Source organism: Streptomyces sp. NBC_01446 (assembly GCF_026340095.1).
GTDB lineage: Bacteria > Actinomycetota > Actinomycetes > Streptomycetales > Streptomycetaceae > Streptomyces > Streptomyces aureus.
In genome coordinates this window covers 4,028,105-4,085,775 of the sequence record NZ_JAPEPO010000001.1, presented here as the reverse complement: position 1 = coordinate 4,085,775, position 57,671 = coordinate 4,028,105, and the positions used below count along the sequence as shown (strand labels likewise).

The window sequence follows — 57,671 nt, the reverse complement described above, 5'->3', positions numbered from 1 at the left end:
CCCGTCGCAGCTCCTTCCTTATGGCGACGACGCCAGGACCACTCAGTTCCTGGGCGTCGACGATCTGATGACGCAGGCGAGCGAGGAGCAGCACGAGCCCGACGCCTTCGCGCATCTCTTCCGTGACCAGCAGAGCAACGGCGGCGGCCGTCCGCCGGCCGACGCTTCCGGCGTTCCGGTGCCCACCGCCGGACCGGCTCAACCTCCCGTCCAGAGCGGCACGCCCGCGCCTGTCCCTGCCCCGGCCAAGGGGGGCCGCGCGTCGGGCCTCCTGAAGTCGAGTGCCGTCATGGCGGCGGGCACCCTGGTCTCCCGTCTCACCGGTTTCGTACGCACCATGGTCATCACGGCGGCCCTCGGCGCCGCGCTGCTGGGTGACACCTGGACCGTCGCGTACACCCTGCCGACGATGATCTACATCCTGACCGTGGGTGGCGGCCTCAACTCGGTGTTCGTGCCGCAGCTCGTGCGGTCCATGAAGGAGGACGAGGACGGCGGCGAGGCCTACGCCAATCGTCTGCTGACCCTCGTCATGGTCGCGCTCGGCGTGATCGTCGCCGTGGCCGTCTTCGCCGCGCCTCTGCTGATCCAGCTGATGTCGACCTCGATTGCCAACAAACCGGACGCGAACAACGTCGCCGTAACCTTCGCCCGTTACTGCCTGCCCACGATCTTCTTCATGGGCGTGCACGTGGTCATGGGCCAGATCCTGAACGCCCGCGGGAAGTTCGGCGCGATGATGTGGACCCCGGTCCTGAACAACATCGTCATGATCTTCACGTTCGGCATGTTCATCTATGTCTACGGCACGGCAGCGGACTCGAATCTGGGCGTCCAGACCATTCCGGCGGACGGTGTCCGGCTGCTCGGCATCGGCACTCTGCTCGGTCTGACGGTGCAGGCGCTGGCGATGATCCCGTATCTGCGCGAGACCGGCTTCCGTTTCCGGCTGCGGTTCGACTGGAAGGGCCACGGCCTCGGCAAGGCGGTCAAGCTCGCCAAGTGGACCGTGCTGTTCGTCCTCGCCAACCAGGCGGGCGTCCTCGTCGTCACCCAGCTCGCCACCGCCGCCGGGAAGGCGTCCGGCACGTCCGGCGCGGGCATCATGGGCTACTCCAACGCCCAGCTGATCTGGGGCATGCCGCAGGCCATCATCACCGTCTCCGTCATGGCGGCGATGCTGCCGCGGATCTCACGCGCCGCCCACGACGGCGACCCCGGAGCGGTCCGCGACGACATCTCGCAGGGACTGCGCACCTCCGCGGTCGCGATCGTCCCGGTCGCCTTCATGTTCGTCGCCCTCGGCGTCCCCATGTGCACCCTGCTCTTCGGGTCCAGCGGCGCCGACGGTGCCCGCTCCATGGGCTACATCCTCATGGCGTTCGGCCTCGGCCTGATCCCGTACTCCGTGCAGTACGTCGTGCTGCGCGGCTTCTACGCGTACGAGGACACCCGGACGCCCTTCTACAACACGGTCATCGTGGCCGCCGTCAACGCGGCCGCGTCGGGGATCGCCTACCTCCTGCTGCCCGCCCAGTGGGCCGTGGTCGGCATGGCCGCCTCGTACGGTCTCGCGTACGCGATCGGTGTGGGCGTCGCCTGGCAGCGCCTGCGCAAGCGTCTCGGCGGCGACCTGGACGGCGCACAGGTCATCCGTACGTACGCCCGCCTCTGCATGGCCTCGATCCCGGGGGCCGTCGCCGGTGGCGTGGTCGGTTTCCTGATCATGAGGGCGCTCGGCGGCGGCGCGGCGGGTTCGATCGCAGCGCTGGTCGTGGGCGGGGCCGTACTGCTGGGTGTCTTCTATGTCGCCGCCCGGCGCATGCGGATCGAAGAGCTCAACTCGATGGTCGGAATGGTCCGCGGGCGCCTCGGCCGCTAGTGGCCCGGCCGGCCGCACAACCATCGCGGGCTACCGCGTGTCGTGCTTATCGCCGGACTGTGGGCACAATTGGCTTTGGCGTCGCAGGGCGCGCAACGGATGGGGAGGCAGGAACGACGGTGGCGGAACGGAGTACGGCTGCCGTCGACGTGGCAGACAACAGTGGTGACGAACCACTGACCGCGAAGGCGGAGCAGACCACGGCCGACGGGGTGGCCCAGACCCGGGAGCGGGACACGGCAGCGAACGAGGACGCGGAGGACACCGACGTTTCGACGAGCCCCGGCTCGTCCACTCCCCCCGAGCTGCACAGCGGTCACAAACTCGCGAGACGCTATCGCCTGGAGGAGTGCGTCACCCGGCTGGACGGATTCAGCAGCTGGCGCGCGGTGGACGAGAAGCTCCGCCGGGCCGTAGGGGTGCACCTGCTCCCCGCGGACCACCCGCGGGCACGGTCCGTCCTCGCGGCGGCGCGCTCGTCGGCGCTGCTCGGCGACCCTCGCTTCGTCCAGGTCCTGGACGCGGTCGAGGAGAACGACCTCGTGTACGTGGTGCACGAATGGCTGCCCGATGCCACGGAGTTGACAGCGCTGCTCGCCACGGGCCCCCTTGAGGTGCACGAGGCCTACCAGCTCGTGAACCAGATCTCCCAGGCGATGGCCGCCGCTCACCGCGAGGGCCTCGCACATCTGCGGCTCACCCCGAGCGCGGTGCTCCGCACCTCGACCGGCCAGTGGCGCATCCGCGGCCTCGCCGTCAACGCCGCCCTGCGTGGCATCACGTCGGAGACACCGCAGCGCACGGACACCGAGGCGATCGGTGCCCTCCTGTACGCCGCCCTGACGCAGCGCTGGCCCTACGAGGACGACGCGTACGGCCTGTCCGGGCTGCCCAAGGACATCGGCCTGATCGCGCCCGACCAGGTGCGGGCCGGCGTGCATCGCGGGCTGTCCGAGCTGGCCATGCGTGCCCTCGTCAACGAGGGAGCGACGGCGTCGCGGCAGGATCCTCCGTGCACCACTACCGAGGAGCTGGTGAAGGCCGTCGGCGAGATGCCCCGCATCCGTCCCCCGGAGCCCGTGTTCACGGCGCCCGCTGAGTACCAGCGGACGACCTACCAGCAGGGCACGTACGGCCGTCAGGCTCCGCGTCCCGGGGTGGCCCAGCCCATGCCGGCGGTGCCCCCGCCGCCGCTGCAGAGCCGGACGGGCAAGGCGCTCAAGTGGGCCGTGTCGGCATTGCTCATCGTGGCCCTCGGCCTCGGCAGCTGGCAGCTCGCGGAAGCCCTGATGGACCGCGGCACGTCGGGCGACGCCAACACGTCGCACAACACCGACGGCGACGACAAGGGCGACGAGCACAAGCCGACGAAGCCGATGGCCATCGAGGACGCCAGAGAGTACGTCGCCAAGGGCGAGGCACAGGCCCCGGGTGAAGTGGCGAAGACCTACGACGGCGACAGCAAGACGTTCTGGCGCACAAAGACTTACAACGACGGCCCGAAGCTGGCGCCCTACAAGCCCGGCGTCGGTATCGTCTACGACCTCGGCTCGGCCAAGGACGTATCGGCCGCGTCGATAGCTCTTCAGTACGGCGGCGACCACACGACGGTCTCCCTGTACGCGGCCGATTCGCTGTCGCCCACGACATCGATCGACTCCATGAAGAGCATCGGTACGGACACCACGACGAGTACCACCGCGAAGATCGAGGCCGACAAGCCGGTGAAGACGCGGTACGTGCTCCTGTGGATGACGGCCCTGCCGAAGTCCGGATCCGACGGTTACTACGGAGCGGGTTACAAGCAGGCTCTCACCGACGTGAAGTTCACCGGCTGAGGGCTCACCTGGGGGAGGGGGTTCGAAAGTGGACGACGCCGCCTACGGCGAAGCAAGCGATCAGGACCTCCTCACCCGCCACGTCGCGGGTGACAAGGACGCCTTCGGCGAACTCGTGCGCCGCCATCGTGACCGCCTTTGGGCCGTCGCGCTGCGCACCCTGGGAGACCGAGAGGAAGCCGCCGACGCCGTCCAGGACGCCCTGGTCTCCGCCTACCGGGCGGCGCACACGTTCCGCGGGCAGTCCGCCGTCACGACGTGGCTGCACCGCATCACCGTGAACGCCTGCCTCGACCGGGCCCGCAAGGCCGCGTCGAGGAAGACTTCTCCGGTCGAGGACACGGAGCGCCTGGAACAGCTCCTCGAACCGCACGAGTCCGCGGCCGCCCCCGCCGAACGCAACGACCTGCACCGTGAACTCTTCGAAGCGCTGGGCACCCTTCCCGTCGACCAGCGGGCCGCGCTCGTCCTGGTCGACATGCAGGGCTACCCGGTGGCCCAGGCGGCCCGCGTTCTCGGCGTTCCCACCGGCACGGTCAAGAGCCGCTGCGCGCGCGGCAGAGCCAGACTCCTGCCGTTGGTCACCCATCTACGGACCGACAGCGGCGAGAACGTGAGTGGCAAGAACCCGCCCCCGGATGCACCCGGAAGGAACCGGACGCAGGGGACATCCGTCCCACCGGCAGCAGGGCCCCGGGACGGGGCAGGACCAAGTGATTCAGCTGCCGTGAAGGGCGGAGGTGGGCGAGCGTGACATCCACGACCGACACGGCCGAGCACCCCGAGATCGACGAGATCTCCGACCTCACCGAAGGCCTGCTCTCCCCTTCCCGCACCGAGGAGGTACAGGAGCACCTGAACGGCTGCGAGCTGTGCGCCGACGTCCACGCCTCCCTGGAGGAGATCCGCGGCACGCTCGGCACGCTCCCCGGCCCGGCCCACATGCCTGCCGATATCGCGGGCCGCATCGACGCCGCGCTCGCCGCGGAGGCACTGCTCGACACGAAGGCACCTGCCGACACCGAGTACGAGGACAAGGACGAAGCCGAGGCCGAGGCACAGTCCGCGTCTCCCGTTTCACGTGAAACAACGCCGGCCGACTCGCTGGCCACCCCCGCGGACCGCCCTTCCGGTCATCCCCGTGCCGCGACAGGTCCGGGGCGCGGCGGCCGGACGCGCACCCGGCGCCGTCGCGGCGCCGCCCTCGGAGCGGTCTTCACCGCGGCCGCGATCGGCCTGGGAGTCCTTTTCCTGCAGAACGGGGGCGGCACACCTACCGGCGCTCCCGAGAGCGGCACGCCCCGTCAGTCGAGCTCCGCACTTTCCTTCTCCGAGAACAAGCTCGAGAGCCAGGTGCAGAACCTTCTGACGGAGAAATCCTCCGCCCCCTCCGACTCGTCGACATCCAAGCCGTCCGTCGACATCCAGCAGTCGGGGCCGAAGACTCCCCGGACGAACTCCCCGATGCGGGGGAAGACCGTCGTGGTGCCGGACTGCATACAGCGGGGTACCGGCCGTGAGACTCCTGCCCTCGCCATCGAGCGGGGAGACTACAAGGGCACCACCGCCTACCTCGTCGTGCTGCCTCACGAGTCGGATCCTGCCCAGGTCTCGGCCTACGTCATCGACGCGACCTGCGTGAAGCAGCCGTCCTCAGCTCCCGGCAAACTGCTGCTGACCCACTCCTACGCGCGGCGCTGACTCCATGCCGGGACACACTTCGCGTGTGCTCCCGGACACGGTGGGAATGCGCGCCCCGTAGGATCCGTTGGGTGGGGTGAGAGTCCGGAGACGGACTCCCCCGGCAGTACGCAGCAGTCCCGCAGAGACGAGGAATCAAGCCGTGAGCGACGTCCGTAACGTGATCATCATCGGCTCCGGGCCCGCCGGCTACACGGCGGCCCTGTACACCGCGCGCGCGTCGCTGAAGCCGCTGGTGTTCGAGGGCGCTGTCACCGCGGGCGGTGCCCTGATGAACACCACCGAGGTGGAAAACTTCCCCGGCTTCCAGGACGGCATCATGGGCCCCGAGCTCATGGACAACATGCGCGCCCAGGCCGAGCGCTTCGGCGCCGAGCTGGTCCCGGACGACGTCATCTCCGTCGATCTGACGGGCGAGATCAAGACCGTCACCGACACGGCGGGCACTGTGCACCGCGCGAAGTCCGTCATCGTCACGACCGGCTCCCAGCACCGCAAGCTCGGCCTGCCGAACGAGGACGCGCTCTCCGGTCGTGGCGTTTCCTGGTGCGCGACGTGCGACGGCTTCTTCTTCAAGGACCAGGACATCGCCGTGATCGGCGGCGGCGACACCGCGATGGAGGAGGCGACCTTCCTCTCCCGGTTCGCCAAGTCCGTGACGATCGTGCACCGCCGTGACACCCTGCGTGCCTCCAAGGCCATGCAGGATCGCGCCTTCGCCGACCCGAAGATCAAGTTCGCCTGGGACAGCGAGATCGCCGAGGTCCACGGCGACCAGAAGCTCTCGCACCTGACGCTGCGCAACGTCAAGACGGGTGAGACCTCCGAGCTCCCGGTCACCGGCCTGTTCATCGCGATCGGCCACGACCCGCGCACCGAGCTCTTCAAGGGCCAGCTCGAGCTGGACGACGAGGGCTACCTGAAGGTCGAGGCCCCCTCGACCCGGACGAACCTGACCGGCGTCTTCGGTGCCGGTGACGTCGTAGACCACACCTACCGCCAGGCGATCACCGCGGCCGGCACCGGCTGCTCCGCCGCCCTGGACGCCGAGCGCTTCCTCGCCTCTCTCACCGACAGCGAGTCCGCCGCGGCCGCCACCGTCTGAGAACTCACACCCGCCCCACCGCATCACCAAAGTAGCTAAGGAGCCCGCCGTGGCCGGCAACCTCAAGAACGTGACCGACGCTTCCTTCGACGAGGACGTCCTCAAGAGCGACAAGCCCGTACTGGTGGACTTCTGGGCCGCCTGGTGCGGACCGTGCCGCCAGATCGCGCCGTCCCTCGAGGCGATCGCCGCCGAGTACGGCGACAAGATCGAGGTCGTCAAGCTCAACATCGACGAGAACCCGGCCATCGCCGCGAAGTACGGCGTCATGTCGATCCCGACCCTGAACGTCTACCAGGGCGGCGAGGTCGCCAAGACCATCGTCGGCGCCAAGCCGAAGGCCGCCATCGTGCGCGACCTCGAGGACTTCATCGCCAACTGATCGGCGATGCGGCTCCATGGCGGAGCGGCGATGTTTCACGTGAAACACGAACGGGCCAACCCAACCGGGTTGGCCCGTTCGTGTTTCGCCGCAACGGATGGATCGAGACTCACAGGGGGCGGAGCGCCGGTTCCTTCTGTACCGCTCCGAGGAGCCGGTCCAGGGCGAGCTCGACGTCCTCCTTCCACGACAGCGTCGTACGCAGCTCAAGGCGGAGACGCGGATAGGAGGGGTGAGGCCGCACGGTCTTGAAGCCGACGGCCAGGAGATGGTCTGCGGGGAGCATGCAGGCCGGTTCCTTCCACTGCGCATCGCCGAACGCCTCGATCGCCTTGAACCCCCTCCGCAGCAGATCCTTGGCTACGGTCTGCACCATCACCCGGCCGAGCCCCTGGCCCTGATAGCCGGGCATGATCCACGCCGTCATCAGCTGCACGGCATCGGGGGAGACCGGACTCGTGGGAAAGGCAGTGGCGCGGGGGACATACGCCGGCGGCGCGTAGAGCACGTAGCCGACCGGGACATCGTCCACGTAGACAACCCGGCCGCAGGAACCCCATTCCAGGAGGACAGCCGAAATCCAGGCCTCCTTCTCCAGCTCCGGAGTGCCCGCCTTTACCGCGGCTTGGCCGCTGACCGGATCCAGCTCCCAGAAGACACACGACCGGCAACGCTTGGGAAGGTCCGGAAGGTTGTCCAGTGTGAGCGGTACGAGCCGACGCCCCATGAAGGCAGTTCCTCACTTCCTTCGCCCGCCGCGTCACGGGCGGCTGTCAGAGCGCTCCGTTCCCTGAGCAGGCTGCCGACGAAACCGCCGACCGCGCCCAGCCCGAGACCTGCGGTCATCAGCCCGGCACGACTCACCGATTGCATGACCCGCCTCCCGTATGAGGTGACTTTGAGGGGTGCGCTCTTCCCCGTCGCATCGTATCCACGAAGCGATTCCATCGAAACCGACAGAAAGCAAAGAGCAGGCCGTGTTCCGGTACACACCGGACACGACCTGCTCTCGTGAGACTTGCGTCGAACGGGACCAACCCCCGTTCTCCTAGCCCTCGTTCTCCTGGTCCTCGTCCTCCGTCGCTCCGTGCTGGAGGACGGGTCCCTCACCCGGAGCGAGCTGACCGAGGATGCGCTCCAGATCGTCCATCGAGGCGAACTCGACTACGATCTTGCCCTTCTTCTGCCCGAGGTCGACCTTCACTCGCGTCTCGAACCGGTCGGACAGCCGCGTGGCAAGCTCACTGAGCGCCGGCGAGAGACGGGTCCCGGCCCGCGGACCCTTGGCTCGCGCCGTGCTCGTCGGCCGTGAGCCCATCAGGGTCACGATCTCCTCGACGGCCCGCACCGAGAGCCCTTCGGCGACGATCCGGTGAGCGAGACGGTCCTGATCCTCAGAGTCCTCCACGGAGAGCAGGGCACGCGCATGGCCGGCCGACAGCACGCCCGCGGCCACCCGGCGCTGAACTGCCGGAGAGAGCTTCAGGAGCCGCAACGTGTTGGAGACCTGCGGCCGCGAACGCCCGATCCGGTCGGCCAACTGGTCGTGCGTGCAGTTGAAGTCCTTCAGCAACTGGTCGTAGGCGGCAGCCTCCTCCAGCGGGTTCAGCTGAGCGCGGTGCAGGTTCTCCAGGAGTGCGTCGAGGAGAAGCTTCTCGTCGTCCGTCGCCCGGACGATCGCCGGAATGCGCTCCAGACCAGCCTCGCGGCAGGCGCGCCAGCGGCGCTCACCCATGATGAGCTCGAAGCGCGACGAGCTCAGCTGCCGTACGACGACGGGCTGGAGAAGCCCGACTTCCTTGATCGAGGTGACGAGCTCGGCGAGGGCGTCCTCGTCGAACACCTCGCGCGGCTGACGCGGGTTGGGCGTGATGGCGTCAATCGGAAGCTCGGCGAAGTACGCTCCCGCCGACGCTTCCGGAGCGTCCACCGGCCCGCCGAACAAATCCTCTGTTTCATGTGAAACATGGGGCTGCGGAAGCGAGGCAACCTTCGCCGCCGCCACTCCGCGCTCCGCCGTCAGGACGGGCCCGGCGGAAGGCGAGCCGGGTGCACCTCCCATAGCGTTGCCTGGTGCCGTCTTGTCGGGGGTGGGGGCTGCTGGAATCAGTGCGCCGAGGCCACGGCCCAGTCCCCTCCGTCGCTCGCTCACTGGATACCCTCCACCGTGCTGTGCTGGTCAAGTTGAGTGCCCGTATGGGCGTGCTGAGCGTCGTAGCGGATGCCGACCCCGCGCAGCGCCATCTCCCGCGCCGCCTCGAGGTAGGAGAGTGCGCCGCTCGACCCCGGATCGTAGGTGAGCACCGTCTGTCCATAGCTCGGGGCCTCGGAGATACGCACGGAACGCGGGATGCTCGTCCGCAGGACCTCTTCACCGAAGTGGCTCCGGACCTCGTCGGCGACCTGCGACGCCAGCCGGGTGCGGCCGTCGTACATCGTGAGCAGGATCGTCGACACATGCAGATCCGGGTTCAGATGCCCGCGCACCAGATCCACGTTGCGCAGGAGCTGCCCCAGGCCCTCCAGTGCGTAGTACTCGCACTGGATCGGGATCAGCACCTCGGCGCCGGCGACCAGAGCGTTGACGGTCAGCAGGCCGAGCGACGGAGGGCAGTCGATGAGGATGTAATCCAAAGGCTGCTCATATGCCTGGATCGCGCGCTGCAGTCTGCTCTCGCGTGCCACCAGCGAGACCAGCTCGATCTCCGCACCGGCGAGATCGATGGTGGCTGGGGCGCAGAAGAGGCCCTCCACATCGACCACGGGCTGTACGACTTCGGAGAGCGGCTTGCTCTCGACCAACACGTCGTAGATCGAAGGGACTTCGGCGTGGTGGTCGATACCCAGAGCCGTGGAGGCGTTGCCCTGCGGATCCAGGTCGATCACCAGCACGCGGGCGCCGTGCAGCGCCAGCGAGGCAGCAAGGTTGACCGTTGTCGTGGTCTTGCCGACCCCGCCCTTCTGGTTGGCAACCACCATGACGCGGGTCTGCTCAGGTCGCGGCAGGCCCTCGCCTGCGCGACCAAGAGCTTCTACCGCCAGCTGGGCAGCACGACCGATAGGGGTGTCGTCCATCGGAGGCGGTGTTTCACGTGAAACATCCTCCCCCACCGACTCGGTACGGGGACCGGGGACCGGATCGGTCATCGGTCCCGCGATGTTGGCGTCGGACCGCAAGGATTCACTCTCCTCGACTTCAGGCTCGCAATGAACAGAGCCTCCCATGCTTTCGGGGTCGTGAACCAGCGAGGCCCTGTCTTCTGTGGAGGAAACGGCCTCTGTGGACAACTCCGTGCCCGATTCGAGGGATCCGAGAGGCCTACGGTCGCGGGGTGCAGCCGCGGCGCGACCGCGACTGATGATGCCATGCAGCAGTGAGCGACGTTTCACGTGAAACACGATGCACCGCAGCCCGGTCGGCACCCGTGCGACACCCCGACATACATACGTTTGGCAGGTTTCACGGAGTCCAGGTCGCCGCCAGGACGGATCAGCGGCAACCCGCAAACGCCCCCTCGGTGCCGTCCAGTGCGTGAGCTTCCGACGCCAGACACTGGAGACCCACGAGACAAGCGTCACCTAAAAATCGATGACAGCTCAGGAAAAAGCAACGGCCGCTCAGGTCCCGAGGACCCGAGCGGCCATCACCGCGAGAAACACACTGTCGCCTAGAACACAGCAGACGCCTCGAAGAGGACGAGCAACATCAGCGTCGACGCCGAACCCGCCCGACGCGAGCTGCCTTGGCGCGCTTCGCCGCGAAGCGCACACCACCGGGGCTCTCCCCGACCTCGACACGCACCACGGTCGAAAGCGGATCCACCACGCCTTCGCCGACGTGAAGTACCGAGGTGGCCACCGCGCCGAGCTTGCTCAGGGCAGCCCCCGCGCTCTTGACTTCTTCCTCTGCGGTGTCGCCCTTGAGGGCCAGCATCTCGCCGTACGGCCGCAGCAGCGGGACGCCCCACGCCGCGAGACGGTCCAGCGGAGCGACCGCGCGCGCCGTCACCACATGGACGGGAGTCAGCTTGCCGAGGACCTCTTCGGCACGGCCGCGGACCACGGTCACATGGTCGAGGCCGAGCAGCTCGACGACCTCGGTGAGGAATGTCGTGCGCCGCAGCAGCGGCTCCAGGAGCGTGATCTTCAGGTCGGGCCGCACCAGGGCCAGCGGGATACCGGGCAGTCCGGCGCCGGAGCCCACATCGCACACGGTGACGCCCTCCGGCACGACCTCGGACAGCACGGCGCAGTTCAGGATGTGCCGCTCCCACAGCCGGGGCACTTCCCGGGGACCGATGAGACCACGCTGCACCCCCGCGTCGGCCAGCAGCTCCGCGTACCGGACCGCGTCCGTGTAGCGCTCGCCGAATACCGCTCGGGCCTGTTCAGGAGCCGGGGGAAGCTCTGCTGCCTCCGTCACGTGGACCGTCCTTCCGTACCGCGCTACCGCGTTGGGTGGCTGACTATCAGGCTGACAAAGATACGGCCCCGCCTGCGAACAGACGGGGCCGTGGAGCGACGTACCGCTCAGGCGGGGAGCACGACGACGAAGCGCTGCGGCTCCTCGCCCTCGGACTCGCTGCGCAGGCCGGCGGCCTTGACCGCGTCGTGGACGACCTTGCGCTCGAAGGGCGTCATCGGGTCGAGCTTGACCGGCTCGCCGTTGCTCTTCACCTCAGCCGCAGCCTTGGCGCCCAGCTCGGAGAGCTCAGCACGCTTCTTCGCACGGTAACCGGCGATGTCCAGCATGAGACGGCTGCGGTCCCCGGTCTCCCGGTGGACCGCCAGACGGGTCAGTTCCTGGAGGGCCTCGAGGACCTCACCGTCGCGGCCGACCAGCTTCTGCAGGTCGCGTGTGGACGCGTCGCTGACGATCGAGACGGCGGCGCGGTCGGCCTCGACGTCCATGTCGATGTCGCCGTCGAGGTCGGCGATGTCCAGCAGACCCTCGAGGTAGTCCGCCGCGATCTCGCCTTCCTGCTCGAGGCGAGTCAGGGTGTCGCTGCCCTCAGGAGCGGCGGAGGTGGTGCCTTCCGTCACGGGATGGACTCCTTCTTACTTCTTGGACGGGGACTTGGGCCGCTGCGGGCCCTTGCGCTGTCCGGACTTGGCTTTGCTGCGGGCAGGGGTGCCGGAAGCGGGCTTGCCACCGGCCGGCTTGGCCTCGGGCTTGGCGTCTTCCGCCTCGTCCTTCTTCTCGAGGGACGTGGGCTCCGGTGCGTCGGACTCGTCCTTGGCCGCGCCCTGGGCGGTGCCGTGCTGGCGCTGCGACTTGGACTGGCGCTTGGGCTGCTGCCGCTTCGGCGTACCGCCCGTGGTCTGGCCCCCGTCCTCGTCCTCAGTCAGGGTGCCGGCCGTGCTCTTGATGACCGTTCCGTCGGCCTGGGCGGCGAGGTTCACCTTGGTCAGGCCGTTGATGAACTTGCGCTCGAACTCGTTGCGCTCGCGGCCCTTGGAGACGATCGCCTTGACGACGGCGCGCTCGCGGCGGTTGCGCGTCCTCTCGGCGTGCGAGACGTGCTTGAGCAGACGCTCCAGGAACGCGGCCTGCGCCTTGCTGCCCGGGGTCGGGTTCTGGCGGATGACATACATCTGCTGGCCCATGGTCCACACGTTGGTGGTCAGCCAGTAGACGAGAACACCGACCGGGAAGTTGATGCCGAAGACGGCGAACATGACCGGGAAGACGTACATCAGCATCTTCTGCTGCTGCATGAACGGCGTCTTGACCGTCATGTCGACGTTCTTCGTCATCAGCTGGCGCTGCGTGTAGAACTGCGACGCCGACATCATCACGATCATGATCGCGGTGACGACGCGGACGTCGGTCAGCGTGGCGCCGAGCGAGGCGACCTTGTCCGCGGAGTCGGTGAACTTGGCCGCGAGCGGGGCACCGAAGATGTGCGCCTTACGCGCGCTCGCCAGCAGGTTGTCGTCGATGACACCGATCGTGGTGCCCGTCGCGATGCCGTTGAGCACGTGGTACAGGGCAAAGAAGAACGGGGACTGCGCCAGGATGGGAAGGCACGAGGAGAGCGGATTGGTACCCGTCTCCTTGTACAGCTTCATCATTTCTTCGGACTGGCGCTGCTTGTCGTTCTTGTAGCGCTCCTGGATCTTCTTCATCTCGGGCTGCAACGTCTGCATCGCCCGAGTGGCCTTGATCTGCTTCACAAAGAGCGGAATCAGGCAGATACGGATCAGGATCACCAGGGACACGATGGACAGGCCCCAGGCCCAGCCCGTGTCCGGGCCGAAGATCGCCCCGTACAACGAGTGGAACTGGACGATGACCCACGAAACTGGTGTCGTGATGAAGCTGAAAAAACCGGCAATCGTGTCCACTAATCAAGCTCCTTGAGCATGGGACGGGGTCTCGGCGGCGGGGCTCGAGGGGCTGGTGTGGCCACACTCTGAAGGCGCGCCGGCGGCGGAAGGCCCGCCCTTGCGTTCGCGCCAGGCGTTACGCAGCATTTCGTGCCACCGCGGACGCTTGCGCGGCGGAACGTGGTCGACACCGCCGAGCGACCACGGATTGCACCGGAGGATGCGCCAGGCGGTAAGAGCTGTTCCCTTGATCGCACCATGGCGGTCGATCGCTGTGAAGCCGTAGTGGGAACACGACGGGTAGTACTTGCACACAGGCCCCAGCAGAGGGCTGATGGTCCACTGGTAGAGCTTGATCAGAGCAAGCAGCGGGTATTTCATCGCGCGCCCCCTCCCAGCAGCCGCTGAAGGGCGGCATCCAGGTCTCGGGCCAGCTGTGCATGGTCGGCGTCACCCGCGCCGGGCAACGCACGTACGACTACCAGGCTACCGGGGGACAACAGTGCGAGTCGGTCGCGCATGAGGTGGCGAAGTCTGCGCTTTACCGCGTTACGTACGACAGCTCCACCGACTGCCTTGCTCACGACGAAACCCGCACGCGTCGGGGGAACGCTCTCCCCAGGCGCGTGCGGGTCCGTTGCACCGCTACGTAGATGGACGACAAGGAGCGGGCGACCGGCCCGGCGTCCTCGGCGTACCGCGGTCGCGAAGTCTTCGCGCCGCCTCAGCCGATTCTCGGAAGGCAGCACGTCATGACCTGTACGCGATCAGGCGGACAGCTCGGCGCGACCCTTGCCACGGCGGTTCGCGAGAATCGCGCGGCCGGCACGGGTACGCATCCGCAGGCGGAAGCCGTGGGTCTTGGCGCGACGACGGTTGTTCGGCTGGAAGGTGCGCTTGCTCACTCGGGGGCTCCAGAAATGATCGTGTAGTGGCGGGACATCGCCTGGCTGTCACCGTGCGCCCACGAGAAGCTCGCGTAAACGCACCGAGTGCACCGCTTCACAATCACAGATCGTGATCTTTGCCCATCGGAGGCAGGCGGCAGCAGCCATCGACAACTCGACCTGGTCACGGTACGCGCGGCTGGTCCATTCGGTCAAACCGCCATCGGGTGAGGGACACTGTGCACAGCCTGTGGACAACAACTTGAACCGCACCGCTTGCCCTGACTACCGTGGCTGAACTCCGATTCGTTCCCTTCTCACCGCCCCACCCCGATTTTCTTCCGACCCGTCCCAGAACCACACCTTCGTGGGACCTGCGAGAGAGCGTGCCCTGTGGCTGACGTACCTGCCGATCTTGCCGCAGTGTGGCCACGAGTTCTGGAGCAGCTCCTCGGGGAGGGCCGTGGGCAGGGCGTCGAGACGAAGGACGAACACTGGATCCGGCGCTGCCAGCCTCTCGCGCTGGTCGCCGACACCGCGCTGCTCGCCGTGCCGAACGAGTTCGCGAAGGGCGTACTCGAGGGACGGCTCGCGCCGGTCGTGGCCGAGACGCTGAGCCGCGAGTGCGGCCGCCCGATCCGGATCGCGATCACGGTCGACGACTCCGTCGGTGAACAGCCCGCCCCGTCCGCACCCCCCGTACAGCAGCACCGCTACGAAGAGCCCGAGCTGCCCTCGGCCCAGGGCCAGAACCAGCCCCACGAGCCGTACGACCCGTACGGCCGCCGCGCGGACGACCATGCGCAGGGCCCCCGCGGTGATCAGCCCCAGGACGCCCGCGCCGACCAGCTCCCGACCGCCCGCCCCGCGTACCCGGACTACCAGCGTCCGGAGCCGGGCGCCTGGCCGCGGTCGCAGGACGAGTACAGCTGGCAGCAGCCGCGGCTCGGCTTCCCCGAGCGCGACCCGTACGCGAATCCGCCCCAGCAGCCGCAGCACGACTACCGGCAGCAGGGACGCTCTCCCTACGAGCAGCAGAACGAGCGCTCCCCTTACGAACAGCAGCAGGAACGCTCTCCTTACGAGCAGCAGGAGCGGTCGTCCCCCTACGACCAACAGCCGGACCGCAACGGTTACGACCAGCAGGTCGAACGCTCCGGATACGAGCAGCAGTCCGAGCGGTCGTCGTACGAGCAGCAGATGTCCGACCGCCAGGGGCGGCACGGCCGGCACGAGCGCCGTGACCTCAACGACGGTCCCATGGGCGGCCGCCCCGGGCAGGACGGCGGGCGCACCGGTCGCGGCGTCCCCAGTGGTGCCCCCGGACCGCTCGCCGCGCAGCCCGCGCCCGCGACGGGTCCCGGCGAGCCGACTGCGCGACTGAACCCGAAGTACCTCTTCGACACCTTCGTCATCGGTGCCTCGAACCGTTTCGCCCACGCGGCCGCGGTCGCCGTCGCCGAGGCGCCGGCGAAGGCGTACAACCCCCTCTTCATCTATGGGGAGTCGGGGCTCGGCAAGACCCACCTGCTGCACGCGATCGGGCACTACGCGCGCAGCCTGTACCCGGGCACGCGTGTGCGTTACGTGAGCTCGGAGGAGTTCACGAACGAGTTCATCAACTCGATCCGCGACGGCAAGGGCGACAGCTTCCGCAAGCGGTACCGCGAGATGGACATCCTTCTTGTCGACGACATCCAGTTCCTCGCGGACAAGGAGTCGACGCAGGAGGAGTTCTTCCACACCTTCAACACGCTCCACAACGCGAACAAGCAGATCGTGCTCTCCAGTGACCGGCCGCCCAAGCAGCTGGTGACCCTGGAGGACCGGCTGCGCAACCGCTTCGAGTGGGGTCTGATCACCGACGTCCAGCCGCCCGAGCTGGAGACCCGAATCGCCATCCTTCGTAAGAAGGCGGTGCAGGAGCAGCTGAACGCTCCTCCGGAGGTCCTCGAGTTCATCGCGTCCCGCATCTCGCGCAACATCCGCGAGCTGGAGGGGGCGCTGATCCGGGTCACGGCGTTCGCGTCGCTGAACCGGCAGCCGGTGGACCTCGGTCTGACGGAGATCGTCCTCAAGGACCTGATCCCCGGCGGCGAGGACTCGGCCCCCGAGATCACGGCGACGGCGATCATGGCGGCGACGGCCGACTACTTCGGCCTGACGGTGGAGGACCTGTGCGGATCGTCGCGCAGCCGCGTCCTGGTGACGGCACGCCAGATCGCGATGTACCTGTGCCGTGAGCTCACCGACCTGTCCCTGCCGAAGATCGGGGCGCAGTTCGGCGGCCGCGACCACACGACCGTCATGCACGCGGACCGCAAGATCCGCGCGCTGATGGCCGAGCGGCGGTCCATCTACAACCAGGTCACCGAGCTCACCAACCGCATCAAGAACGGCTGACAGCAGCCTTCAGACCCCTCTGTACGCCGTCGAAGGGCGCCCCGGGACAACTCCTGGGGCGCCCTTCTTCGTTGCGGCAGGACGGCGCGGCCGCACGCGGTGTTCGATTCCGGTCCCTGGTTACGGGTGTTCTCCACAGATGTGCGAACTTTCTTGCGTCCACACCCTGGGGACTGCCAAGTTGTCCAGACTGTGTCCACAGGGCCCCGCGTTGAATGACCATCAGACCAGGTCAGGCGGCTGTGGATCCGTGGACAAAAGATCTCCACAGGCTGTGGACAAGATTTTCCTCCACAGGGTGTGGGTTTCGTTGTCCACCGTCGACCCACAGGTCCGGGGCCCTTGTGCACAGCTGCGGGCGGCTTCTCCACACGGCTGTCCACTGTTCGGCAACGCAACGCGCAAAATCACCGTGCCGAGTGAAAGGCGTCACATCAAGGGGTGCGGTTGGGCTGTGGGGAACCGGGGTAAAGCTGGGGACAGCCCTGGGGAGAAGTGGCCCCGGCCTGTGTATCGGGTGTGCAGAACTTTTCCCCGTCCACAGAGAACCCCGGTTGTCCACCGCTCGCGCCCACAGGCCCGGTGGACAAAAAACCGACTCTGACCTGCGAAAAGGCAGTTATCCACGGTTTCCACAGCCCCTACTACTACTCCCAACTAGAGAGAGCTGGGAATCAGGATCGAAGTGGGGGCTGTGCACAACTCGGGGTCCGGTGCCCGACAGCGGGTCGGCACGACTTGACCCCGAGCGGCAACGACTGTCAGCGCCGTACGTCAGACTGTTCCCCGGTGTCCTTCCCATGTGGCGGCTGAGCGACACCGAGTCACACGACGACGACCGAAGACCAACGCAGGGCGAGAGCAGCCAGCAACAGCAGGAGGCGGCTTACGGTGAAGATCCGGGTGGAACGCGACGTACTCGCGGAGGCAGTGGCCTGGGCGGCGCGCAGCCTCCCGGCCCGACCGCCTGCGCCGGTCCTCGCGGGCCTTCTCCTGAAGGCCGAGGAGGGCGCACTGAGCCTGTCGAGCTTCGACTACGAGGTCTCGGCGCGGGTCTCGGTCGACGCGGAGATCGACGAGGAGGGCACCGTCCTCGTATCGGGCCGGCTCCTGGCGGACATCTGCCGTGCCCTGCCGAACCGTCCCGTGGAGATTTCCACAGACGGTGTACGAGCGACCGTGGTCTGCGGCTCCTCGCGATTCACACTCCACACCCTGCCTGTGGAGGAGTACCCGGCACTGCCGCAGATGCCGACCGCGACGGGCACCGTCCCCGGTGAGGTCTTCGCCTCCGCCGCGGCCCAGGTGGCCATCGCCGCCGGCCGTGACGACACCCTGCCGGTGCTCACGGGTGTACGCATCGAGATCGAGGGCGACACGGTCACCCTCGCGTCCACCGACCGCTACCGCTTCGCGGTCCGCGAGTTCCTGTGGAAGCCGGAGGACCCCGAGGCGTCCGCGGTCGCCCTGGTGCCCGCCAAGACGCTCCTGGACACCGCCAAGGCGCTCACGAGTGGTGACACGGTCACCCTGGCCCTGTCGGGCTCCGGCGCCGGTGAGGGTCTCATCGGCTTCGAGGGCGCGGGCCGCCGTACGACGACGCGTCTCCTCGAGGGCGACCTGCCGAAGTACCGCACCCTGTTCCCGACGGAGTTCAACTCCGTGGCCGTGATCGAGACCGCCCCCTTCGTGGAGGCCGTCAAGCGCGTGGCCCTCGTCGCCGAGCGGAACACCCCGGTGCGGCTCAGTTTCGAGCAGGGCGTGCTGATCCTGGAGGCCGGCTCCAGCGACGACGCACAGGCTGTGGAAAGGGTCGACGCCCAGCTCGACGGCGACGACATCTCGATCGCCTTCAACCCGACGTTCCTCCTGGACGGTCTCAGCGCGATCGACTCCCCCGTCGCCCAGCTCTCCTTCACGACCTCCACGAAGCCGGCGCTGCTCAGCGGCAGGCCCGCCGTGGACGCCGAGGCGGACGACGCGTACAAGTACCTGATCATGCCGGTGCGGCTGTCGGGCTGACGCTCCACTGGGCATGGCCGCCGGGCGTTCGCCTGAGCGGCTATGCCCACAGGTGTGCGTGAGCGTCCGGGTTTAGGCTCGGAACACAGGTGCGGGAGTGCCTCACGCACCACCTCACGCCCCGTCGCAACTTAAGGAACCACCTGATGGAGCTCGGTCTCATCGGTCTCGGCAAGATGGGCGGCAACATGCGCGAACGCATCCGCCGCGCAGGCCACACCGTCATCGGATACGACCGCAATCCGGACCTCGCGGACGTCCACAGCCTCGGAGAGCTTGTGGGCAAGCTCAAGGGCCCGCGCGTGGTGTGGGTGATGGTCCCCGCCGGCGGCCCGACCCAGGCCACCGTCGACGAGCTCGCCGAACTCCTCGAGCCGGGCGACGTCGTCGTGGACGGCGGCAACTCGCGCTGGACCGACGACGAGAAGCACGCTGTCGAGCTGGGCATCAAGGGCATCGGCTTCGTCGACTGCGGCGTCTCCGGCGGCGTGTGGGGCCTGGAGAACGGCTACGCCCTGATGTACGGCGGCACCAAGGAGCACGTCGCCAAGGTTCAGCCGATCTTCGACGCCCTCAAGCCGGAGGGCGAATTCGGCGCCGTACACGCGGGCAAGGTCGGCGCGGGCCACTTCGCGAAGATGGTCCACAACGGCATCGAGTACGCCATGATGCAGGCCTATGCCGAGGGCTGGGAGCTCCTGGAGAAGGTCGACTCCGTCACCGATGTGCGTGAGGTTTTCCGCTCCTGGCAGGAGGGCACGGTCATCCGTTCCTGGCTGCTCGACCTGGCGGTCAACGCGCTGGACGACGACGAGCACCTGGAGAAGCTGCGCGGTTTCGCCGACGACTCCGGAGAGGGCCGCTGGACGGTCGAGGCGGCCATCGACAACGCGGTGCCGCTGCCCGCGATCACCGCGTCCCTCTTCGCGCGCTTCGCCTCGCGCCAGGACGACTCGCCGCAGATGAAGATGATCGCCGCCCTGCGCAATCAGTTCGGCGGCCACGCCGTCGAGAAGAGTTAGCCCGGAAAGCGAACGCACAACGCATCCACGAAGCTCCACGACGAAGTAGTCCACACCAGCTCCACACCTTGGGGGAGGTCGGCGAACGACCATGCACGTGACGCATCTGTCGCTGGCCGACTTCCGCTCGTACGCCCGGGTCGAGGTCCCTCTCGATCCGGGCGTCACCGCGTTCGTGGGCCCGAACGGGCAGGGCAAGACCAACCTCGTCGAGGCCGTCGGCTATCTCGCCACCCTCGGCAGCCACCGGGTCTCCTCGGACGCGCCGCTGGTCCGCATGGGCGCCGAGCGCGCCGTCATACGTGCCGCGGTCCGGCAGGGTGAGAGACAGCAGCTCATCGAGCTCGAACTCAACCCGGGCAAGGCGAACCGCGCCAGGATCAACCGGTCCTCGCAGGTCAGACCCCGTGATGTGCTCGGCATCGTGCGCACGGTCCTGTTCGCGCCGGAGGACCTCGCGCTCGTCAAGGGCGACCCCGGCGAGCGCCGCCGCTTCCTCGACGAGCTGATCACGGCCCGCTCCCCGCGCATGGCCGGTGTCCGGTCCGACTACGACCGCGTGCTCAAGCAGCGCAACACGCTCCTCAAGTCGGCCGCGCTCGCCCGCAGGCACGGCGGCCGGTCCATGGACCTGTCGACTCTCGACGTGTGGGACCAGCACCTCGCGCGCGTGGGCGCCGAGCTGCTCGCGCAGCGGTTCGACCTGATCGCCATCCTCCAGCCGCTCGCCGACAAGGCGTACGAACAGCTGGCGCCCGGCGGCGGCCCGCTGGCCCTGGACTACAAGCCGTCCTCGCCCGAAATCGAGGGCCACGCGCGCGAAGAGCTCTACGAGCAGCTGATAGCCGCCCTCGAAGCGGCCCGCAAACAGGAGATCGAGCGGGGCGTGACCCTCGTCGGACCGCACCGCGACGACCTGGTCCTCAAACTCGGCCAGCTGCCGGCGAAGGGATACGCCAGCCATGGCGAGTCCTGGTCGTACGCGCTGGCGCTGCGCCTGGCCTCGTACGACCTGCTGCGGGCCGAGGGGAACGAGCCGGTGCTCGTGCTCGACGACGTCTTCGCGGAGCTCGACGCGCGGCGCAGGGAGCGCCTCGCCGAGCTGGTCGCCCCCGGTGAGCAGGTCCTGGTGACGGCCGCGGTGGACGACGACGTGCCGGGCGTCCTGGCGGGCACGCGGTACGCGGTGTCCGAAGGCACGGTGGAGCGGGTATGAGCGAGAACACATCCGGCGACGTCCCGCCGAAGGCCCCCGAGCCGTCCGGCGTCGACCTCGCGCGCGTGGCCCTGCGCGCCGCGAAGGAACAGGCACGCGCGCGTGGAGTGGCCGACCAGCAGAAGAAGCAGGCCCGGCGCGGTGGCGGACTGAGGTCCGGGGCGCGTGCCGACGGCCGTGACCCGGTCGCGTTCGGCGCGGCGATCAACCGGCTGATCACCGAGCGCGGCTGGGAGGCGCCGGCCGCGGTCGGCGGTGTCATGGGCCGCTGGCCGGAGATCGTGGGCGAGGACCTCGCCAAGCACTCCGAGCCCCTGAAGTACGACGAGGACGAACGCGTCCTGACCGTCCAGTGCGACTCGACAGCCTGGGCGATGCAGCTGCGGTACCTGGCTCCGACGCTGGTGGCGCGGCTCAATGAGGACCTCGGGCACGGCACCGTACGGCTCCTGAAGATCCTTGGGCCCAACGGCCCCGCTCGCCGCTTCGGCCCCCTGCGCGCCCCCGGAAGCAAGGGCCCCGGCGACACCTACGGGTGAGTCCGGAGAGCCGTCGGCCGGGCGTTGACACCCGGTTGACGCCCGGAAGCGCTGAGTGCCGCTGTGAGCCTCTTGGAGCCCCGGGACGCATATGGGGAGTCGGCAGAGGCCGGTTCAGGGCGGCACATGCGGACTCAGGTACCGGCAAACCCCCATCACTGTCAGCGCTACCGGTAGACTGAGAGTTAATCCCGCCCCACTTGTGGGACACACCGAGCAACGCTGACTATCGCTGAACGACGCAGCCGCTCCGGCCACCGCCGGCTTGGCTTGTGCTGTGCCAGAAAGGGCGCTTCGTGGCCGATTCCGGCAACCCCAACGAGAACATCCCGTCCACTGCCGCCGACGCCGTCGGCGAGGCCCCCGCGGAGGCGCACCAGTCCTCCGGCGGGGTGACCTCGGCGTACGACGCCAGCGCCATCACAGTCCTCGAGGGTCTGGACGCGGTCCGCAAGCGGCCTGGCATGTACATCGGCTCGACCGGTGAGCGAGGACTGCACCACTTGGTGCAGGAGGTCGTCGACAACTCCGTCGACGAGGCGCTGGCCGACCACGCGGACACGATCGACGTCACGATCCTTCCAGACGGCGGCGTCCGCGTCGTCGATAACGGCCGTGGCATCCCGGTGGGTATCGTCCCCTCCGAGGGCAAGCCGGCCCTTGAGGTCGTGCTGACCGTGCTGCACGCGGGCGGCAAGTTCGGCGGCGGCGGCTACGCGGTCTCCGGTGGTCTGCACGGCGTGGGTGTCTCCGTCGTGAACGCGCTGTCCTCGAAGGTCTCCGTCGAGGTCAAGACCGAAGGCTACCGCTGGACGCAGGACTACAAGATGGGCGTCCCCACGGCGCCGCTGGCCCAGCACGAGGCCACGGACGTGACTGGCACGTCGGTCACCTTCTGGGCCGACCCGGACATCTTCGAGACCACCGAGTACTCCTTCGAGACGCTTTCGCGGCGCTTCCAGGAGATGGCCTTCCTCAACAAGGGGCTGCGGATCACCCTCACCGACGAGCGTGAGTCGGCGAAGGCCACCGCCGGGGCGGACGAGGCGGGCGAGGACGAGAAACACGAGGTCAAGAGCGTCTCGTACCACTACGAGGGCGGCATCGTCGACTTCGTGAAGTATCTCAACTCCCGCAAGGGAGACGTGGTGCACCCCACCGTGATCGACCTCGAGGCAGAGGACAAGGACAGGAGCCTGTCCCTCGAACTCGCGATGCAGTGGAACGGTGGCTACAGCGAAGGCGTGTACTCCTTCGCCAACATCATCCACACCCACGAGGGTGGTACGCACGAAGAGGGCTTCCGGGCCGCGCTGACCTCGCTGATCAACAAGTACGCGCGGGACAAGAAGCTGCTCCGGGAGAAGGACGACAACCTCACGGGTGACGACATCCGCGAGGGTCTGACCGCGATCATCTCGGTGAAGCTGAGCGAGCCCCAGTTCGAGGGGCAGACCAAGACCAAGCTGGGCAACACCGAGGTGAAGACCTTCGTCCAGAAGGTCGTCTACGAGCACCTCAACGACTGGCTCGACCGCAATCCGAACGAGGCCGCGGACATCATCCGCAAGGGCATCCAGGCGGCCACCGCGCGTGTGGCGGCCCGCAAGGCCCGCGACCTCACCCGCCGCAAGGGCCTGCTGGAGTCGGCGTCGCTGCCGGGCAAGCTCTCCGACTGCCAGTCGAACGATCCCACCAAGTGCGAGATCTTCATCGTCGAGGGTGACTCCGCCGGCGGCTCGGCCAAGTCCGGCCGCAACCCGCAGTACCAGGCCATCCTGCCCATCCGAGGCAAGATCCTGAACGTCGAGAAGGCGCGGATCGACAAGATCCTGCAGAACCAGGAGATCCAGGCGCTGATCTCCGCCTTCGGCACCGGAGTCCACGAGGACTTCGACATCGAGAAGCTCCGCTATCACAAGATCATCCTGATGGCGGACGCCGACGTCGACGGCCAGCACATCAACACCCTGCTGCTGACCTTCCTGTTCCGTTTCATGCGCCCCCTCGTCGAGGCCGGCTACGTGTACCTGTCGCGTCCTCCGCTCTACAAGATCAAGTGGGGTCGTGAGGACTTCGAGTACGCGTACTCGGACCGCGAGCGCGACGCCCTGACCGAGCTCGGCCGCCAGCAGGGCAAGCGGATCCGCGAGGACTCGATCCAGCGCTTCAAGGGTCTCGGCGAGATGAACGCCGAGGAGCTGCGCATCACCACGATGGACATCGAGCACCGCGTGCTCGGCCAGGTCACCCTCGACGACGCCGCCCAGGCGGACGACCTGTTCTCCGTCCTGATGGGCGAGGACGTCGAGGCACGCCGCTCGTTCATCCAGCGCAACGCCAAGGACGTCCGCTTCCTCGACATCTGAGTCGGTCTCAGCTGACCGCATCAGAAAGGATCTTCACCAGCAATGACCGACGAGAACACTCCCCCCACGCCTGAAGAAGGCGTCGAGATCAGCGTCAGCGTCGAAACGGTGCCCGAGGAGGGCGCCCAGCGCATCGAGCCCGTCGGGCTCGAGACCGAGATGCAGCGCTCGTACCTCGACTACGCGATGTCCGTCATCGTGTCGCGCGCCCTGCCCGACGTACGGGACGGCCTCAAGCCCGTCCACCGCCGCGTCCTCTACGCGATGTACGACGGCGGCTACCGGCCCGAGAAGGGCTTCTACAAGTGCGCCCGCGTCGTCGGCGACGTCATGGGCAACTACCACCCGCACGGCGACTCCTCGATCTACGACGCCCTGGTCCGCCTGGCGCAGCCGTGGTCGATGCGTATGCCGCTGGTGGACTCGAACGGAAACTTCGGCTCCCCGGGCAACGACCCCGCGGCCGCCATGCGCTACACCGAGTGCAAGATGGCTCCGCTGTCCATGGAGATGGTCCGTGACATCGACGAGGAGACCGTCGACTTCACGGACAACTACGACGGCCGCTCCCAGGAGCCGACCGTCCTGCCGGCCCGCTTCCCGAACCTGCTGATCAACGGCTCGGCGGGCATCGCGGTCGGCATGGCCACCAACATCCCGCCGCACAACCTGCGCGAGGTCGCCTCCGGCGCCCAGTGGTACCTGGAGAACCCGGAGGCCTCGCACGAGGAGCTTCTGGAGGCGCTCATCGAGCGCATCAAGGGCCCGGACTTCCCGACCGGCGCCCTGGTCGTCGGCCGCAAGGGCATCGAGGAGGCGTACCGCACGGGCCGTGGCTCCATCACGATGCGCGCGGTCGTCGAGGTCGAGGAGATCCAGAACCGCCAGTGCCTGGTGGTCACCGAGCTCCCGTACCAGGTCAACCCGGACAACCTCGCGCAGAAGATCGCCGACCTGGTGAAGGACGGCCGCGTCGGCGGCATCGCCGACGTCCGCGACGAGACCTCGTCGCGCACCGGCCAGCGCCTCGTCATCGTCCTGAAGCGCGACGCCGTCGCCAAGGTCGTCCTGAACAACCTCTACAAGCACACCGACCTCCAGACGAACTTCGGCGCCAACATGCTGGCGCTCGTCGACGGCGTGCCGCGCACCCTCTCCCTGGACGCCTTCATCCGCCACTGGGTGAGCCACCAGGTCGAGGTCATCGTCCGCCGTACGAAGTTCCGCCTGCGCAAGGCCGAGGAGCGCGCCCACATCCTGCGCGGCCTCCTGAAGGCCCTGGATGCCATCGACGAGGTCATCGCGCTCATCCGGCGCAGTGACACCGTCGAGATCGCCCGCGAGGGTCTGATGGGCTTCCTGGAGATCGACGAGATCCAGGCCAACGCGATCCTCGAGATGCAGCTGCGCCGACTGGCCGCCCTGGAGCGCCAGAAGATCGTCGCCGAGCACGACGAACTGCAGATCAAGATCAACGAGTACAACGCGATCCTGGCCTCGCCGGAGCGCCAGCGTCAGATCATCAGCCAGGAACTCGGGGCGATCGTCGAGAAGTTCGGCGACGACCGGCGCTCCAAGCTGGTGCCCTTCGACGGCGACATGTCCATGGAGGACCTGATCGCCGAAGAGGACATCGTCGTCACCATCTCGCGCGGCGGCTACGTCAAGCGCACCAAGACGGTCGACTACCGCTCGCAGAAGCGCGGCGGCAAGGGCGTACGAGGCACGAAGCTCAAGGAAGACGACATCGTCGACCACTTCTTCGTGTCGACGACGCACCATTGGCTGCTGTTCTTCACGAACAAGGGCCGCGTCTACCGCGCGAAGGCGTACGAGCTCCCGGACGCCGGCCGCGACGCTCGCGGCCAGCACGTGGCCAACCTGCTGGCCTTCCAGCCGGACGAGTCGATCGCCGAGATCCTCGCGATCCGCGACTACGAAGCGGCTCCGTACCTGGTCCTCGCCACGAAGGGCGGCCTCGTAAAGAAGACCCCCCTCAAGGACTACGACTCGCCCCGCTCGGGCGGCGTCATCGCCATCAACCTTCGCGAGACGGAGGACGGTTCCGACGACGAGCTGATCGGCGCCGAGCTGGTCTCCGCCGAGGACGACCTGCTGCTCATCAGCAAGAAGGCGCAGTCCATCCGTTTCACCGCCACGGACGACGCGCTGCGCCCGATGGGCCGTGCCACATCCGGTGTGAAGGGCATGAGTTTCCGCGAGGGCGACCAGCTGCTCTCGATGAATGTCGTCCGGCCGGGTACGTTCGTGTTCACTGCCACCGACGGCGGGTACGCGAAGCGGACCGCCGTCGACGAGTACCGCGTCCAGGGTCGCGGTGGCCTCGGTATCAAGGCCGCCAAGATCGTGGAGGACCGCGGTTCGCTCGTCGGCGCGCTGGTGACCGAGGAGACGGACGAGATCCTCGCCATCACGCTGTCGGGCGGTGTGATTCGTACGCGAGTCAACGAGGTCAGGGAGACGGGCCGTGACACCATGGGCGTCCAACTGATCAACCTGGGCAAGCGCGATGCCGTGGTCGGTATCGCTCGCAACGCCGAGGCCGGTCGCGAGGCGGAGGAGGTCGACGGTGACGTCATCGTCGACGAGTCCGCCGAGGTCGAGACGGCTGTCGAAACGGACGAGGGCACAGAGTCCACGACCGAGTAGCGCGAGGAGTGAGTCATCGTGAGCGGAGCCACGGGCGCCGGATCGACCGGTACGGAATCGGACGGCGGCCGTGGCCCCGCCACTGACTCGAACGACTCGCACGAGTCTCATGGATCCCAGGGGGGAACTGTGACGGACACCCGAGGTCCGCAGACGCAGCAGCACGCGGCCGACACGGACGGGGCGCTGCCAGGGGAGAGGCAGCAGCCTCCGCAGCCCTCGCAGCCGTACCACCCGCCGCAGGCCTACCAGGCGGCTCCGCCGGCCGGAGCGGTCCGCAGGCCGCGCACGGGGGCACGCACGACGCCTCGTACGCGCAAGGCGCGCCTGAGGGTCGCCAAGGCCGATCCGTGGTCGGTGATGAAGGTCAGCTTCCTGCTCTCCATCGCGCTCGGCATCTGCACGATCGTCGCGGCCGCGGTGCTGTGGATGGTCATGGACGCCATGGGCGTCTTCTCGACCGTGGGCGGCACGATCTCCGAGGCCACGGGCTCGAACGAGTCCAACGGCTTCGACCTCCAGTCGTTCCTGTCGCTGCCGCGCGTCCTGATCTTCACGTCGATCATCGCGGTCATCGACGTCGTCCTGGCGACGGCGCTGGCCACGCTCGGCGCGTTCATCTACAACCTCTCCGCGGGCTTCGTGGGCGGCGTCGAGCTGACCCTCGCCGAGGACGAGTAGCAAGCCGAGCAGTAGCCGAGCCGCAGCCGCTTCAGTCGCTGCGCCACATGTGGAGCGCATTCCCTGACAGGGGTGCGCTCCACAGGCGTTTTGGCCGGTGGGACGGGGTCCCGGCTATCGATTTTGGGACTGGCCGGGTCGTGCGCTAATCTTCAGAGGTCAGCGCGCGGGACACACACCGCAAAGCGCGGCGGGGCTATAGCTCAGTTGGTTAGAGCGCATCCCTGATAAGGATGAGGCCACAGGTTCAAATCCTGTTAGCCCCACATGCGAAAAGACCCCCAGTCGGTATCGGCTGGGGGTCTTTGACATCTACGGCTGACATCAGCCGATCAGTAGATCTTCCGGAAGTTCCGCCAGCAAGGCGACGGCTTTCCGTTCGTCCCAGCGCACCACGTGTGTGTAGACATCCATGGTCACGCTGATCTGGCTGTGTCGCAGGACCGGTCGTACCAGCCCGGGTCGAGGGCCGTGCCGACGACGGGGTCATTCTCAGGGTGCTGAGCCCCGCAGCGGCAGCGGCCGGTGTCAGGGCAGTTGTCGACCGGCCCGAAGCTTGGCGCGGTGAGAGTTGCGAAGACGCGGGGGTGATCCCGGACGGTTGCGGGGACGTTCTTGTGGTCGTCGCCCACGAGTCCTGCGCGGATCAGGTGGTAGGTGTCCCCGGCGTAGGTCCAGGCGCAGGCCGGGCAACGCGAGGCGCGACGGTTCCCGCAGGCCACCCGTAACCGGCCGCCGGGCTCTGCATCGGTCGAGTAGGCGTACAGCGTCTCGGCGGTCGCCTTGCCCTTCGTGACTGTCCAGCCCTGGAGATGGATCGGGTCGGAGCAGCCACCAGTGCGGCGGATCTGCTCTTGCCGGCGGTCGAAGCCGGGGGTGTTCGCCACCCGCAGCATGTCCACCAGGGTCAGAGGGGAGACCCCAGCCACCGCCGCTACATCAGAGACAGCGGCCGGAGCGATCGGCAGACGAGTCACGCAGCCACCGCCAGAACGCCAGCGGGGAGCGGCTTGCCGGTCTCCCAGTTGAACGGAACTGCCACCGGGCAGGGCACTGAGTCGTCGACACCGTCGTGCAGCAGGACGCCGACGCCATCCATGTTGACCCAGCCGAAGTGCAGGACATCAGCCCCGCAAGCCTGGCAGGTGCCATCCCGACCACCTTCGACCCAGGCAGAGCCGAGCGGACGGGATGGCAGCAGGGACAGTTGTGGTTGTCGGAGCCAGACCCGCGAGTCAATCGGAAACCTCAAATTGGGCACGGTAAGAGCGGCTAATGAGGCCTTGCCGGTGCGGCGTTGCGTGACTCACTGATCGTTTCAGAATGTGGACACGGCGTCATCCGAGGGCACCCGGCCCGTGCCGCGCGCTCGCCGCCTCGGCTGTGAAAATCACTCTCCGATTGCCGGAACACGGTGATAGGGAGTCCATGTGACAACGACACTTACGTTCCCCGTTCTGTTGCGACTGATCGACGAACGGTCGAGCACCTTCCGCGCCGCGGTCGCCTCCGCGCCCAGCCTCGACGTGCAGGTGCCGACCTGCCCGGAGTGGACGCTGTTCGATCTGGCGCAGCACATCGGCGAGGGGCGCCGCGCCTGGGCCGCCACCGTTGCCGCAGGGCCTGCTCCGGCCAAGTCCGTACCAGAGGGCGCCCCGGCTGCGCCTCGGGAGCGCGAGGCCGTGCCGGCCTGGTTGGCCGCGTCGACGCAGGAGTTGCTGGACGCACTGGGGGAGGCCGGCCCGGATCGCGGTTGCTGGACGTGGTGGGGTGCGTCCCAGTCGCCGCAGACCTGTGGCGCCGTCGCCCGGCACCAGCTCCAGCAGATCGCGGTGCACACCTACGACGCCCAGGTCACTGTGGGTGCCCCGGAGCCGCTGCCGGATGAGGTGGCACTCGACGGTGTCGAGGAGTTCCTGTCCACCTGCGTCGCAACGACGAGTGCCTGGCCGCACAAGCCCACCGCCTTCGACTTCCACGCCACCGAGGGCCACTCCTGGCGCCTCACGGTCGACGGCGACGGCGCACGCTCCACCCGTATCTCCGCGCCCGGCACGACGCCTGTCGCCGCTGCCGGCCAGGGCCCGAGCACGGCTGGCGTCTCCGTTCGCGGCACGGCCAGTGAGCTGGTTCTCTTCGTGTACGACCGTATCCCGGCGGACTCCCTGCAGATCGAGGGAGACGCAGGATTGTTCGACCTGCTCCGCGCGTGGGACCCGGAGGAGTAGGACGGGCGCTAGAGCGGCGAAGTACGCCTTGTCAAGACTGCTTGCGGCGTCTGACACCAGCGGCTGACACCAACAAGCACGAACCGCAGCGGTCAGCGCCGGACCTCAGTGAACGATCGACCAAGGCGCAAGGGCCGTTGGCCGACGTTGACAGACCCCCGTGATCGACCTGACAAGGATGAGGCCACAGGTTCAAATCCTGTTGGCCCCACAAGACAGAAACCCTCAACCCGTCGTGGTTGGGGGTTTTGGCGTCTCTGGGGCGGCGAGGCAGGGCCGTTGTCCGTGGGCGCACGCCGAGAAGACCCTCAGCCTGTGGTGGCCGGGGTCGTGAAAGGTCGAGGGCGCGGGGAGCGCGGTCTATCGGTGTCGTGCTGCCCTGCTGCCGTGCTGTCGTCGTCCAGCGGTGGGGTGCTTTGCCTGCGGTTGGTGCCGTCTGGATCTGGAGTGCGGCCGGCAGGTTCGGGGCGTGGCTGCGCTGATGAAGCGCTGCCTGGTGCCGCCGCCGTGCCTCTGCGGTGCCGCGCTGCAGCGGTGCGGGTGGTGCGGGTGGTGCGTTGGTCTGTGGTGCTCGTACTCGTACTGGCTGCTGAGCGGCGCTGTCGGCTTGGGCCGATGAACCGTGCTGCCGGACGTTCTCTGCGGTGGTGTCTGCCGGTGGTACCTGTCGGTCATCCTCACCGGCTGTTCTTGCGGTGGAGCTTTTGCTGCGGAGGGTCTGCCGCGGTTCTCAAGGGCCGGCCTTCTTGCCGTCGCCGCTTTCGTCACCGCTGGTGTCACTGCTGGTGGAGCTTCGTCTTTACGTACTGCGTTGTTACGACTGCGAGTGGAGTGCGTTGATTCCTGCCGCGGTCTCTTCGAACTCGCTCCCGTACTCCGTGCCGGTCGGCGGGCGGTGGCGGCTGCTGGGGGAGGAACCGTGTGCCTCGGCGCGGATGCGCTGCTTCATTGTGGGAGGCAGGGACCGTTTGAAGGCCCAGGGAGACCGGACGGCGGTAACGGCGGGGGTGTTCACCGCCGCGTTGCGGGTGCCCTCCGACTGTTGTACGGGCGTGGCCGCGGCGGCCGGGGAGGTGAGACCCATCGCGGTCAGCACCGCGAGGAAGGCGGTGATGAGGACGGTCCACAGCTTGATGACCTTGTTGGTGGCCATGATCCCTCACTTTCGGGTTGGGCGATTTGCGTACTTTCCTCATGATGTGTATGCGGGTTCCGGAGTGGGGGACCGACGCCCGTGGCGCGTCGATGTTCTGATGAACACCACTCGGATGGCCGTAATCGCCCTTTAAGGTCGCCAATCGCACTGAATGTCACATTCTGCGAAGAGTGATCGGAGCTCCGCGATCCGGTTCGACTGGTCGTCGGGGTGCGGGAGTTGGGCCCGGGTGCAGGTCACTGATCGGTATCGGTCGGTGTGTATAGTCGGGCGCCAGAGGTCCCCTACGTCAAAGAAAGACGAGGTCGCGCGGTGAAGAAGCTTCTCCTGGTCGCACTGGCCGCCATCGGCGGGCTCCTCGTGTACCGCCAGATCCAGGCGGATCGCGCCGAGCAGGATCTGTGGACGGAGGCGACTGACTCCGTGCCCACGGGTTCGTGAGTATCGACGACAGTCTCTTCAAGGCCCCGATCGCATGAGCGGTCGGGGCTTTGTGCTGTCCGGGGTGGGGCTGGGCGCGAGGCTGCCCCGGCTCACCTATTCGCTTGAGTAAATTATTTGCTTGCTTTAGCGAATGTCAGTGGGGTGCATGGGGCCCCGGCGGCAGGATGGTCGTCCGGCGATGAGGCGATGGCGGGGGCGACGAAGGGGCGCGTGATGAGTCGGCGCGTAGGGCGGCGCCTGGTGGGGCGCGTGATGGGGCGAGGGCGCGGACGGCCGGCGCCGGCGCTCGGGGCGGCGATGTGTGCGGTGGTCGTGCCGGTCGTGGTGGTGGCGCTGCCCGGGATGGCGGCAGCGCAGGACTCGGCTCCGTACGTCTTCGCGCAGGGGGCAAAGACGGTCCAGGGCGCGGTGACCAGCACGGATGCGGCGGAGCTCAAGGCCGGGGAGACGTATCGGAGCTCCGTCGAGGCGGGGGTGAAGGGCACCGGGCTCGGTGGTGGGTCGGGCGCGAAGGGTGCGGCCGGCACGCGTTATTACCGTGTCGACCTGGACGGCTCCTCCGATACGTATGTCTCGGCGGTGGCGGTGCCGAAGGTCGGGGCGGACGTGAAGGTGGCGTTCAACGACAGCATTTCCGTCACCCTTCAGGATCGGCAGGGCAATCGCTGTGACTCCGAGGTGGCGGCGTTCCGCTCCGCCGAGTACCCGAGGCCGATAGCCGCCACCGCGGAGCGGGTCGTGCGGGAGGGCGGCGGGCGCTGCCAGGATGCGGGCACGTATTACGTGGTCGTCGCGCGCAAGACTGCGCCGGATTCCACGCGGGAGCGCTGGGACCTGGAGTTGAGCGTCTCCTCGGAGCCCGCGCTCAAGTCGCCGCCCGCCACCACCGGGCCCGGGGCCTGGTCGTCGGCTTCGCCGCGGCCGCCCGCCGGGATCCCTTCCGAACGACCGGGCGGCACAGGCTTCAACGACGCGCGGAGCCTGCGGCAAGGCGTGTGGAAGGACCGGATCCGCCCGGGGCAGACGCTTTTCTACCGCGTGCCGCTGGACTGGGGACAGCAGCTCTTCACCGAGGCCGAGCTGGGCACTTCGGCGGGGGACGCGCAGCGTAAGGGCTTTGTGCCGAGCGCCCTGAATGTGGCGCTGTACAACCCGGCGCGGACGCCGGTCACTTCAAAGGACGCCTCGTACGGAGGGGAGCCCTCCGTGGCGGCCCTGGACTCCCTGCCTCCGGTCGCCTACGAGAACCGCTATCTGTCGCGCGCGGACGAAGCGGGCGTGCGTTTCGCCGGCTGGTACTACCTCAAGGTCTCCCTCACGCCGGAGATGAAGGGGACCTTCGGGGACAAGGAGTCCGGGCTGACGCTCCGTCTGACGGTCCATGGGGAGGCGGCGTCCGCGCCCACGTATACGCGGGATCCGGGTGCGTTCCAGGTCACGGACGCGGACCGGGCCGCCGCTGAGAACGGGTCCGCGCAGGGCGGTGGCTCATCGTTGCCCTCGGCGGGAGGTCAGGGCGGCGGTCAGGCGGGGCAGGGCGGGTCCGGTAGGACGAACCGTATGACGGTCGTCGGGATCGCCGGGATCGGCACGGGGTCCGTGCTGGTGCTGGGGCTCGGCGTATGGACGTATGTCGCCCGCCGGCGGGCACCCGCTGCTTGGTAGGCAGGGCTCAGGTTTTCTCAGGCCTGGGTCAGCGCCCAGATGCCCACCGCGAAACTGACCAAGGCAACGAACAGCACCGGGATCGCCACCTTCGCGGGCGGTCCCGGCCGCCGTTTCCGCACCCGCCGATGAGGGGTCGGGTTCGGGGCCGTGCCGCCGGGATTCGGGTGCCCGACGAGTGGAACCCGAACGCTCTGGGCGGTGTACGTAGAGATAGAGGCGGGCTGAGCGGGCGCCGGAGCAGGGCCTGGAGCTGGAGCGGCGTAGGAGCGCTGCGTGGCGGGGGGCGTGGCCGGGGTGTGAAGGGAGTGCTCGTGGGGGTGCGGGAGAGTCGGTGGGGCTGATGGTGGTGCCTGTGGTGTCGTGAGGTGGGGGCGTGGATAGGCGGGGTACTCGGGAGCGTCGGGAGCGGTGGTGGGGGTGGTCGGCCGCGGCTCGGGTGGGGTGTGCGCGAGTGGTTGTGCGGGGGGCTGCGCCGGAGGGGGCGGCGGGAGGTGGAAGCTGCCGGTTTCGGACATGCCGGTGCCGGACAGTCCGGCACCCGACGGGGCGGTTTCGGGCGTGACGGTCCCGGGCGTGACGGTTCCGACCTGGGCGGGCCCGGACGGGGTGGTTCCGGGCGTGACGGTCCCCGGCGGGGTGGTCCCGGGAGTGATGCTGCTGCCGCGCATGCTGGTCTGCGACGCGGTGGATGCCGGCCCCGGGGGCGCGGGGGTGGTGGGCCTTGGGACGGAGGGTTCTGCCGGTGCGGCGTCCGGCATCGCGGGTGCATACAGCGGCGGTGGGGGTGGCGCCGGCGTCGGGGGCTCCGTAGGGAGCGCCGGCAGGGCCTCTCCTGGCGCGGGCACGGGCTTCAGGGTCGTGGACCGGCCGGTCGTGCCGTGGTTCCGGTTCCGGTCGTGTACGAGGGCGGGGGCGACCGCCCGGGAGGTCGTGGTCGGGCCGTTCCGGGAGAACCCCGGTGGGAGCGAGCCGAGTTGGTCGAAGACCTCGACCAGTTCGTCGTCGGGTCCGGGCTCGGGAAGCAGTTCGGAGGCCGCCAGGAGGGCCTTGCGCGCGCCTGTCGCGGTACGGAAGCGCGCTTCGGGATCAGGCTGCAGCAGACCGGCCACGACGGTCCACAGCGGGCCGGGAATGCCCTGGGGCGCGCCAGGGGTGCCGTGGTCGGTGAAGTGCTCGATCAGTGCTCTGGAGTCCGGCCGGGCGCCCTGGAGCAGATACAGGGCGACGAGACCGACGGCGAACAGGTCTGCCGGGAAGTCCGGCTCACCGCCCATCGCCTGTTCGGGGGCGAAGTAGCCGGGCGTTCCCACCACATAGTCGGTCTCGGTGAGCCGGGGTTCGCCCTTGCGCATCGCGATGCCGAAGTCCGAGAGGCGCAGATGAGGCCGGGCTGTGCCGGTCGCCTCCAGAAGGATGTTGGCGGGCTTGATGTCGCGGTGCACGACCCCCTCCGCGTGCACCGCGGTGAGGCCGGCCAGGAGCTGATCCAGGAGGAGGCACACGAACGACGGTGGCAGGGGCCCGTAGTCACCGATCAGATGCGCCAGCGAGCCGCCCGCGACGAGGTCCATGGTGAACAGGACCTTGTCGTCGTCCGCCGCCCAGCTGGCCGGGGCGAGGACGTGGGGGTGGTCGATCCGCAGTGCCTGTTCGCGCACGAAGCGGAGCAGGGTGTGGGCATCGCTCTGCAACAGGACCTTGGCGGCCACATATCTGCGGCGCCGGTGGTCCCAGGCGCGCCATACGGCGCCGGTTCCCCCGCGACCGATCGGGTCGGCCAGTTCGTAGCGTCCGGCGAAGACCTCACCCATCGTGGTGCGTCGCTCCCCCCTCGGCCGTCACGACGCGTCCGGCCTCTCGGATGGTCCCGCGGCCCCGGGGCCGGCCGCGGGACTCGCGGCCGGCCCGATGTCGCTACCGTTCGGCCGGGATCAGCTCTGGTGCGCCTGATAGTGGGTTACGGCGTCGGAGGTGCGCCCGGCGCCGTAGACCCGGAGGAACTCTGCCAGTTCCGGGTGGCTCGGGGCGAGGGTGTCCGCCGCATCGATTATGTCCCCGGCCGCGGAGACGGAGCGCAGCAGCGACTGGATCTCGCGGACCACGCGCTTCACCGTGGGTGCGCCCGAACTGGTTGTTGTCTGCGCGGTGTTGGTGAGCACCGAGCCCCCCTGTGACTTCTTGATCTCGTCCATACGCTCGGTGGCCTCGGCGGCGCTGACGCTTCCGTCGGCGGCCTGACCCGCCAGATCCTGGAGCAGCTGGACACGCTGGACGACGGCTGGATTGCCTATCTTCGCGCGCTGACCGCTCATCAGCTGCGACAGCATGGGCGCGGACAGACCGAGAACCCCTGCGAGCCTGGCCTGATTGAGGCCCAGATCATCGATGAGGCGACGGAAGAGCGCCCCCAGTGGCTCTCCGTACCAGTTTCGCTGGAGCTCCCGGGCTCTTGCGGTAGCTTCCTGCTGTGCGGCGTCCATTGCGTCTCCCCATCGCTTCCCCAAATACGGCGGTTCGCTGCCGCGAACCACGTGGGGCATCTTACGGAGAGTGGTCGTGGACCGGGACCCCCAATCCTTTTGCGAGATCCGGGGGGTGACCCGGTACTCTGGTCTGCGATGCGCACCGGATCGCACTTCTTCCGGTCCGACGTATCGTTTTCGGGGCCTTAGCTCAGTTGGTAGAGCGCTGCCTTTGCAAGGCAGATGTCAGGAGTTCGAATCTCCTAGGCTCCACAGGTTCCACGTGAAACACGTGAACGCCGTAGGGCGGGAGACCACTGGTCTCCCGCCCTACGGCGTTACAACTCGTTCGAGGCTCAGCCGCGGTCGTCGCGGTCGGCGGCGTCCGCCTCCGCTTCGGCCTGCTTGGCCCGTACCTCGGGGTCGAGGGCATTCTGGCCGCTGCTGTCCTCCGACGACGGGGGCGTGGTGTCCGGGACCTCGGTCGCGGCCGGCGGTTCCACCAGCCAGTCCGGGTTGGCCTGCTTGTCCCACCACTTCCAGGCGGCGTAGGCGCCCCCGGCGAGGATGCCGACGACGAGCAAGCCCTTGGCGACACGTCCGGCCCGGGCCCGCCGTTCGTGCTTGCGGGTGAGCTTCTTGATCTCCTTCGGCGACACCTGTCCGCGTAGGGCGGCGAGCGCTGCGATACCGCGGGCGGTCGCCTCCTCGCGGACGGGCTGGGCGGCGGCGACGGCCTGCTCGATCCGCGGCCTGGCGTAGACGGCGGCCTGGCGGGCGGCCTTCCGGGTGCGGACGGCTGCCTCCTGCGCGGCCTGGTCGACCTTCGGCGGCACATGGGCGCGGGCCTGTTCAAGATGCGGCGCGAGGTACGTGTCGTACTGGTCGCGGGTTTGTTGCGCAGCCTGTGACATCACGGGCGCGAGCCGTACGCGCGCTTCTTGCGCATACAGTGCGGCCCGGTCCTTGGCCGTCTCGGCGTAGGGCGCCACCACTTCCGCGGCGTGCAGCACGCTGTCCTTCGCCGAGCCGGTGGCGGCGCGCACGCTGTCGATGCGGGTCACGGGATCCTCCTCCTCGGTGGCGTACAGGTTTTCACCTTTCCACCCTTTTTCGGATCATGCCTGCCGGACGGCAGTGGGGCATGCGAGGGCGAGCATTCGGGGTACAAGCCGCCTTTGTACGTACCGAGGTAGTCCAGGCGATAGCTGATCAATACGGTGCAAGAGGGGCTTGCGGACGACAATGCCACGGATCGCCGTGCGACGCGCCTCCTCGGTGGCGACTCGGCCGGAAATTCTGTGGCTGCCGCCGGGCGACGGGTCTGCGGGGGCGTGCGAGGATCGGATCGTCACAGAAGGCAACGGAAGGCAGATCGTGGCTGAGCAGCTCTACGCCACCCTGAAGACCAACCAAGGCGACATCGAAGTCCGGCTGCTGCCGAACCACGCGCCCAAGACGGTCAAGAACTTCGTCGAGCTTGCTCGGGGCGAGCGGGAGTGGACCAACCCGGAGACGGGTGAGAAGTCCACTGACAAGCTCTACGACGGCACGGTCTTCCACCGGGTGATCAGCGGTTTCATGATCCAGGGCGGGGACCCGCTGGGGAACGGCACGGGTGGCCCCGGCTACCAGTTCGGGGACGAGTTCCACCCCGACCTGGCCTTCGACAAGCCGTACCTGCTGGCCATGGCGAACGCCGGCCCGGGCACCAACGGCTCCCAGTTCTTCATCACGGTGTCGCCGACGGCCTGGCTGACCCGTAAGCACACGATTTTCGGCGAGGTCGTCGACGAGGCCAGCCAGAAGGTCGTGGACACCATCGCGACCGCGCAGACCAACCCGCGCACGGACCGTCCGGTCAACGACGTGGTCATCGAGTCGGTCGTCGTCGAGACCCGCTGACGCGAACCGGGCTGACGCGAACCGGGCTGACGCGAACCGGGCCGACGCGAACCGGGCCGAGACGAACCGGGCCGACGCGAACCGGGCCGACGGGAACCAATCCGCCCCGCTCATCCGTAAGGATGGGCGGGGCCATGTGTTGATCGCGCGCGTTTCGTACGAGGGGATTTCCGATGGAACAGGTGCCGGGCAGTCCGCAGGGCCCCCAGGACGCGCAGGGTCCGCCCCGCTGCTACCGGCACCCCGACCGCGAGACCGGGATCCGCTGCGCCCGCTGTGACAAGCCCATCTGCCCGGACTGCATGGTCAGCGCCTCTGTGGGCTTCCAGTGCCCGGACTGTGTGCGGGGCGGTTCCGGTACGGGGCACGGTCCGGCGGCCAGCCGGCCGAGGACCATCACGGGCGGCACGATCGCGGCCGACCCGCGCCTGGTCACGAAGATCCTGATCGGGATCAACGTGGCGGTGTTCATCGCGGTCCATGTGTGGGACCGGCTGCTCTCCGACTTCGTTCTGATCGGGGCGTGGCCTCCCGCGCCCTACGTCCCGGACCAGGGCGTGGCCGGCGGCGAGTGGTATCGCCTGGTGACGTCGATGTTCACGCACCAGGAGGTGTGGCACATCGCGTTCAACATGCTGGGCCTGTGGTGGCTCGGGGGCCCGCTGGAGGCGGCGCTCGGCAGGGCCCGCTACATCGCGCTGTACATGGTCTCGGGGTTGGCCGGCAGTGCGCTGACCTACGCGATCGCGGGGCCGAGCGAACAGTCCCTCGGTGCGTCCGGGGCCGTCTTCGGACTCTTGGGCGCGACCGCGGTGCTGGTGCGGCGCCTCAACTACGACATGCGCCCCGTCATCGGCCTGCTCGCGCTGAACCTGCTCTTCACGTTCACGTGGGGAAACATCGCCTGGCAGGCCCACGTCGGCGGTCTCGTCGCCGGTGTGGTCGTCGGGTACGCGATGGTCCACGCCCCCAGGGAGCGCCGCTCGCTGGTGCAGTACGGGACCTGTGCGCTCGTCCTCGCCGTGGTGGTCGTCACTGTGCTTGTGAGGACGTCCCAGCTCACTTGAGCTAGGTCTGTGGCCCACGTTGTCCACAGACGGTGCCGGAACCTGTGCACTCGGTGGGGAACAGGTGTGCCCCTCGTCGCTGACCTGGGTTTCCCCAGCCAGGACAAGGGGCGAACATGTGGGCGAGCTGCGATGCGTCAGTCACACCGGCGTCAACGCCCGGTGAGTTATCCACAGATCTTCCGACCTTTTCCCCACTGTGGAAACAGCTGTGGATAACTCAGTGGATAGCTAGGGGCAGAGCTACTTCCACTGCGTGGAAACGCCGAACCCGGCGGCGATGAAGCCGAAGCCCACGACGATGTTCCAGTTGCCGAGCGCGTCCAGCGGCAGGGTGCCGTTGGTCACGTAGAAGACGACGATCCAGGCAAGCCCGATCAGGAACATCGCGAGCATCACCGGGGCTACCCAGCCTCGGTTGGTCAGCTTTATATTCGCCGCCTGCTTCGACGCCGGCGGCGGCGTGTAGTCGGCCTTCTTGCGGATACGTGACTTCGGCACGAGGGTCTCTCCTGTCGATGCGCTGCGTGGCCGCGCAGGGAACGTGGGCTGGCTCCGGGCAGCGTACAAGGGGAATCTGGGCGCTCCCCCGGGCGTCCGTTAGCGTAGTGCTTCCGCGGCGCTGAAGGAGATAAGGGTACGTTGAGCAATTCTGCCGACTCCCAGGGTGAGCCCCCCGGCGGGGGCCGCCCCCGTGCGCGCCTGCGACCTGTGCGAATTTTGACGGTGGCCGTGTTCGCCCTGGCCGGGCTGATCTTCTTCACCAGCTTCAACACCGCCAAGGGCACCAACATCCGCACGGACGCCTCGCTGCTGAAGCTCTCCGATCTCATCCAGGAGCGCAGCCACAAGAACGGCCAGCTCGAGGAGTCCAACGGCGCGATCCGTGACGACGTCGACGCCCTCACCGAGCACGGCGGCGCCGGCACCAAGGCCGAGGACGCCAAGCTGTCCGCCCTGGAGAAGGCGTCCGGCACCAAGAAACTGCGCGGGCAGGCCGTCTCGGTCACGCTCGCGGACGCCCCGCCGAACGCCACCGCCAAGCTCCCCGGCTACCCCGAACCCCAGCCGAACGACCTGGTCATCCACCAGCAGGACCTCCAGGCCGTCGTGAACGCCCTGTGGAACGGCGGCGCGCAGGGCATCAAGGTCATGGACCAGCGGCTCATCGCCACCAGCGCCGTGCGCTGCGTCGGCAACACCCTGATCCTCCAGGGCCGCGTCTACTCGCCCCCGTACAAGATCACCGCGGTCGGGGACCCGGAGAAGCTGAAGCAGGCTCTCGCCGCCTCGCCCCAGATCCAGAACTACATGCTCTACGTCAACGCCTACGGGCTCGGCTGGAAAGTCGAGGACGACGGGGCGGTGACTCTTCCCGGTTACTCGGGCACAGTGGATCTCCACTACGCGAAGCCCGTGGAGTAGCCGCCTGGGGGAGCCTGTGCCGGTCCGAGTGGTCGTCAGGACATTCAGTGAGCTGTGCATCACGGTCGGCGCCCTGATCGTCCTGTTCGTCGCCTACGTGCTGTTCTGGACCGGCGTGAAGGCCGACAGCGCCATGGACCACCAGATCGACACCCTCCAGAACCAGTGGTCCAAGGGATCGGTGGCGGTCGAACAGCCCCGCCCGGGCCCGTCGCCGAGCCAGAGCGAGAGCCAGAGCGACAACCCGAGCCCCGCCCAGGACCAGGAACAGGGCCAGCCCCAGACCCCGACCCCCTACAAGGACGGCAAGCCGTTCGCCGTCATGTACATCCCCCGGCTCGGTTTCACGTGGAACAAACCGGTGCTCCAGGGGACGGGCGTGGACATCCTCAAGAAGGGCCTCGGCCACTACGCGGGCACGGCACAGCTCGGGCAGAAGGGGAACTTCTCCGTCGCCGGCCACCGCCGCACCTACGGCGACCCGTTCAAGGACTTCCCGAAGCTGCGCCCCGGTGACGCGGTCGTCCTCACCGACGGCACCACCTGGTTCACCTACCGCATCGACACCAAGCCCTACAAGACGCTCCCCAGCGATGTCGCCGTCATCGACCCGGTGCCGCGCAAGTCCGGATACAAGGAGCCGGGGCGCTATCTGACGCTGACGACGTGCGAGCCGGAGTGGGGTCACAGCCACCGGCTGATCGTCTGGGCGCACCTTGATGCCACCCAGCCCGCGGAGGCCGGGAAACCGGAGGCCCTGCGCCGTTAGTCTGTTGCCGTACGGCGACGGAAGGGACGGCATGTACGGCTGGATCTGGCGGCATCTGCCGGGAAACACGTGGATCAGAGTACTGATCTCGCTACTGCTCGTCCTCGTGGTGGTCTACGTACTGTTCCAGTACGTCTTCCCGTGGGCCGAGCCCCTGCTGCCCTTCAACGATGTGACGGTGAACAACTAGTGGGCGAGCGCAGCCGCAGCCGCATTCTCGTGGTCGACAACTACGACAGCTTCGTCTTCAACCTCGTCCAGTACCTGTACCAGCTGGGCGCAGAGTGCGAAGTGCTGCGCAACGACGAGGTCGAGACGCGGCACGCGCAGGACGGCTTCGACGGCGTACTGCTGTCCCCGGGCCCGGGGACCCCTGAACAGGCCGGTGTCTGCGTCGAGATGGTGCGCCACTGCGCGGCGACCGAGGTGCCCGTCTTCGGCGTCTGCCTCGGCATGCAGTCCATGCAGGTCGCGTACGGCGGCGTCGTGGACCGTGCCCCCGAGTTGCTGCACGGCAAGACGTCCCTGGTGCGGCACGAGGGCAAGGGCGTCTTCGCGGGGCTGCCGAACCCGTTCACGGCGACCCGCTACCACTCGCTCGCCGCCGCACCGGACACGGTCCCCGGCGAACTCGAGGTCACCGCGCGCACCGAGGACGGCATCATCATGGGCCTGCGCCACCGTGAACTGCCCGTCGAGGGCGTGCAGTTCCACCCCGAGTCCGTCCTCACGGAACACGGTCACCTGATGCTGGCCAACTGGCTGGCCGCCTGCGGCGACAAGACCGCGGTGGCACGATCGGCCGGGCTCGCCCCGGTCGTGGGCAGGGCCTCGGCGTGACCGCCCTGCGCCCCGAGCGCGAGGGAGCCTCGTACGAGCAGGAACCGTACGAGGCTGCCGACGCGTTCGAGGCGGCCGTTCAGAGTCTCGACGACCCACTGAACGATCCACTGCCCGGGCAGCACCCCTCGCCCTGGTTCCGCGCCGCGGACGCGTCCGAGGAGCCCCAGCCGTACCCTCAACCCCAGCCCCACGCTCAACAGCCGCTCCAGGCCCAGCCGTCGCCCCAGCCGGAGCAGGAGTGGTACGACCCGCAGGGCTACGCGCAGGACTGGTACGGCGGCGAACAGCAGACCCCACAGGCCCCGCAGCCGCAAGCACCACAGCCGCAGGTACAGCTGGCGCCGCAGCCCGCGTACGTGCCGCCTGTCAGCGAGTACGAGGCGAGACCGCCGCGGCCCGTCCCGGACGACGAGACGGTAGCCCTGCGCACCGCGGACACCCGGCGAATAGTCGAACCCGGCACAGACGCAGACGCGTACACAGACGTAGACACCGACACCGCCTCCGACTCCGGCACGCCCGGGCGCTCCGCCGCCGCGCCCGTGGTGACCGGTGGCCGGGCCGCGCGCAGGAAGGCAGCCAAGCACGGCGGCAGGCGCTCGGCGGTGGCCGCGCAGACCCCGGAGCCCGCCTCCCCGCCGCGCAGCCGCCTGGAGGCGCGCAGGGCCGCGAGGGCGAGCAAGCCCAGTACCGGCGAGGTCGCCAGCCGGGCGATCGGCGAAACCTTCATCACCATCGGCGTGCTGATGCTGCTCTTCGTCACCTACCAGCTGTGGTGGTCGAACATCCGGGCCCACCAGCAGGCGGGCAGCGCGGCGCACCACCTTCAGGACGACTGGGCGAACGGCAAGCGCGAGCCGGACAAGTTCACGCCCGGCCAGGGCTTCGCGATCATGCACATCCCGAAGCTGGACGTCGTCGTGCCGATCGCCGAGGGCATCAGCAAGACGAAGGTCCTGGACCGCGGCATGGTCGGCCACTACGGCAAGGACAGCATCGAGACGGCGATGCCGAGCGCCAAGACCGGCAACTTCGCGGTCGCGGGGCACCGCAACACGCACGGGGAGCCGTTCCGCTACATCAACCGCCTTCAGCCGGGCGATCCGATCGTCGTCGAGACGCAGGACACGTACTACGTGTACAAGATGACGAGCATCCTTCCGCAGACCCCGCCGAGCAACACGACCGTCCTCAATCCGGTCCCGCAGGGATCCGGGTTCACGGCTCCGGGCCGGTACATCACGCTGACCACGTGCACGCCGGAATTCACCAGTACGTATCGAATGATCGTCTGGGGCAAGATGGTCGAGGAACGGCCGCGCAGCAAGGGGAAGCCGGACGCGCTCGTGCAGTAGCGGGGCAAGCAGCAAGTAACAAGCACAGGTTCAGGGACAGGGACGGGGCACAAGCAGTGGCAGCGACGACCGACCACGACGAGCGGGCCGGCGAGGCGCCGCCCGCGCCACGACGCGGCCGTGGCCGCATCGCCGGCGCCGTCAGTCTCTTCGGTGAACTCCTCATCACGGCGGGCCTGGTCCTCGGTCTGTTCGTCGCCTACTCGTTGTGGTGGACGAACGTGGTCGCGGACCGCGCCGCGCACAAGCAGGGCGACCAGGTGCGCGACCAGTGGTCCGACCATGGCCCCGGCGCGCTCGACACCAAGAACGGCATCGGCTTCCTGCACGTGCCGTCGATGAAGAACGGTGAGGTGCTCGTCGAGAAGGGCACCTCGTCGAAGATCCTCAACGACGGTGTCGCCGGCTATTACACCGACCCGGTCAAGTCCGCGCTGCCGACAGACGCGAAGGGCAACTTCACGCTCGCCGCGCACAGGGACGGGCACGGGGCGAAGTTCCACAACATCGACAAGATCAAGAAGGGCGACCCGATCGTCTTCGAGTCGAAGGACAAGTGGTACGTCTACAAGGTGTACGACATCCTCTCCGAGACGTCGAAGTACAACGTGAAGGTCCTCGCCCCGGTCCCCAAGGAGTCGGGCGTGAAGAAGCCCGGCCGCTACATCACGCTGACGACGTGCACGCCCGTCTACACGTCCATGTACCGCTACGTGGTGTGGGGCGAGCTGGAGCGGATCGACAAGGTCGACAGCGATCGGACGCCGCCGCCGGAGCTGCGCTGACGGCGCCGCCGGCACAGGTAAGCGACCCGCACCCAAGCCCCCTCGCACCTGAGCGCCCCCCGTACGTGAGTACCTCCGTACGTAAGTACCTCCGCACGTAAGAACCCCGAGTCACGACCCGAAGAGCCCCGCACGTAGAACCGGCGAACACCACCCGAAGAGCCCGCACGAAAGAACCCCGGCACCGCGTCTGCGATGTCGGGGTTCTTTCAAGACGGGCGGGCACCTAATGGCCGGTGACGCCTCCGAAGATCCCGCCGCCGCCGTTGTCCCCGCCGCCGTTCTGGCCGGGCGGGGTGGTGAGCAGGGTGACCGTGTCGCCCTTGTTCACCGGCGAGTTGGGGCCGGGCTGGCTGGTCACGACCGTGGCGTTCGGGTCGTTGGACGAGCCGGGCGCCAGAGCCGGGACGAGACCGAGGTCCGTCAGCTGCTTCTGTACTTCCTTCAGCTTCTTGCCGGCGATGTCACCGGGCACCGTGATCTGCTGGGCCGCCTTGGCGACCTTCAGGACGACCGTGGAGCCGGGCTCGGCCTGACTGTTGGCGGCGAGGCTCTGCGAGAACACCTTGCCGGCCTCGACCGTGGTGTTCTCCTCCTCGGTGCAGGTGCCCTTGAGGTTGTTGTCGGCCAGCTGCGCCTTCGCCTCGTCGCACGTCTTGTTGGAGACGTCCGGCACGGTGGAGAGCTTCTTCTCCTTGGCGACAGTCAGGGTGATGGTGCTCCCCTTCTGTACTTCCTTGCCGGAGATCGGGTCCTGGTCGAGGACCGTGCCCGCGGTCGCGCTGGACTCCTTGCTCTCGGTCTTGACGACGAACTGGTAGTCGTTGCCCTCGAGCTTCGCCGTCGCGTCGTCGACGTTGTCGTCGATGACGTTCGGCACCGCGACCTTCGGCGCACCGGTCGACACCGTCACCGTGATGGTGTCGCCCTTCTTGACGTCGGTCCCCGCGGCCGGGCTCTGCGTGCAGATCTGGCCCTTGGGGAACTTGTCGCAGGGCTCCTTCTTCGAGGCGTCGAGCGTGAGGTGCGTGTTCTTGGCGGCGAGCTTGGCATCGGGGACCGTCTTGCCGACGAACTTGGGCGCCGCGAACGGGGTGTCGTTTCCGCTCCCCTCGGTGAACCACTTGCCGATCAGGATGGCGCCGACCAGGACGAGGATGCCGGCGAGGACGAGCAGGATCGTCGACGTGCGGCTCTTGCTCTGGTTCTGACGGCGCCGGTCGGGGCGGTCGTCGTAGCCGTAGCCGCCGTCGTCCGGATTGACCGGGGGCAGCATCGACGTCTGGCCGCCGCCGTTCTGCGGGTGCAGCATCGCGGTCTGCTGGTCGTCCGGGTGGCCGCCGTAGCCGACCGCGCCCATCGCCGCGGTCGCCCCGACCGGCTGCCCGTCGAGGCACGCCTCGATGTCGGCGCGCATCTCGTCCGCGGACTGGTAGCGGTAGTCCGGGTCCTTGGTGAGGGCCTTGAGGACGATCGCGTCCATCTCGGGGGTGATCTCGGAGTCGAAGACGCTCGGCGGCTGCGGCTCCTCGCGCACGTGCTGGTACGCGACCGCGACCGGGGAGTCGCCCACGAAGGGCGGCCGCACCGTCAGCAACTCGTAGAGGAGACAGCCCGTCGAATAAAGGTCGGACCGCGCGTCGACCTGCTCGCCCTTGGCCTGCTCCGGGGAGAGGTACTGGGCGGTGCCGATCACGGCCGACGTCTGCGTCATCGTCATGCCGGAGTCGCCCATGGCGCGGGCGATGCCGAAGTCCATCACCTTGACCTGGCCGGTCCGCGTCAGCATGACGTTGGCCGGCTTGATGTCACGGTGGACGATGCCCGCGCGGTGCGAGTACTCGAGTGCCTGGAGGATGCCGATCGTCATCTCCATGGCACGCTCGGGCAGCAGCTTGCGCCCGGAGTGCAGCAGCTCACGCAGCGTGGATCCGTCGACGTACTCCATCACGATGTACGGGATGGAGGTCCCGTCGATGTAGTCCTCACCGGTGTCGTACACGGCGACGATCGCGGGATGGTTGAGCGAGGCGGCCGACTGGGCCTCCCGGCGGAACCGGGCCTGGAACGACGGGTCGCGCGCAAGGTCGGCGCGTAGCGTCTTCACCGCCACGGTGCGGCCGAGCCGGGTGTCATGGGCGAGATAGACCTCCGCCATGCCACCACGGCCGAGCACCTGGCCCAGCTCGTACCGGCCGCCGAGGCGACGCGGCTCTTCCATGGTTACCTACCAGCCCTCTCCGTCGGTCCCGACCGTCACCCGTGCGGGGTCGGGCGGTGTGCTGTCCGGGCATACCGTACCCGGCCTGTCGTGCCTGACCTGCCCGAGACCGTCACCCGATACAGGACCGGTATCGCAACGTGCACCGTTGTGAAGAAGACGTGATCGGGGTCACTTCTTGCCGAGCACCGCTTCCATCACGCTCTTGGCGATCGGGGCGGCCAGACCGCCACCGGAGATGTCGTCACGGTTCGCGCTGCCGTCCTCGACGACCACGGCCACGGCGACCGGCGAGCTGCCGTCCTTGGCCTTCGCGTAGGAGAGGAACCAGGCGTACGGCTTCTCACTGTTGTTGAGGCCGTGCTGGGCGGTACCCGTCTTGCCGCCGACCGTGTAGCCGGGGATCTGCGCGTTCGTACCGGTGCCGTCGCTGACGACCGTCTCCATCATCGACTGAAGGATCTGGGCGTTCTTCTCCGACAGCGGCCGGCTCATCTCCTTCGGCGTGTGCTGCTCGATCGTGTCGAGGCTCGGCGCCTGCAGCTCATTGACCATGTACGGCTCCATGAGCTTGCCGTCATTGGCGACGGCGGAGGCCACCATGGCCATCTGCAGCGGAGTCGCGGCGGTGTTGTACTGACCGATCGAGGACAGCGCCGTCTGCGACTTGTTCATGTTGTCGGAGAACACGGACGCGTTCGAACGGACCGGCGTGAACTGCTGCTTGTTGAAGCCGAACTTCTCCGCCGTCTCCAGCATCTTGTCGTTGCCCAGGTCGGCGCCGATCTTGCCGAAGACGGTGTTGCAGGAGTAGCGCAGGGCGACCCGCAGCGTCGCGTCCTCACAGGGGATGTTCCCCTCGTTCTTGAGCGGCGTCGTCGTGCCGGGCATCGTCCACGGCAGCGGCGTATCCGTCTTCGCGTCCGGATCTGTGTAGAGGTTGTGCTCCAGCGCGGCCGCCGCGGTCACGATCTTGAAGGTCGAGCCGGGCGGGTACGTCTCGCGCAGCGCGCGGTTCGTGAGCGGCTTGTCCTTGTTCTTGTCGAGCTTGGTGAAGGTGTCGCCGTCCTTCTGCAGGATCCCGGCGAACGACGACGGGTCGTACGAAGGCGTCGACGCCATCGCGAGGATCGCACCCGTCCTCGGGTCGATCGCGACGGCGGCACCCTTGCCACGGCTCTTGAGACCGTCGTACGCGGCCTTCTGCGCGGCGGCGTTGAGGGTGGTGACGACGTTGCCACCCTCCTTCTTCTTGCCGGTGATCATGTCCATGGTGCGGCGGAAGAACAGCCGGTCGTCGTTGCCGGTGAGGATGCCGTCCTCGAGGGACTCGATCTGGGTCGCGCCGACCAGCTGCGAGGCGTACCCGGTGACGGGCGACCACATGGGCCCGTCCTTCCAGGTCCGCTTGTACTTGAGGTCGGTGCCGTCCGTCGCCACGGAACCCGTGATCGACTTGCCGTCGACGATGATGTCGCCGCGCGGCTGCGCGTACCGCTCGATGGCGACGCGCGGGTTCTGCTTGTCGGACTGCAGCTTGTCGGCCTGGGCGTACTGGAGCCAGTTGTCGCGGATCAGCAGGGCGAGGACGAGGAGCCCGCAGAAGATCGCGATCCGGCGCAGGGGCTTGTTCACGGTCGGACCACCTGGGTCATCTCGGCGTCGGGGCTGGGGGCGGGGGCCGGCGCCGGGCGGCGCGCGGTATCGCTGATACGGATCAGGATGCCGATCAGCGCCCAGTTCGCGATCACGGAGGAACCGCCGTACGCGAGGAACGGCATGGTCATACCGGTCAGCGGGATGAGACCCATGACACCGCCGGCGACGACGAACACCTGGATCGCGAACGCGCCGGACAGACCGGCCGCGAGCAGCTTGCCGAACGGGTCACGGGCCGCGAGCGCCGTACGCAGACCGCGCTCGGCGATCAGCCCGTACATCAGCAGGATCGCCATGATGCCCGCGAGGCCGAGCTCCTCGCCGAACGTGGCGAGGACGAAGTCGGAGTTCGCGGCGAACTTGATCAGGTCGGAGTGGCCCTGGCCGAGGCCCGTGCCGAGCACGCCACCGGAGCCGAACGCCCACAGGGCCTGCATCGCCTGCTCGGAGTGACCGGCGACGCCCTGCCTGCTCAGCATGTACTCGTGCATCGGGTCGAGCCACGCCTGGACACGGCTCTGCACATGCGGCTCGAACGAGGCGACACCGACCGCGCCGACCGCCGACATCAGCAGACCGAACACGATCCAGCTGGTGCGCTCCGTGGCGACGTACAGCATCACGACGAACATGCCGAAGAACAGCAGCGACGTACCGAGGTCCGTCTCGAAGACCAGGATCAGGATCGACATCACCCAGACGACGATGATCGGTCCGAGGTCACGGCCACGCGGCAGGTACAGGCCCATGAAACGGCGGCTGGCCAGCGCGAGCGCGTCCCGCTTCACCATCAGATAGCCCGCGAAGAACACCGCGATGACGATCTTCGCGAACTCGCCGGGCTGGATGGAGAACCCACCGATGCTGATCCAGATCTTCGCGCCGAACACGTTCATACCGAGACCCGGCACGAGCGGCAGCAGCAGCAGGATCAGCGCGCCCACCATCGAGATGTACGTGTAGCGCTGCAGGATGCGGTGGTCCTTGAGCAGCATGAGCACGCCCACGAACAGGGCGATGCCGATCGCGGAGTACATCAGCTGGTTCGGCGCGTCCGGGCTGAACGACCCGTACTGCGACTTGGCCAGCTGCTGCAGGCGCTCCGACTGGTCCAGGCGCCAGATGATGACCAGACCCATGCCGTTGAGCAGGGTCGCGATCGGCAGGAGCAGCGGATCGGCGTACGGCGCGAACCGGCGTACGACGATGTGCGCGACGCCCGCGAGCAGGCCGAGGCCCAGGCCGTAGCCCAGGAGCCCGGCGGGCAGCGAGCCGTCGATCGCCAGGCCCACGTTCGCGTACGCGAAAACGGGGATGACGACGGCGAACGCGAGGAGCGCGAGCTCGGTGTTGCGCCGGCTCGGCGCACCGATCGCGCCGATGGTCGACGTGTGTGTAGTGCTACTGCTCATGGCGTGCAAAGGCCCCCAACGGCTGCTTACTGCTTACCGCACAGCGGGACCAGCTTCTGCTCATCCTCCGAGAGGCTGGGGCCAGGTGTGGGCGTCGGTGCGGTCTTGGACTTGGCCGTTCCGGACGGCGTGGGTGTCGGACTCGGCGCTGTCTTCGCCGAGGCGCGTGACGTGGTGAAAGACGTCTTGGTGGCGCCTGTGGTGCCACCCGCCTCGCCCTCGCCGGTCTTCGCGTTCTGCTCGTTCTCCGCCTGGCGGCGCTCGGCGTCCTTCTTGCAGGCCGAGGCCTGCATCGACAGCTCGCCGATCTTGTCCTTGGCGTCGCCGAAGCTGCCCTCGGTGATCGTCGCCTCGACCTGCTTGCGCTGGTACGGCGGCAGGTACTTGAGTTCGATCTCGGGGTGGTCCGTCTCGACCTTCGACAGACTCACCCACGCCAGGTCCTGGCTGATGCCGCGGTACAGCGCGATATGCGACTCGTTCGAACCGACGTAGTACTGCGTCTGCGTCCAGCGGTAGCCGCCGTACAGACCACCGCCCACGACGGCCAGCGCCAGGACGATGAAGAAGGATCTCTTGAGCCACTTACGGCCGCGCCGCGGCTTGACGAAGTCGTCGTCCCCGTACGAGCCGAAGTTTCCCTCGGGAGCGTAACCGGCCGGGTCGCCGCTGCCGGGCGGGCCGAACTCGCCACCGCCACCGCCCTGCCCGGGCACCTGCCTGCCCGACCCGCGGCCGAGCTCCGACGCACGGCCCGCGGGGGTCTGCATCGCTCCGCCGTCGTGCAGCTGGTGCTGCTGGTTCTCGGCGACCGCACCCACGATGACCGGAGCGTCGGACAGCTGACCGGCGAGGGTGTCACCGCTGTCGATGTCCAGGACGTCCGCCACGATCACCGTGATGTTGTCCGGGCCACCGCCGCGCAGCGCCAGCTGGATCAGGTCCTGCACGGTCTCCTGCGGGCCCTGGTAGCTGGCGAGGGTCTCCTCCATCGTCTGGTGGGAGACCACGCCGGACAGGCCGTCGGAGCAGATCAAGTACCGGTCGCCGGCCCGCACCTCACGGATGGAGAGGTCGGGCTCGACGTGATCACCACTGCCCAGCGCGCGCATGAGGAGGGACCTCTGCGGGTGAGTGGTGGCTTCCTCTTCCGTGATGCGGCCCTCGTCGACGAGGCGCTGCACCCAGGTGTGGTCCTGTGTGATCTGCGTCAGCACACCGTCGCGCAGCAGATACGCGCGCGAGTCGCCGACGTGCACGAGTCCGAGGCGCTGACCCGTCCACAGCAGAGCGGTCAGGGTCGTCCCCATGCCTTCCAGCTGGGGGTCCTCCTCGACCATCACCCGCAGCTGGTCGTTGGCCCGCTGCACGGCCGTGCCGAGCGACGTGAGGATGTCGGAGCCGGGAACGTCGTCGTCGAGCGCGACGATCGTCGAGATCACCTCCGACGAGGCGACCTCACCGGCGGCCTGACCCCCCATGCCGTCGGCGATCGCGAGGAGACGCGGACCGGCGTAGCCCGAGTCCTCGTTCCCCTCGCGGATCATGCCTTTGTGCGATCCGGCGGCGAAGCGCAGTGACAGACTCATGCGCACCTCGCCCGTCGGCTCCGGGTACATCCGCACGGTGCCCACCCTCCGGTCGGGAGCGCGCTCAGGTCTTGGGGGACCGCGTCGGCTCGCTCGCTCCGCTCGCTCATTGTCGTACTACTTCCGCAGCTCGATGACGGTCTTGCCGATGCGGATCGGCGCGCCCAGCGGAATCGGTTGCGGGGTGGTCAGCCGGGCCCGGTCGAGATAGGTGCCGTTGGTGGACCCGAGGTCCTCCACGATCCACTGTCCGTCCCGGTCCGGGTAGATCCTGGCATGCTTGCTCGACGCGTAGTCGTCGTCGAGGACGATCGTCGAATCGTGCGCACGGCCCAGCGTGATGGTCTGGCCCTGCAGCGCCACCGTGGTGCCCGTGAGGGTGCCCTCGGAGACGACGAGTTTCGTGGGGGCGCCGCGGCGCTGCCGCCCGCCGCCTCCACCGCTGTTCTGCTGCTGGGCGCGCTGCTGCGGCGGCGCGGCCTGGCGGGCTGCCGCCTGCTGCTGGCGCCCGCTGTCACGACGCGACCCGCGCTGGGTGACGCGCGTACCGAACAGGTCGCTTCGGATGACCTGGACGGCCACGATCACGAACAGCCACAGAACGGCCAGGAAACCCAACCGCATGACCGTCAGGGTCAGCTCTGACATTGCCCCCGCTTCACCCTTCGGCTTGCCGGTAAATGATGGTGGTACTGCCCACGACGATCCGCGAGCCGTCGCGGAGCGTAGCGCGGGTGGTGTGCTGCCCGTCCACCACGATGCCGTTGGTGGACCCGAGATCCTGGATCGTCGAGGGCGTTCCGGTCCGAATCTCACAGTGCCGGCGAGAGACGCCGGGGTCGTCGATCCGCACATCGGCTTCGGTGCTGCGGCCGAGGACCAGCGTGGGGCGCGAGATCTGATGGCGTGTGCCATTGATCTCGATCCAGTGACGCACTTGAGCGCCGGGCAGCGGTCCTGCCTGGTTACGCGGCCGAGCTCCCGCCGGTGCCTGCCCGGGGCGGCCCGGAGGCGGCCCCGCGGGCATCGGCGGCGCGCTCGCCGGCGGCTGGCCGTACCCCCCGGCAGCATTTGCCGCCGGCGGATAGCCGTAGCCTCCGCCCGCCGCCGGGGGCGCCGAAGCGGGACCCCGGCCGGACTGCGGCGGCTGCTGGGAGGGCTGGGACTGCTGCTGGCTGGAGCTCGACGCGAGCGTGCGGCTGCGTACCCGGTACAGACCCGTGTCCAGGTCGTCCGCCTTCTCCAGGTGGACCTTGATCGGTCCCATGAAGGTGTAGCGCTGCTGCTTCGCGTAGTCGCGCACCATGCCGGACAGCTCGTCGCCGAGCTGCCCCGAGTAGGGGCTGAGGCGCTCGAAGTCCGGCGCGCTCAGCTCCACGATGAAGTCGTTGGGGACGACGGTCCGCTCGCGGTTCCAGATCGTCGCGTTGTTGTCGCACTCGCGCTGGAGGGCGCCGGCGATCTCGACGGGCTGGACCTCGGACTTGAACACCTTGGCGAAGGTGCCGTTGACCAGACCCTCGAGACGCTGCTCGAACTTCTTCAGGACTCCCATGGGGCACCTCCTCCTTCGTTTTCGTCCTGGTACTGCTTACTGATCGTATCCACGCGCCGGGAAATCGGCTGGTTCCCCCTGTCAGCCCGGTCGATGAGTGTCGACCCTCACAGCTGGATCGTAGAGGGGGTCCCTGGACAGTGTCCCGCACGCGGCGGGGGAGCCGGGAGGGGACGGGGAAGGTGGGGGTGCGGAGCTTGGGTGCGTAGGTGGGATCGGCGGTGTGGACGGGGTCGGCGGTGGGGTTGCGGAGTGGGGGCACTGCGGGGTGGCGTGGATCCCCTTCGGAGGGCTTCGGACGGCCGGCGGAGTGCTTGTTGAGTGTTGGCTGTGTGCTCAGGACTGCTGGCGGACCGCATCGGATGCGAGGTCAGCGGGGGTGGGCCTGCCCAGCAGGTGCCCACGAAAACGGATGTGAATCCACCCTCTGCAGCGTGCTAATCTTCTGGATGTCGGAAGGCGCTCACCCCGAAAGGGCGAGGGGCCGGAAGGCACACCCAATGCGCGGGTGGCGGAATAGGCAGACGCGCTGGATTCAGGTTCCAGTGCCCGAAAGGGCGTGGGGGTTCAACTCCCCCCTCGCGCACAAGTCGGAAGCCCCGCAGATCTCAGATCTGCGGGGCTTCCGCGTTTTCCGGACGTGGGCGGTCCTGTGCGGGCGCGGGTCCTGGCTCGGGGGGCGCCCGGTCCTGAGTGCGGGGCCTGAGTGCGGGTCCCGGCTCCGGCGGGTTCGGCCGGTTCGGCCGTGAGGACAATCACAGTGATTGGTGAAGGGTCCCCCAGCGTCCTACGGGACGGGGGGACCCTCGGGACCGCGGTACTTCCGTGCGCGTCGGTGACGGCGCGGAGCGTCAGGCGGCGTCGGCGGAGAAGCGTGCGGCGAGCTCCTTGGCCCGGGCGTCAGCGTCCTCCAGGGCCTTGGTGCGAGACGCCTCGGCGAGCGGGATGAGCTCGCTCATCGCCGGAGTCGTGTGCGCCAGGGTCAGTTCGGGAACGATGAAGTCCACGTCCAGGCCCAGCATCGTGCCGAGAAGGTCACGCAGGTAGTTCTGCACGTACTCGAAGGCCTCGCGCGGGGTGCCCGGCGCGTACGAGCCGCCGCGGCTGGCGACGACCGTGACCGGCGTCCCCTTCGCGGACGGCGTCTCGCCGGCGGTGCGCCCCATGAGGATCACCTGGTCCAGCCAGGCCTTCAGGGTCGACGGGATCGAGAAGTTGTACATAGGGGCGCCGATCAGCACCGCGTCCGCCTGCTCCAGTTCCTCGATGAGCTTCAGACGCTCGGCGAAGGCCACGGCCTGCTCGGGGCTGTGGGTGGCGGGGTCGGCGAAACCGGCGGAGGCGCCGACCGTGTCCAGGTGCGGGACCGGGTTCACGGCCAGATCGCGGTAGATCACGGTGCCGTCGGGGTGCTGCTCCTCCCAGGTCTTGCGGAAGGCGTCGGCGACGCTGCGGGAAGCGGAGGCCGAGCCGGGCCAGACGGACGAGTCGACGTGCAGAAGCGTGGGCATTGGGGGTCTCCAAAGGTGCGGGTGGTCAGCCGCGTAGGTAGGTGCAGTTCTGTTCGGAGCTACTCTATGAACAGTAACTTACTTTTATTTAGTCCCCTACGAGAGGGCAGTACCCTGAAGGCATGGCGGGCAACGGGGAACACGAGAGCGGCGCCGTACGCGAGGCGGAGATCCACAACCCCGAAGCGTGCAAGCGGGTCGACAGCGGCATCACCCGCGTCTTCGGCCTGCTCGGCAAGCGCTGGACGGGACTCGTCGTCTCCGTCCTCCTCCAGCACCCCGTCCACTTCGCCGACCTGCGCCGAGCCATCCCCGGCATCAGCGAGCGCATGCTCTCGGACCGCCTCACCGAACTCGGCGCCGCCGGCCTCGTCGTACGCGAGGTCGACGAAGGGCCCCCGCTCCGCGTCGCCTACCGACTGACAGAAGCAGGCGCCGCCCTCGAACCGGCACTGAAGGAACTCGGGCTCTGGGCCGAGGCGTATCTGCCTGAGGGGTAGCGGGGGCTGTGGGCTGCGCGAGGGGGGACCCCGACCGTGCCCGTACGTCCCGACTGACCTCGCCCGTATGTCTCGACGCCGCCTGTACGTCCCGATCCCGCCCCCTGTCTCCGCGCGCCGGTTCCGCACTCCGGTTCCGTGCTCGGGTTTCCACAATTGCGGGGTTATCCACAGGCTCTGACGGGCTTCGGCCGACGGCGGTACGGTCGTTGCCAGTTGATGTTCAGAGACGGGGGAGGCGGTCCGAGTGACCGAGCTCGACACTGCAGTGCCGGTACAGCGTGGGGAACCGGCGGCTCGACGGCTGAGGGCCGTCGAGGGGTTCGCGATGCGGCCCTCCCCCGGATCACCCAAGCAGGAGGGCAAGGCCCTGCGCGACCGCATACCGCGCTCCGCCCACGCGGCCCTCACCCTGCACCCCGCACGCCCCGACGCCGTCGCCGCGGTCGAGGAGTCCAACCTCGGCCGGATCGAAGAGCTCACACCCATACGGGTCGGCAGGATGGCGGCGACCCCGTTCGCGTTTCTGCGCGGATCCGCCGGCCTCATGGCCCACGACCTCGCACAGACCCCCGTCACCGGCATCGGCGCCCAGATCTGCGGAGACGCCCACGCGGCGAACTTCGGCCTCTACGCCGACGCCCGCGGCGGCCTCGTCATCGACCTCAACGACTTCGACGAAACGGTGCACGGCCCCTGGGAATGGGACGTGAAGCGACTCGCCACCTCACTCGTCCTCGCGGGTCGCGAAGCCGGAGCCGACGAGGACACCTGCCGGGAAGCCGCGCACTACGCGGTGGGCGCGTACCGCCGCACGATGCGCCTGCTGGCCAGACTGCCCGCCCTCGACGCGTGGAACGCCATCGCCGACGAGGAACTCGTCTCCCACACCGACGCCCACGACCTCGTCGGCACGCTGGAACGCGTATCCGAGAAGGCCCGCAACAACACCAGCGGAAGATTCGCCGCCAGGTCCACCGAGCTGGCCGAGGACGGCACCCGACGCTTCGTCGACACACCACCCGTGCTGCGCCGCGTACCCGACGGGGAGGCGTCCGAGGTCGCAGCATCCCTCGGCGACTACCTGCAGACACTCTCCGAGGACCGCCTCCCCTTGCTCGGCCGCTACGCGATCCAGGACGTCGCCTTCCGCGTCGTCGGCACCGGGAGCGTAGGCACGAGGTCGTACGTGGTGCTGCTCCTCGACCACCGGGGAGAGGCACTCGTGCTCCAGGTGAAGGAAGCCCGCCCCTCCGCGCTGCTGCCCCACTTGCCCGCAGTCGGCTTCGATACACCGACGCCCGTCCATGAGGGGCGGCGCGTGGTCCTCGGACAGAAGCGGATGCAGGTCGTCAGCGACATCCTGCTCGGCTGGACGACCGTGGCCGGAAGACCCTTCCAGGTACGGCAGTTCAGAAACCGCAAGGGGAGTGTTGACCCCGCGGCTCTCGCCGCCGATCAGATGGACGACTACGGCCGCATGACGGGCGCGCTACTCGCCCGCGCCCACGCACACAGCGCCGACCCCCGACTGATCGCCGGCTACTGCGGCAAGAACGAGGAACTGGATGAGGCCATCGCCCAGTTCGCGGTTACCTACGCGGACCGCACGGAACAGGACCACGCATCCCTGGTCAGGGCTGTGCGGGAGGGGCGGGTGGGGGCTGAGGTGGGGGTTTGAGGGGGTTGGCTTGAGGGGGGTGAGGGGGTGGGGGCTCGGGTTTGAGTTTGGGGTCGCGGTCGCGGTCGCGTACCGCTGGTCGCGGGGTCGCGGGGTCGCGGGGTCGCGGGGTCGCGGGGTCGCGGGGTCGCGGGGTCGCGGGGTCGCGGGGTGCGGGTCGGGCTGGGCTGGAGGGCCCGAGGTGCGGGGTGGGGCTGGGCTGAATTGAGTTGATCTGGGGTGGGGCGGGAGGGGGCGGGGGGAGGGGAGCCCCCCAGAACCCTTGAAATCAGGCGTCGAGCAGGGCATCCCGGCCCGTGCCCTAGGCTGGACGGGTGACGACCCCGGAAGCCGAGTCGACCCCGTCCGAGGCCCCTGCCGCTGAGCCGCAGGGGCAGCCTGTTGCTGAGGGGCGGCCCGAGGCTCGGCTTGAGAGGGCTGTGCTCGCCGCCGAGCAGGCTCTGATCGAGTACGAGATCGCGGTGGAGACGTTCCGGGTCGAGGTCGAGAACTTCTCTCGGCTGCACCACCAGAAACTCGGCCCCATGTATACGCGCCTGGACGAGCTCGAGGCGCAGATCGCCGAGGCGGTCGCCGCGCGGAGCGGGGATCCGGAGGACCGGCGTAAGGCGGACGAGGCCAGGGCGCGCGTGATGCCGATGCCCGCGGTCGAGGAGCTGTTCGACCAGTGGATGGACGGCGATGGTCTCTCGCCGGAGGCGTCCGCCATGCTCACCGATCAGCCCGTTCGGCCGCCGCAGCGTGTGCGGCCGAGCGACGAGGCCCGCAAGCTCTACCGGGAACTCGTCCGCAAGGCGCACCCGGATCTGGCGCAGGACGAGAAGGACCGGGCGCGGCGCGAAGAGTTCATCGTGCGCGTCAACGCGGCCTACGGCCGGGGCGACGAGGCGTTGCTGAAGGAGCTGTCCGACGAGTGGGCCGCGGGGCCTGTCCCCGAGGTGCGCAAGCCCAGCCCGAGCGAGGAGCTGTACGAGCGGCTCGAGTGGCTGGCGCAGCGCAAGGAGCTGCTGACGGCCGTTGCTCAGGAGCTGGAGGAGAGCGCGATCGGCGCGATGCTGCGGATGGCGCCGGACGACCCCGACCGGCTGCTCGAGGAGATCGCGGAGCAGCTGCTCGCGCAGGTCGCCGAGCGAGAGGCTGAGCTGGAGCGGCTGATGCGCGAGCAGGCTGCCGATAGCTGAGCCGGTGGTCGAGCAGGCTGTTGGTAGTTGCGCTGCTTGGCGAGCATCCTGCTTGAGCTGGGCAGCTGGGCTGGCCGACCGGTGGCTGAGCCGAGACCTCAGCGCCGACGCCGCTCCCACCCTGCGTCGCTGACGGTTGTCCGCGCGGCTGACCGCCCTGGTGCCTGGCGGGTCAGGGTCCCGGACGGGGTCGGGTAGCGTCGGGGGTATGCATTTCGGATCTGGTGTGCCCACGGTTGAGGTCGGCGAGCTCGTGGACGGGGACTTTCTCCTCGATGTCCGTGAGGACGATGAGTGGCAGGCGGGTCACGCCGAGGGTGCGTTGCACATTCCGATCAGTGAGTTCGTGGCGCGTTACGGCGAGCTGACCGAGGCGGCTCCCCAGGACGGTCGGGTCAACGTGATCTGCCGGTCCGGCGGCCGTTCCGCGCAGGTGACGATGTATCTCGTGCAGCAGGGCATCGACGCGGTGAACGTGGACGGTGGCATGCAGGTGTGGGCCGCCGCCGGGCGCCCCGTCGTGGACGACAAGGGGCAGTCGGGCCTCGTGCTCTGACCCCTGGCTCAGCCGAGGGGATGGGCCGCCAGTAGGTCGCCGAGTGTTTCCTCGTGGGCGGCTGCCGGGCCGAGTGACAGTTCCAGCTGCTTGGCCCAGGCGTGGTAGCGGTGGAGCGGGTAGTCGGTGTCGGCGCCGAATCCTCCGTGCAGATGCTGTGCGGTCTGGACGACGCGTCGTACGCCTTCCGACGCCCAGATCTTGGCGACCGCGATGTCGCCTGCCGCGGGGAGCGCTCCGCCTGCCTGGGTGCTGATGTGCCAAGCGGCCTGCCAGAGCGTGGCCTCCATGGCGCGCAGATCGATGTAGCGGTCGGCGGCCTGGACCGCTACCGCTTGGAATGTCGCCACCGGGTAGCCGAACTGTTCGCGCTTGCTCGTGTAGTCGCCGGTCATCCGGAGGACGCGCTCGCCGAGGCCCAGAGCCAGGGCGCAGGTTCCGGTGGTGAGGAGCTGGTGCAGCCGGTCCCAGGCCTCGTCGGTCTCGATGATCTGGTGGGCGGCGAGGTGCACGGAGTCGAGGTGGAGTTCGCCGAGGCGTTCGCCGGTCGTGGAGATCTGTTCAGCGAGGCTGAGTCCTTCGTGCGGGTGGGGCAGTACGGCGATGACGGTGCGGCCCTGCGGGGTGTGGGCGGGTACGGCGATGTGGTCGG

General features: G+C 68.3%; 51 protein-coding genes, 3 tRNA genes and 1 pseudogene (2 of these 55 running past the window's edge). 32 read left to right on the top strand and 23 right to left on the bottom strand.

Annotation, left to right across the window (positions count from 1 at the left end):
- The 6 genes from murJ to trxA all read left to right on the top strand — a co-directional run.
- Positions 1 to 1,882: the 3' portion of a murein biosynthesis integral membrane protein MurJ gene (gene murJ / locus OG456_RS18310; RefSeq protein ID WP_266562313.1), read on the top strand. Its footprint begins 356 nt before the window's first position; 1,882 of the gene's 2,238 nt are visible here — the last part of the coding sequence; the start codon falls outside the window, past its left edge; its stop codon occupies positions 1,880 to 1,882.
- A gap of 119 nt (positions 1,883 to 2,001) precedes the next feature.
- Positions 2,002 to 3,720: a protein kinase family protein gene (locus tag OG456_RS18305; RefSeq protein ID WP_266562311.1), complete on the top strand. Its 1,719-nt coding sequence runs from the start codon at positions 2,002 to 2,004 to the stop codon at positions 3,718 to 3,720.
- Positions 3,721 to 3,748: 28 nt separating this feature from the next.
- Positions 3,749 to 4,474 carry an RNA polymerase sigma factor SigM gene (gene sigM, locus OG456_RS18300; protein WP_266562309.1) on the top strand — a complete coding sequence of 242 codons (726 nt, stop codon included), beginning with the start codon at positions 3,749 to 3,751 and terminating at the stop codon, positions 4,472 to 4,474.
- Positions 4,471 to 5,421, top strand: a complete 951-nt coding sequence (locus OG456_RS18295) for an anti-sigma factor (protein ID WP_266562307.1) — start codon at positions 4,471 to 4,473, stop codon at positions 5,419 to 5,421. The genes sigM and OG456_RS18295 overlap by 4 nt, the downstream gene beginning before the upstream one ends.
- Before the next feature lie 142 nt (positions 5,422 to 5,563).
- A complete protein-coding gene (gene trxB, locus OG456_RS18290) occupies positions 5,564 to 6,526 on the top strand; it encodes a thioredoxin-disulfide reductase (protein WP_266562305.1) in 963 nt (320 codons plus the stop codon).
- A gap of 49 nt (positions 6,527 to 6,575) precedes the next feature.
- Entirely contained in the window at positions 6,576 to 6,908 is a 333-nt protein-coding gene (gene trxA, locus OG456_RS18285; protein ID WP_100597220.1) for a thioredoxin, read from the top strand.
- Between the two features lie 109 nt (positions 6,909 to 7,017).
- Here trxA and OG456_RS18280 read toward each other — a convergent pair whose 3' ends face one another.
- The 9 genes from OG456_RS18280 to rpmH form a co-directional block, all read right to left on the bottom strand.
- On the bottom strand, positions 7,018 to 7,635 hold the full coding sequence (locus tag OG456_RS18280; protein WP_266562301.1) for a GNAT family N-acetyltransferase: 618 nt from the start codon (positions 7,633 to 7,635) through the stop codon (positions 7,018 to 7,020).
- A gap of 321 nt (positions 7,636 to 7,956) precedes the next feature.
- On the bottom strand, positions 7,957 to 9,060 hold the full coding sequence (locus OG456_RS18275) for a ParB/RepB/Spo0J family partition protein (RefSeq protein WP_266562299.1): 1,104 nt from the start codon (positions 9,058 to 9,060) through the stop codon (positions 7,957 to 7,959).
- Complete coding sequence (locus OG456_RS18270; protein ID WP_100597223.1) at positions 9,057 to 10,133, bottom strand: AAA family ATPase; 1,077 nt, start codon at positions 10,131 to 10,133, stop codon at positions 9,057 to 9,059. Before OG456_RS18270 ends, OG456_RS18275 begins: the two co-directional genes overlap by 4 nt.
- Positions 10,134 to 10,614: 481 nt before the next feature.
- Positions 10,615 to 11,331, bottom strand: a complete 717-nt coding sequence (gene rsmG, locus OG456_RS18265) for a 16S rRNA (guanine(527)-N(7))-methyltransferase RsmG (RefSeq protein WP_116512079.1) — start codon at positions 11,329 to 11,331, stop codon at positions 10,615 to 10,617.
- Positions 11,332 to 11,438: 107 nt separating this feature from the next.
- Entirely contained in the window at positions 11,439 to 11,951 is a 513-nt protein-coding gene (locus OG456_RS18260) for a R3H domain-containing nucleic acid-binding protein (protein WP_116512078.1), read from the bottom strand.
- A 15-nt stretch (positions 11,952 to 11,966) separates the two neighbouring features.
- The gene (yidC, locus tag OG456_RS18255) at positions 11,967 to 13,256 is read right to left on the bottom strand and encodes a membrane protein insertase YidC (RefSeq protein ID WP_266562295.1); all 1,290 of its coding nucleotides are present in this window, start codon (positions 13,254 to 13,256) and stop codon (positions 11,967 to 11,969) included.
- 3 nt (positions 13,257 to 13,259) lie between these two features.
- A complete protein-coding gene (yidD, locus tag OG456_RS18250) occupies positions 13,260 to 13,619 on the bottom strand; it encodes a membrane protein insertion efficiency factor YidD (protein ID WP_100597227.1) in 360 nt (119 codons plus the stop codon).
- Positions 13,616 to 13,987: a ribonuclease P protein component gene (gene rnpA / locus OG456_RS18245; RefSeq protein WP_266562292.1), complete on the bottom strand. Its 372-nt coding sequence runs from the start codon at positions 13,985 to 13,987 to the stop codon at positions 13,616 to 13,618. The genes yidD and rnpA overlap by 4 nt, the downstream gene beginning before the upstream one ends.
- 18 nt (positions 13,988 to 14,005) lie before the next feature.
- The gene (gene rpmH, locus OG456_RS18240; protein WP_100597229.1) at positions 14,006 to 14,143 is read right to left on the bottom strand and encodes a 50S ribosomal protein L34; all 138 of its coding nucleotides are present in this window, start codon (positions 14,141 to 14,143) and stop codon (positions 14,006 to 14,008) included.
- A 375-nt stretch (positions 14,144 to 14,518) separates the two neighbouring features.
- On the opposite strand from rpmH, the gene dnaA reads away from it, so the two are divergent.
- The 9 genes from dnaA to OG456_RS18195 all read left to right on the top strand — a co-directional run bounded on the left by dnaA (position 14,519) and on the right by OG456_RS18195 (position 27,313).
- Positions 14,519 to 16,528, top strand: coding sequence for a chromosomal replication initiator protein DnaA (gene dnaA / locus OG456_RS18235; RefSeq protein ID WP_266562289.1), 2,010 nt, complete (start codon positions 14,519 to 14,521; stop codon positions 16,526 to 16,528).
- A gap of 891 nt (positions 16,529 to 17,419) precedes the next feature.
- The gene (gene dnaN, locus OG456_RS18230) at positions 17,420 to 18,550 is read left to right on the top strand and encodes a DNA polymerase III subunit beta (protein WP_116512073.1); all 1,131 of its coding nucleotides are present in this window, start codon (positions 17,420 to 17,422) and stop codon (positions 18,548 to 18,550) included.
- A gap of 146 nt (positions 18,551 to 18,696) precedes the next feature.
- The gene (gnd, locus tag OG456_RS18225; protein WP_266562286.1) at positions 18,697 to 19,572 is read left to right on the top strand and encodes a phosphogluconate dehydrogenase (NAD(+)-dependent, decarboxylating); all 876 of its coding nucleotides are present in this window, start codon (positions 18,697 to 18,699) and stop codon (positions 19,570 to 19,572) included.
- Between the two features lie 91 nt (positions 19,573 to 19,663).
- The gene (recF, locus tag OG456_RS18220; RefSeq protein ID WP_266562284.1) at positions 19,664 to 20,788 is read left to right on the top strand and encodes a DNA replication/repair protein RecF; all 1,125 of its coding nucleotides are present in this window, start codon (positions 19,664 to 19,666) and stop codon (positions 20,786 to 20,788) included.
- Positions 20,785 to 21,327: a DUF721 domain-containing protein gene (locus OG456_RS18215; RefSeq protein ID WP_116512070.1), complete on the top strand. Its 543-nt coding sequence runs from the start codon at positions 20,785 to 20,787 to the stop codon at positions 21,325 to 21,327. The genes recF and OG456_RS18215 overlap by 4 nt, the downstream gene beginning before the upstream one ends.
- A gap of 296 nt (positions 21,328 to 21,623) precedes the next feature.
- Positions 21,624 to 23,696 (top strand): DNA topoisomerase (ATP-hydrolyzing) subunit B, encoded by a 2,073-nt coding sequence (gyrB, locus tag OG456_RS18210; RefSeq protein WP_266562281.1) that lies wholly within the window; start codon positions 21,624 to 21,626, stop codon positions 23,694 to 23,696.
- A 42-nt stretch (positions 23,697 to 23,738) separates the two neighbouring features.
- Positions 23,739 to 26,366, top strand: a complete 2,628-nt coding sequence (gene gyrA / locus OG456_RS18205) for a DNA gyrase subunit A (RefSeq protein WP_266562279.1) — start codon at positions 23,739 to 23,741, stop codon at positions 26,364 to 26,366.
- A gap of 18 nt (positions 26,367 to 26,384) precedes the next feature.
- Positions 26,385 to 27,047, top strand: coding sequence for a DUF3566 domain-containing protein (locus OG456_RS18200; RefSeq protein WP_266562277.1), 663 nt, complete (start codon positions 26,385 to 26,387; stop codon positions 27,045 to 27,047).
- A 192-nt stretch (positions 27,048 to 27,239) separates the two neighbouring features.
- Positions 27,240 to 27,313, top strand: a tRNA-Ile gene (locus OG456_RS18195).
- A gap of 180 nt (positions 27,314 to 27,493) precedes the next feature.
- On the opposite strand, the pseudogene OG456_RS18190 reads toward OG456_RS18195, so the two are convergent.
- Positions 27,494 to 27,943 (bottom strand): annotated as a pseudogene (locus tag OG456_RS18190) (replication initiator); the annotation flags it as partial.
- A 534-nt stretch (positions 27,944 to 28,477) separates the two neighbouring features.
- Here OG456_RS18190 and OG456_RS18185 point away from each other — a divergent pair.
- The gene (locus OG456_RS18185) at positions 28,478 to 29,275 is read left to right on the top strand and encodes a maleylpyruvate isomerase family mycothiol-dependent enzyme (protein ID WP_266562275.1); all 798 of its coding nucleotides are present in this window, start codon (positions 28,478 to 28,480) and stop codon (positions 29,273 to 29,275) included.
- An 814-nt stretch (positions 29,276 to 30,089) separates the two neighbouring features.
- On the opposite strand, the gene OG456_RS18180 is transcribed toward OG456_RS18185, so the two are convergent.
- Positions 30,090 to 30,428 (bottom strand): DUF6344 domain-containing protein, encoded by a 339-nt coding sequence (locus tag OG456_RS18180; RefSeq protein WP_266562273.1) that lies wholly within the window; start codon positions 30,426 to 30,428, stop codon positions 30,090 to 30,092.
- Positions 30,429 to 30,743: 315 nt separating this feature from the next.
- On the opposite strand from OG456_RS18180, the gene OG456_RS18175 reads away from it, so the two are divergent.
- Complete coding sequence (locus OG456_RS18175) at positions 30,744 to 30,872, top strand: DLW-39 family protein (protein WP_003999697.1); 129 nt, start codon at positions 30,744 to 30,746, stop codon at positions 30,870 to 30,872.
- Positions 30,873 to 31,088: 216 nt separating this feature from the next.
- A complete protein-coding gene (locus OG456_RS18170; protein WP_266562271.1) occupies positions 31,089 to 32,540 on the top strand; it encodes a hypothetical protein in 1,452 nt (483 codons plus the stop codon).
- Positions 32,541 to 32,557: 17 nt separating this feature from the next.
- Here the strand turns inward: OG456_RS18170 and OG456_RS18165 are convergent, their stop codons facing one another.
- Both OG456_RS18165 and OG456_RS18160 read right to left on the bottom strand, forming a co-directional pair.
- Positions 32,558 to 34,354 (bottom strand): serine/threonine-protein kinase, encoded by a 1,797-nt coding sequence (locus OG456_RS18165; protein WP_266562269.1) that lies wholly within the window; start codon positions 34,352 to 34,354, stop codon positions 32,558 to 32,560.
- 120 nt (positions 34,355 to 34,474) lie between these two features.
- Positions 34,475 to 35,023, bottom strand: coding sequence for a DNA-binding protein (locus tag OG456_RS18160; RefSeq protein ID WP_266562267.1), 549 nt, complete (start codon positions 35,021 to 35,023; stop codon positions 34,475 to 34,477).
- 182 nt (positions 35,024 to 35,205) lie between these two features.
- Between OG456_RS18160 and OG456_RS18155 the strand changes: the two genes are divergently transcribed.
- Positions 35,206 to 35,278 (top strand) — tRNA-Ala (locus tag OG456_RS18155).
- Between the two features lie 83 nt (positions 35,279 to 35,361).
- On the opposite strand, the gene OG456_RS18150 is transcribed toward OG456_RS18155, so the two are convergent.
- Positions 35,362 to 36,069: a DUF5324 family protein gene (locus OG456_RS18150; protein WP_266562265.1), complete on the bottom strand. Its 708-nt coding sequence runs from the start codon at positions 36,067 to 36,069 to the stop codon at positions 35,362 to 35,364.
- Between the two features lie 313 nt (positions 36,070 to 36,382).
- On the opposite strand from OG456_RS18150, the gene OG456_RS18145 reads away from it, so the two are divergent.
- Together OG456_RS18145 and OG456_RS18140 are read left to right on the top strand one after the other, a co-directional pair.
- Positions 36,383 to 36,910, top strand: a complete 528-nt coding sequence (locus OG456_RS18145) for a peptidylprolyl isomerase (protein ID WP_266562263.1) — start codon at positions 36,383 to 36,385, stop codon at positions 36,908 to 36,910.
- A gap of 173 nt (positions 36,911 to 37,083) precedes the next feature.
- Positions 37,084 to 37,977, top strand: coding sequence for a rhomboid family intramembrane serine protease (locus OG456_RS18140; protein WP_266562261.1), 894 nt, complete (start codon positions 37,084 to 37,086; stop codon positions 37,975 to 37,977).
- Positions 37,978 to 38,220: 243 nt separating this feature from the next.
- Here OG456_RS18140 and crgA read toward each other — a convergent pair whose 3' ends face one another.
- On the bottom strand, positions 38,221 to 38,478 hold the full coding sequence (crgA, locus tag OG456_RS18135) for a cell division protein CrgA (protein WP_116512061.1): 258 nt from the start codon (positions 38,476 to 38,478) through the stop codon (positions 38,221 to 38,223).
- 201 nt (positions 38,479 to 38,679) lie between these two features.
- On the opposite strand from crgA, the gene OG456_RS18130 reads away from it, so the two are divergent.
- From OG456_RS18130 to OG456_RS18105, 6 genes are read left to right on the top strand one after another with little or no spacing between them, the layout of a single operon-like run.
- Positions 38,680 to 39,402 carry a DUF881 domain-containing protein gene (locus OG456_RS18130; protein ID WP_227300456.1) on the top strand — a complete coding sequence of 241 codons (723 nt, stop codon included), beginning with the start codon at positions 38,680 to 38,682 and terminating at the stop codon, positions 39,400 to 39,402.
- Between the two features lie 16 nt (positions 39,403 to 39,418).
- Positions 39,419 to 40,171, top strand: a complete 753-nt coding sequence (locus tag OG456_RS18125) for a class E sortase (protein WP_266562258.1) — start codon at positions 39,419 to 39,421, stop codon at positions 40,169 to 40,171.
- A complete protein-coding gene (locus tag OG456_RS18120; RefSeq protein ID WP_266562256.1) occupies positions 40,122 to 40,361 on the top strand; it encodes a hypothetical protein in 240 nt (79 codons plus the stop codon). The genes OG456_RS18125 and OG456_RS18120 overlap by 50 nt, the downstream gene beginning before the upstream one ends.
- Positions 40,361 to 41,011 carry an aminodeoxychorismate/anthranilate synthase component II gene (locus OG456_RS18115; RefSeq protein WP_266562254.1) on the top strand — a complete coding sequence of 217 codons (651 nt, stop codon included), beginning with the start codon at positions 40,361 to 40,363 and terminating at the stop codon, positions 41,009 to 41,011. The genes OG456_RS18120 and OG456_RS18115 overlap by 1 nt, the downstream gene beginning before the upstream one ends.
- Positions 41,012 to 41,016: 5 nt before the next feature.
- The gene (locus OG456_RS18110) at positions 41,017 to 42,369 is read left to right on the top strand and encodes a class E sortase (protein WP_266569325.1); all 1,353 of its coding nucleotides are present in this window, start codon (positions 41,017 to 41,019) and stop codon (positions 42,367 to 42,369) included.
- Between the two features lie 56 nt (positions 42,370 to 42,425).
- On the top strand, positions 42,426 to 43,154 hold the full coding sequence (locus OG456_RS18105; RefSeq protein WP_266562252.1) for a class E sortase: 729 nt from the start codon (positions 42,426 to 42,428) through the stop codon (positions 43,152 to 43,154).
- Between the two features lie 226 nt (positions 43,155 to 43,380).
- Here the strand turns inward: OG456_RS18105 and pknB are convergent, their stop codons facing one another.
- The 6 genes from pknB to OG456_RS18075 all read right to left on the bottom strand — a co-directional run bounded on the left by pknB (position 43,381) and on the right by OG456_RS18075 (position 51,590).
- Positions 43,381 to 45,375, bottom strand: a complete 1,995-nt coding sequence (pknB, locus tag OG456_RS18100; RefSeq protein WP_266562250.1) for a Stk1 family PASTA domain-containing Ser/Thr kinase — start codon at positions 45,373 to 45,375, stop codon at positions 43,381 to 43,383.
- Between the two features lie 171 nt (positions 45,376 to 45,546).
- Entirely contained in the window at positions 45,547 to 47,010 is a 1,464-nt protein-coding gene (locus OG456_RS18095) for a penicillin-binding protein 2 (RefSeq protein WP_266562248.1), read from the bottom strand.
- Complete coding sequence (locus OG456_RS18090) at positions 47,007 to 48,446, bottom strand: FtsW/RodA/SpoVE family cell cycle protein (RefSeq protein WP_266562246.1); 1,440 nt, start codon at positions 48,444 to 48,446, stop codon at positions 47,007 to 47,009. The genes OG456_RS18095 and OG456_RS18090 overlap by 4 nt, the downstream gene beginning before the upstream one ends.
- Positions 48,447 to 48,472: 26 nt before the next feature.
- Positions 48,473 to 50,065 (bottom strand): Stp1/IreP family PP2C-type Ser/Thr phosphatase, encoded by a 1,593-nt coding sequence (locus tag OG456_RS18085; RefSeq protein ID WP_323136410.1) that lies wholly within the window; start codon positions 50,063 to 50,065, stop codon positions 48,473 to 48,475.
- Between the two features lie 87 nt (positions 50,066 to 50,152).
- Complete coding sequence (locus tag OG456_RS18080; RefSeq protein ID WP_100597256.1) at positions 50,153 to 50,683, bottom strand: FHA domain-containing protein; 531 nt, start codon at positions 50,681 to 50,683, stop codon at positions 50,153 to 50,155.
- 10 nt (positions 50,684 to 50,693) lie between these two features.
- Positions 50,694 to 51,590 carry a DUF3662 and FHA domain-containing protein gene (locus tag OG456_RS18075; protein ID WP_266562241.1) on the bottom strand — a complete coding sequence of 299 codons (897 nt, stop codon included), beginning with the start codon at positions 51,588 to 51,590 and terminating at the stop codon, positions 50,694 to 50,696.
- A 502-nt stretch (positions 51,591 to 52,092) separates the two neighbouring features.
- On the opposite strand from OG456_RS18075, the gene OG456_RS18070 reads away from it, so the two are divergent.
- Positions 52,093 to 52,176: transfer RNA gene (locus OG456_RS18070), tRNA-Leu, on the top strand.
- Positions 52,177 to 52,441: 265 nt separating this feature from the next.
- Here OG456_RS18070 and OG456_RS18065 read toward each other — a convergent pair.
- Positions 52,442 to 53,101: an FMN-dependent NADH-azoreductase gene (locus tag OG456_RS18065; RefSeq protein WP_266562239.1), complete on the bottom strand. Its 660-nt coding sequence runs from the start codon at positions 53,099 to 53,101 to the stop codon at positions 52,442 to 52,444.
- 122 nt (positions 53,102 to 53,223) lie between these two features.
- On the opposite strand from OG456_RS18065, the gene OG456_RS18060 reads away from it, so the two are divergent.
- From OG456_RS18060 to OG456_RS18045, 4 genes are all read left to right on the top strand, one after another.
- Positions 53,224 to 53,601: a helix-turn-helix domain-containing protein gene (locus tag OG456_RS18060; RefSeq protein ID WP_266562237.1), complete on the top strand. Its 378-nt coding sequence runs from the start codon at positions 53,224 to 53,226 to the stop codon at positions 53,599 to 53,601.
- Positions 53,602 to 53,929: 328 nt separating this feature from the next.
- Positions 53,930 to 55,282 carry a DUF2252 domain-containing protein gene (locus OG456_RS18055; RefSeq protein WP_266562235.1) on the top strand — a complete coding sequence of 451 codons (1,353 nt, stop codon included), beginning with the start codon at positions 53,930 to 53,932 and terminating at the stop codon, positions 55,280 to 55,282.
- 314 nt (positions 55,283 to 55,596) lie between these two features.
- Positions 55,597 to 56,463: a hypothetical protein gene (locus OG456_RS18050; protein ID WP_266562233.1), complete on the top strand. Its 867-nt coding sequence runs from the start codon at positions 55,597 to 55,599 to the stop codon at positions 56,461 to 56,463.
- 226 nt (positions 56,464 to 56,689) lie between these two features.
- Positions 56,690 to 57,019 carry a rhodanese-like domain-containing protein gene (locus tag OG456_RS18045; RefSeq protein ID WP_266569320.1) on the top strand — a complete coding sequence of 110 codons (330 nt, stop codon included), beginning with the start codon at positions 56,690 to 56,692 and terminating at the stop codon, positions 57,017 to 57,019.
- An 8-nt stretch (positions 57,020 to 57,027) separates the two neighbouring features.
- Here the strand turns inward: OG456_RS18045 and OG456_RS18040 are convergent, their stop codons facing one another.
- A protein-coding gene (locus OG456_RS18040; RefSeq protein ID WP_266562231.1) for an acyl-CoA dehydrogenase family protein crosses the window boundary here: on the bottom strand, positions 57,028 to 57,671 show its 3' portion. 538 nt of this gene lie beyond the right edge of the window; 644 of the gene's 1,182 nt are visible here — the last part of the coding sequence; its start codon lies beyond the right edge, outside the window — the gene reads right to left on this strand; it ends in the stop codon at positions 57,028 to 57,030.

Excerpts from the sequence above, each read along its gene's own strand:
- OG456_RS18280 (WP_266562301.1), bottom strand. The coding sequence starts at position 7,635 with ATGGGGCGTCGGCTCGTACCGCTCACACTGGACAACCTTCCGGACCTT.
- OG456_RS18270 (WP_100597223.1), bottom strand. The coding sequence starts at position 10,133 with ATGGGAGGCTCTGTTCATTGCGAGCCTGAAGTCGAGGAGAGTGAATCC.
- yidD (WP_100597227.1), bottom strand. The coding sequence starts at position 13,619 with ATGAAATACCCGCTGCTTGCTCTGATCAAGCTCTACCAGTGGACCATC.
- gnd (WP_266562286.1), top strand. The coding sequence starts at position 18,697 with ATGGAGCTCGGTCTCATCGGTCTCGGCAAGATGGGCGGCAACATGCGC.
- recF (WP_266562284.1), top strand. The coding sequence starts at position 19,664 with ATGCACGTGACGCATCTGTCGCTGGCCGACTTCCGCTCGTACGCCCGG.
- OG456_RS18215 (WP_116512070.1), top strand. The coding sequence starts at position 20,785 with ATGAGCGAGAACACATCCGGCGACGTCCCGCCGAAGGCCCCCGAGCCG.
- gyrA (WP_266562279.1), top strand. The coding sequence starts at position 23,739 with ATGACCGACGAGAACACTCCCCCCACGCCTGAAGAAGGCGTCGAGATC.
- OG456_RS18180 (WP_266562273.1), bottom strand. The coding sequence starts at position 30,428 with ATGGCCACCAACAAGGTCATCAAGCTGTGGACCGTCCTCATCACCGCC.
- OG456_RS18170 (WP_266562271.1), top strand. The coding sequence starts at position 31,089 with ATGAGTCGGCGCGTAGGGCGGCGCCTGGTGGGGCGCGTGATGGGGCGA.
- OG456_RS18165 (WP_266562269.1), bottom strand. The coding sequence starts at position 34,354 with ATGGGTGAGGTCTTCGCCGGACGCTACGAACTGGCCGACCCGATCGGT.
- OG456_RS18160 (WP_266562267.1), bottom strand. The coding sequence starts at position 35,023 with ATGGACGCCGCACAGCAGGAAGCTACCGCAAGAGCCCGGGAGCTCCAG.
- OG456_RS18140 (WP_266562261.1), top strand. The coding sequence starts at position 37,084 with ATGGAACAGGTGCCGGGCAGTCCGCAGGGCCCCCAGGACGCGCAGGGT.
- OG456_RS18120 (WP_266562256.1), top strand. The coding sequence starts at position 40,122 with ATGCCACCCAGCCCGCGGAGGCCGGGAAACCGGAGGCCCTGCGCCGTT.
- pknB (WP_266562250.1), bottom strand. The coding sequence starts at position 45,375 with ATGGAAGAGCCGCGTCGCCTCGGCGGCCGGTACGAGCTGGGCCAGGTG.
- OG456_RS18090 (WP_266562246.1), bottom strand. The coding sequence starts at position 48,446 with ATGAGCAGTAGCACTACACACACGTCGACCATCGGCGCGATCGGTGCG.
- OG456_RS18085 (WP_323136410.1), bottom strand. The coding sequence starts at position 50,065 with ATGTACCCGGAGCCGACGGGCGAGGTGCGCATGAGTCTGTCACTGCGC.
- OG456_RS18080 (WP_100597256.1), bottom strand. The coding sequence starts at position 50,683 with ATGTCAGAGCTGACCCTGACGGTCATGCGGTTGGGTTTCCTGGCCGTT.
- OG456_RS18075 (WP_266562241.1), bottom strand. The coding sequence starts at position 51,590 with ATGGGAGTCCTGAAGAAGTTCGAGCAGCGTCTCGAGGGTCTGGTCAAC.
- OG456_RS18065 (WP_266562239.1), bottom strand. The coding sequence starts at position 53,101 with ATGCCCACGCTTCTGCACGTCGACTCGTCCGTCTGGCCCGGCTCGGCC.
- OG456_RS18060 (WP_266562237.1), top strand. The coding sequence starts at position 53,224 with ATGGCGGGCAACGGGGAACACGAGAGCGGCGCCGTACGCGAGGCGGAG.
- OG456_RS18055 (WP_266562235.1), top strand. The coding sequence starts at position 53,930 with ATGCGGCCCTCCCCCGGATCACCCAAGCAGGAGGGCAAGGCCCTGCGC.